Raw genomic sequence first — 54,847 nt, 5'->3', positions numbered from 1 at the left:
TGGAGATCCGAAACGAGGCGGTCGAACGGTCGGCGGCAACCGAGGAGACAGACGCCGACAAGGGGCAGTCCGTGGAGGATTGACGCTTGCGTTCGAGGACCACGTATATCGAGGGGTTCGACGCAGTCACGACGCAACTGCCTCGTTACAGATCCCGGAGCCGAATCCCGTCCTCGACGAGCCGTGCGTTTCGTTCGCGTTCGAGGTGGTCGGCGAGGTCGTCGTGGTCGTACAACTGTGCGATCACGTCCGCGTACAGCGTCCGCCACGCAATCGCGTAAATCGGCGACTGCCCCCACGCGCGGAGTTCGGGGATCAGTTCGTCGTAGGTCTCGTATCGTTGCTCGAACCGATCGATGGCCTCGAGCACCCGTCCGGCGGCCTCGCGGTCGTCGTCGGCGTCCTCGATCGCGCGGTTAAGCCGTCGTTCCCAGTCGGCGACCGCTTCCTGCATGTCCGCCGCGGCGACGTCGTCATCGTCGGGCAGTCGCTCGAGAAGCGGTTCCGGAACGCCGAGTGAAAGATCGTCCATGAATCGTGGTATACCACGAACTGTCAAGAAATTACGGCACGGCGACCGTTCGAGAGACGTCCGCGCTGGTATCGAACGGCCGAATCGGGGCTACTCGTCGCGAGCGTAGCCGCCGTCGGGGGCCGTCGTGGAGTCGGGTGTCGCCCGACCGCCGGCACTCGTCCCCGCGCGGTCCGCCTCCGTCTCGAACCGCTCGAGCATTTCGGACAGTTCCGAGGCCTGTTCGGCGAGCGTACTGACGTTTTGGGTGACGTCGGTAAGCGAGGCCGTCTGCTCTTCGGCGGCCGCGGAGACGTTCGCGGCTTCGGCCGCGGACTCCTCGCTGCTGCTTGCGACGTCGTCGACGGCGGTAACGACTTGCTCGGTCGAGGACGCCTGATCGTCGGTCGCAGCGGAGATTTCCTGCACGCCGTCGTTCGTGCTCTCGGCGTATTCGGCGATCTCCTCGAGCGACTCGACGGCCGGCTCGACGGCCTTCGTCCCTTCTTCGACCTTGTCGCTGGTTTCTTCGACGACGCTGACGGATTCGTCGGTCTTCTCGCGGATGGTCGCGATCCGATTTTCGATCTCCGCCGCCGCTTCCTTCGCGTCAGCAGACAGTTCCTTGATCTCCTGGGCGACCATATCGAACCCGTCGGCGTCCCCGTCCGTTCCGGCCCGCGTCGCTTCGATGCTGGCGTTCAACGCCAAGAGGTTCGTCTGATCGGCGACGTCCGAAATCGCGTCGACGAGTTCGCCGATCTGTTCGACCTCCTCTTCGAGGGACTGGATCGTTTCGACGGCGCGTTCGGCCTCGGACTCGACTTCGACCATCTCCGAGATCGCCTCCTCCGCGGCCGCTCGACCGCGCTGGCTCGAGTCGACCGTCTGTTCCGCCACCGACGCGACCTCGGTCGCCGTCGACGCGATCTCTTCGGTGCTCGCCGAGAGGTCGGACATCTCGGTTTCGACGGTCTGGAGCTGTTCGCTCTGGCGGTCGGCCACGTCCGAGATCTCCTGAATGGACTCGGCGACCTGTTCGCTTGCCCGCTGAACTTCCGTACTCGAGGCCTTGACGTCCGTGCTGGCGCTCGAGACGTCGTCGGCGAACTGCTTGACGTTCTCGACGGTCGCCTCGAGTTCGTCGAGCATCGCGTTGAACTCCTCGCCGATCGCACGCATCTGCTCGTTGTCGGTGTCGACGGTGGCGCGAACGGTGAGGTCGCCGTCCGCAGCGGCTCGCATCGTTCGGCTGTACTGGTCAGCTGCCCGTTGCAGTTCGTCGGTCACCTCGGCCATGCGTTCGCGTTCGGCTTCGGCTTCCTCGCGTGCGGCTTCGGCCTCCTCCTGTGCCGCTTCGGCGTCTGCCTGTGCTGCCTCGGCGTCCGCCTGTGCTTCTTTCGCCTCGGTGATCCGTGCCTGAAGCGTCTCGCGCATCTCGTCGAACGCCCGGTAGAGTCGGCCGACCTCGTCGATCCGGTTCGTCGAGAGATCGACCGTCAGATCGCCGTCTTCCATGCGCTCGGCGCGGTTCCGGAGGTCCTCGAGCGGCGTCACGGTCTGTTTGGCGAGGAAGAACCCGCCGAGGACGAGGGTCACGAGACCGGCACCGATGACCGAAAGCAGCGTCCATCCGACCGCGTTACTCGCTGCAAACGCCTGCTCGGAGGGAACGGTCGTCACTGCGACCCAGTTGTTGTCCGCGGTTGCGGCGTAGGCAGTCACCAGATCGTCGTCGCGCTCGAACGCGGTACCGTCCCGGACCGAACCGAGCGCTTCGACGATGTCCGCGTCCGGATCGCCGCCGAGTTCGTCGCTTGCCAGTACCGTCTCGCCGTCGGTGTTGAGGATCATCGTTTCCTGATCCTCGTGGAGCTGGCGAAGGCCGTTGACCCGGTACTCGATCGTTCCGACGACGACGGCGATTCGGGATTCGTCACCCTCGACCGGGCTAGCAAACGAGATCACCTGATCGTCCATCGTCCCGGACCGGTAGGCGGTCGGGGAGTTCCACACCTCGTTTGCCGCCGTCAGGTCGACGCCGGGTTCGATTTCGGTCCAGGGCTCGTCGATGCTCGCGATCGACTGCCCGCGGAGTTCGCCGTTGGTGCTGGTCAGGACCTGCCCGTCGTTGGTATCGACGATGTGAATGGCCCGAACGTCGACCGGCAACTTGGCCTGTTCCTGAATCACGTGTGCTTCGGCGGTCTCCGCGTCCGTTCCGGAAAGGGCGGGCGCGGAGGAGAGCGACCGGGTGTGAGATTCCATCGCGATCGTCCACTCGTTGATGGAGTCGGCGTGCATCTCGACGGTCGCCGTTAGCTGTTGTTCGGCGTCGTTCTCGACGGTTCGTTCGGCGTCGACGTAGCCGATCCCGCCGACGACCGAGAGGACGACGACGATGAGCAGAATCGAGATGACGAACTTCACGCGGTAGCTACCGCGGATGAACGACGGGACGAGACTCGAGAGGTCCCCCAGTACCGCGTCGTCACCCTCGTCGCTCGTGTCCGGTTCGGCACCGGCATCGGCCCGCTGCTGTGGGTCCTGATCGCTCATTCTGCCACCCCCTGGGGAGTCCGCTCTCCGAGCACGGAGATGTCGCCATCAGCGTACGTGAAGTACTCGTAGGTCGTCGATCCGCCGTCGCCGTTTTCGTCGAACTCGATTTCACCGGACGCACCGCGGAAGTGGACCGGCTCGCCCGCTGCGGCGAGTTCGATTCCCTCGGCGAGATTGCCCGGGAGGATCTCCGTTCCGTCGCCGGTCGTAACCTCGTTCATTCGGGCCCTGATCTCCGTTCCGTCGTTTACCCCTGCAGCGGCGTTTGCAAGCAGGACGGTCGCCGCGGCGTCGTAGCAGTTCGACGTAAACAGCGCCGGGTCGGTTCCGTACTCGCTTCGATACAGGGACTCGAACCCGTCTCGGCCGGGGCCGCTCGAACTCGGTGCCGTCCCGAAGACGTTAGACAGCGGCTGACCGACCTTGTCGGGGACCGTTTCGCCCTGTAACCCGTCGGTGACGAACACGTCTTCGCCGTTCTCGTGGTCGGCGTAGTATTCACGTAACAGATCGACCCCGCTCTCGACGTAACTGACGAGAAACAGAATATCGGGATCATCGGCCAGTGCCCGCTCCAGTGGGTCAGCGTAGGAGTCACTACCCGGGGTAAACGGCACCTGCCGCTGGAGCGTCCCGTCGAACGACGCCGAGAACGAACCGGAAAGCTGTCGGCCGTAGTCGCCCGACATGTACAACGTCGCGGCGGTTTCGGCGTCGTGTTCCGTCGACGCGAGTTGCGCCGCGATGGCCCCCTGTAACGAGTCGTTCGGTGCCGTTCGAAACGAGTAGCCACGGTCGTTGAGGATCGAAAGCGTCGGCGACGTACTCATCGGCGAACAGGAGACGGTCCCCGCGGGAATCGTCGCCTGCTGTGTCATCTGAAGCGTGACGCCCGAGGAGGCGGCACCGACGATCGTCTGATACCCGTCGTCGATCAGGCCTGCCGCCGCGTCGACCGCGCTTGTCGGCGTCGTTTCGGAGTCGACGACGTCGTGTTCGATCGTCGCGTCCAGATCGGCGTCCTCGAGCTCGGCTACCGGCAACGTCGTGCCGTTCGCGAGCGCGTCTCCGAACGTCGAGAGACCACCCGACAACGGAACGACCGCTCCGTACCGAAGCGTCCGCTCGGACAACGCCGCCCGCGTTTCACTGTTCCCGCCGCGTATGCCATCCGTCAGACAACCAGCCAACGAGACGGCCGCGCTCCCCGAAAGCGCGGACAGACACTGCCGTCTGCTCATTCTTCGGTTCATCACTGACCCCACCTCTCACACGCACAACCACTCGTAGTCGGACCACTGTCCATAGTCTGGTGTCCGCTGTCGGTCGTTTCAACATTCCGGCCAAATGATAGTGATTGATAGTTTACCTCGTGACAATAGGCCACAAGGGTAATGTACTGAACGGACGTTGATTCCCTATTCGAGCCGTCACGACTACCGTTCCGACGGCCAGATCGCCAACAGCACCTCGTCGACGAACTCGTCGTCGATGCAGTAGTGTTCCTCGCGCTCTCCTTCGCGTCGCCAGCCGTTTTCCTCCAGAAACTCGATCGCGCCGTCGTTCGTCGCGGGAACGCCCTGATAGAGCTTCCGATAGCCGGCGTCGTCGGCCCACTCGAGTCCGTACTCGAGCAACCGCGACCCGATTCCGACACGGCGCTGTTCGGGATCGACGCCGACGGTCACCGCGGCGACATGGGAACGGGACGGAAACCCGGGAGCTTCGAGGTGGAGCCACCCGACGACATCTCGCTCCGGGCGGTCGGAACCGGAGTCGTCGGCTGCTGGCTCGAGGACGGCGGCAAAGCAGATCCGCGAGCGGTCGCCGTCGACGCGGACGAGCGCTGACTCCCGTTCGAGCCGTTCGGCGAGGTTGGCCGCGACGACGTAACTCCCGTTTGCGGCGACTGCCCGCATCGTCTCGACGATACCGGTCCGGTCGGCTTCCCGTGCCGGACGGATCGTGACCCGTCCCGGCTCGAGGTCGTGTTCGCTCGGAGCTCCCGGTAGGGCGATACGGAGTTTGCCGTTCGATTCGACCAGATACCCGCGGTCCCGTAGCGTCTCGACACACGAACGGAGTTCGTCCGGCGACGGCGGTACCTCGTGTGTGTACGTTCCCGAACGTGCGGGTTTGGACTGTGTCGATTCGGACTCCAGTCGGACCGAGCGAATCAGTTCGGGACGCGTGACGGCCCCGTTTCGCTCGACGTACTCGTACACCCTGCGCTGGATCTCGTCGTCGAACGAAACGGACGATAGAGCAGGCATAGGAAACGCAGCACCGACCGGCACTATTAGTATACTGCCCGTATTCGCCGGCCCAGCGAGCGACACCGAGTTCGTGGGCCGGAGCGGACGTCTCGAGACGCCCCGAATCGGACGGCCATGACTTGGGCCGGTACCGTGAGCGGAGCCGTCCTCACGCTTTGGCTCAGATGGGGTCTGTGGGATCGTGACGGTCGGCCATACGGCTGGCTTCGGCAGCGTACTGCTCTCGTCGAGCCGGGTCGTCGACGCTCCCCAGATTGTCGGGGTCGGCGTCGATAGCGGCTGGCGTCGTCCGTTCCGGACCGGTAAACGAGGTGAGTGCTCGCTCCTTGCGGAAGTATCGCTTGCCGTCCGGTGTTGCATACGTGAGGATGATGAGATTCTGCTCGTCGTCGGAATACGTTCGCTCGACGAGCCAGACGCGGACGCCGTCAGCGTCGCTCATACGTCTCGTTTGTGCCCCAGCCGGAAGTACATCGGGATGTGGCCCACGTCTGCCGGCTACTGCCGCTCCTCTTTCCCTTCGCATTCTTATAACCCTACAGATAAAACTGGAAAATTCACGAGTTGGTGTTGCCAAATCGGTGTGAAAATCGGAGAGATCGAATGTAGAGAACAGGAGGGGACGATGGACCTGGACGAACTCGAGGCGTTCCTCGGAAAGGGGATGCCGAAACCCATTACGGAGATTGGGACGGAAACGGCGAAATTGTAGATAAAACAGTCCTCTTGGATTCACAGAGGCGGGGATCCGCTTATTTATATCTCGTTCGGCATTGTCTACTTCGGCAGCGTGTATAAATTCATCGTAGTTCGATACGCCCTCTTGCCAGTATTTTTAAGCCAATACATACCAATATTCATATTAGGTAATGGACGAGGGAAATTTCGCGAGTACTATACGGATTTCTCGCCGTCAGTTCCTGGCAACAGGAATGATTTTCGCTACTTCGATATTTGCTGGTTGTCAAATGCAGGGCCAAGAGTCTGGATCAGCAAGCATCATTGTTCATAATAAGACTGAAACATCACATCAGATCTCAGTTGATGTAACAACGTTAAGCAGCGATGAAACAATGATCTCAGAGGTCATGGAGGTTCCTGCTGTTGGAGATGATTCCCCGACAAAAACAGAACGACTTCCAGCTGGCAGTAGCTACTCTGTTAGTGTTGAAATTGATACTGGGGTCAGTGAGACATTTGAGTGGGAAAACGTTCAGATTGAGCAGTCGCCATTACATATTATTTACGATGGATCTGAGAACATTATTTTCGCACTCCAAGAAGGGTGAACGTGATCTGTCTGGTGTAGTGGATTGGTATAAAAGGTGGCGAGGAATAATTAAATCGTAAGCCAATTTACTACGTTTCGACTGTTATACAGGAGTGTGCAAACCAGTTTGCGTAGCTGAGGACATGACTATTGGAATTCCATGTGTCGTGGATCTCGAGTTCGGATGCGATATCGGTTCCGTCGTTTTGGTATCCGACGACTGTGACCGAATGGTTGCCATATTCCGATTTATCACTTGGGTAATCGTTTGCTCGACCCCCGCCCGACATATTGAGCATGTATGGTCGATCGTTGTTCTCGATTTCCTCAAGGACGAATTCGATTCCTGGATTTACATGCTGGAAGGCATCGTAGGTGTGGCTTCCCTCAGTGTAGTCTTCGATTCCTTCAGACATAGGATCTCGAATCAGATCTGATGCAGAACTAACATCCCCATCAAGATCCAGTACAAATGGTGCTGTTCCTCCACTTGCGTTGGTTTCCATCTTGATGTGAAGCCGATCGATAATGGCTTCTCGTGTGTCTCCCTCGTATTCGGAAACTCCCTCGTAGTATCCAATGATCATCGAGGCTGCGATTGGTGTACAACCATCCCAGTCGTCCCATTCATCGTCGCCATACCCGATTTCTGTTTCATCAGCATCGCCACCGTCTAAATCGTCATTTGTCGTCCAGCAGGGAACGTCAGATACGCTGTCATCCATAATTGATACATCATCGGTTGAGTATTCCTTTTCTGCTCCGTAGTTCTCGCTTCGAGCAGCTTCCCAACGTTCCTCTGACCGAACGGAAGAGAATGCTAGCTCGTTTGGTGAACCAGTACCGAGGTGATAGGTCTTTGCAGTGTGTGGCTCTACCACTTTGTTATCTGTAAGTTCCATTCCATATGAGACCCCACCTTCGTATATTCGGCGTCCAGTTGTGGAGTTAGTTTGTTGTGCTACTTTTGATGTCTTTTTGATGGGTGATGCCTCAGTACTGTACTCGAGGATTGGTTCCATCGATCGGTGTGCTCCTGCTGTAATGTACCCTACCTCGCTGCCGTTTTGGAGAACTGGGAAAACGTAAGCACTCCGAATGTACTTCTCAGAAGAGTCTTCGGGAGCACGCATGTAGAACGCAGTCGGCGAGTCAAGAGTACTGTTACTCCAGGCGGAAAATTTGCCAACGCCTCCCACTTGCTTGAGCTTTTGTGCAGCTGCTTTTCGAGCCAATTCTGGTGGAACGGTTTCTGGAACTCGACTAGATGGGGTTCCAGCGATTGCGGAGTTGGTTAATCCGATTCCCCCAACTACGGATGCAGCTGCCGCAACGAAACTACGGCGATTGGTTGTTAGCGATCTCCTTGATTCGTTTCCGTCATTCCTTGTCATAAGTTAACTCCAACTATGCCCTCATCTTACACACTGTTATTTCTTTTCCCTAATATAATAGATTGAGATTTTACTAAATTGAAATGTTACGAGCTACTAATTTATGATTCGCTCGGCGGTGTAGACTGTATCAGAGGACAATTCTCTGAAATACCGATACCAAGCAGATGGTCGGATGACCCTACAAGAAGTATTGCTTAGTTAGTGGTTTGGTAAAACCAAACGCAGAATCCGTAGCCACCTGGACTCCGACCATTCTATATCGTGGTATACAATTTATGTATCGCGGTACCGGGGACGAAGAGACTCCAGTGAACGAACGCCGTTTCTCCACCAAGAGGAGGGGGACGGTCCACACGCTATCGCGAGTACCGCAACTGTGGATATGTCCGGCCGGATAACGACGAGGGTCCCCTCGTGAGTGTTGGGTAAATGACTGCGGGTGGTCGATGGTATCTGAAGGTAGCCGGTAGTGAACATCGATCTCGAGCATCCTCTCGAGTATCCTCGCAGGGTTCTTCTATGGCTGTTCCCGGGTTGGCCCGTTGGTGTCTCCAGAGCCGAAGCCGTGCGCAGGTTATCCCTGCCGGACCACACCGGTCCTCGCCGAAAATATCCGCAGTCGCGACCGCTTGAATTTCATGACCGTTCGGCGGGAGACTGCATGACCGACACTCGGATACACCGAAGCGAAGTGCCGGTTCACTCGGCCTCGGTCGCGCCACATCGAGCGGGGCACTTTCATCTTCGAGAGCGCGCTCCTCGAGTGGCCGTTGGATAGGTCGAAGTCCCGATACTGCACCGATCTCCGGTATCGACACTGCCGTCCGGATCGACGGAGGAACCGTCTCGAGCGTACCTGCACGCACGACGACCCAGTCTCCCCTCTCTCACAGTCGTCGTTCGGCGACATCACGAGAAATAAATCACATGTCGCGATACGAAATGGCTCCCCAATTCGATGACTATCTAGTAATCAGCACCCTTCGAAACACGGCCACTCTGGGACGCCGGCGCGTCGGCGGCATCCCTTCAAAAACCATATGTGACCGGGTAGAAGGGACCAGTAATGCCCGACCCGGCGGATCACGAACGCACTGTCCGCGAAGCGTTTACGAAACAGGCGAGTGACTACGCGGAACGTTCGGTCCTCTCGGATCCGGAGAAAATCGGGCGGCTGATCCGCGCAACCGAGCCGTCCTCCAAAGCGCGTGTCCTCGACGTTGCGACGGGACCCGGACACGTCGCGTTCGGGTTTGCGGCGGTCTGTGACGAAGTCGTTGGCGTCGACATCACGAGAGCCCCGCTCGAGATCGCCACGGAACGGAACCAACAGCGCAGTAGTGCGAATATCCACTTCGGGCAGGCGGATGCCGGGAACCTCCCCTTTGCAACCGCCAGTTTCGACATCGTTGTCTGTCGTCTCGCGTTTCACCACCTCGAAAACCCGTCGCTGGTCCTTCGGGAGATGGCGAGGGTCTGTCGCACAGGTGGGACGGTCGCCGTCGCCGACATCGTCGTGAGCGAATTTCCCGAGCGGGCGTCGTACCAAAACCGTTTCGAGCGACTTCGGGACCCGTCCCACGTCCGTGCGCTGCAACGGAGTGAGCTGCTCGCACTGGTCACCGAGCAAGGAATAGAGATCACGGACGTGCGTTCCGGAACCGTCGTCCAGAACGTAGCGCAGTGGCTCGACCTCGCACAAACGCCGGAACCGCGTGCCGATACGGTTCGAAAACTGATCGAAGCGGACGCGAAACACGACCTGAGCGGGACGCGCCCGTTTTCAGAGGACGGCGAGCTGTATTTCACGCACCGAACTGCTATCGTGGTCGGACGCCGGGTACGATCCGAGTCGGGGACGACGGAGTAAGCGCGTCGAGACCCCAAGAATCGACCGGACCTTGCGGAACTCCCTGCTCGGGGCGACGGGAACCTCGGGGCCGAACCGATCGAGTCGTCGGCCTCGATGACGGCACGTAGCGGGCTACAGCCCGGTTCACCGTCCGGATCCGGTGGGGCGGCAGCCACCGCTCGAGAGGCTGAACGGCTCTGACGGAATTACCGTCAATCAGGCCTGAAGTTGTGTCGAAACGGAGTTTCGAGCACTACACTTAACCTTCTCAGTCGGCTTGTAAACAGCACTCGACTCATGGCATCCTCCGATCGGTCACCGGACCAGCGGTGCTCATCCGTCCGCCAGCAGGAGGTCGTCGCCACCCTCGGCCGGCAGGCACTCGAGGCCGACGACCTCGAGCAGTTGCTGGACGATGCGACCGCTGCCGTCCGGGAAACGCTGGGAGCACAGTACTGTACGGTCTTCGAGACGCTTCCCGAATCGGAGGACCTGCTGCTCAGTGCAGGCGTCGGCTGGCAGTCCGGGGTCGTCGGCTCGCGGACGATACCGCGGGACTCCCATGTGGGGGAGACGCTCGCCACCGCCGAACCGGTGATCGTCGACGACTATCCCGCCGAGGACCGTGTTCCGATGCCGGAGCTATTCCGCGACTGCGGCGTCACGAGCGGGGTCGGCGTCGTCATCGGAGCGTCGGAAGATCCGTGGGGGATACTCGGCGTCCACGCGACCGACTGCCGAGAGTTTACCGAACCCGAGGTTGCTTTCGTCCGGAGCGTCGCGAACGTGCTCGGGTCGGCGATCGAAACCGAACGGGTAACGCGCCGGCTCGAAGCGGAAACGATGCTCAAAAACCGGATCGTCGAGACGAGTCCGGTCGGGATCACGTTCATCGGCGCTGACGGCATGAACGTCTTCGCGAACGATCGTGCCGAGGAACTCCTCGGTCGCCCGCTGGCGGAACTCAGACACTACGATCACGCCGACGATCGATGGAACCTGGTGGACGTCCACGGCGACCCGCTGTCGGCCGACGAACTGCCGTTTTCCAGGGTTCAGCGGACCGGCGAACCGGTCTTCGGCGAAATCGTCGGGATCGACCATCCCGACGGGTCACGAGTGTGGCTGTCGACACACTGTGCGCCGCTGTACGACGCGGGTGCGTTCGACGGAGCAATATACGTACTCGAGGACGTCACGGAACAGCGCCGCCTCGAGAACGAACTCGAGTCGCTGTTCGATCGGATCACGGACGGGGTCTTCGGCCTCGATGCGGAGTGGAACGTCACCTACGTCAACGACCGTGCACGGGAGTTGATCGATCCCGAAGGCGACGGGCTGGTCGGTGAAAACATCTGGGAGGTGTTCCCGGCCGCCGTCGACTCCCGGTTCGAGCGGGAGTACCGGCAGGCGATGGCGACCCAGGAGCCGACGACGTTCGAAGCGTACTTTCCGCCGCTTTCGACGTGGTTCGAGGTCAACGCGTACCCCTCCGAGACGGGTCTGTCGGTCTACTTCCGGGACGTTACCGAGAGAAAGCGGATGAAACGGGAACTCCGCGAAACCAACCGGACGCTCCACCGGCTGTACGAAATCACCGCCGATAGCGACCGCACGTTCGACGAGAAGATCGACGAACTACTCGAACTCGGCCGCGAACGTCTCGGTCTCGACGTCGGGTTTCTGGCCAGAACCGACGAGCGCAGGGATCGCTTCGAGGTGACACACTCGATCGGCGATGACGAGCAACTCCGGCCGGGAACGAGCGCGTCGCTGTCGGACACGTACTGCCAGCGGACGATCCGAGCCGATGGGCTTCTGGGGTTCACCGACGACCCGGTAGCGGGCCCGATCGGGAGCGATACCTACCGGCGGTGGGAACTCGACTGCTATCTCGGCGGCAGCGTGTTCGTCGACGACGACCTGTACGGGACGCTCTGTTTCGGCAGCCGCTCGTCCCGCGAGGCGGAGTTTACCGCCGCCGAGCAGTCGTTCGTCGAGCTCGCAACCCAGTGGGTGAGTTACGAACTCGAGCGCCGACATCGCCAGCGCGAACTCGAGGAAAGCGAGCGACGATACCGGACGCTGGCCGAACACTTCCCGAACGGGATCGTCGCACTGTTCGACGACGACCTCCGCTATACGCTCGCAGACGGCCAGATCCTCGACGAACTCGACATCTCGGCCGACGAGTTCGTCGGTCGAACCGTTCAGGAACGGTACGACGGGGAGACGCTCGAGGCGTTCGAATCGAACTTCCGGGCGGCCCTCGACGGTGAACAACGGACCTTCGAGTTCCAGTTACACGGCCGCGAGTGGCTCGCGTACACCCTCCCGATCGCGGACAATCACGGCTCCGTCTTCGCGGGCATGATCATGGTTCAGGACGTAACCGAACGGAACGCGCGCGAACGCCAACTCCGCGAGCGCGAGTCGCGTCTCGAACGGGTGACGGCCTACACCGACGACATTCTGGACGCGATCGACGACGTGTTTTACGTCCTCGACGACGAGGGCAGCCTCCAGCGCTGGAACGAGGCCCTCTGTTCGGTGACGGGGTATACCGACGACGAAGTCGACGGCATGAGCGCGCTCGAGTTCTTCGACGGGGAGGATCGGGCGGCGATCGAGGAGGCGATCGCCGAGGTGTTCGAAACCGGGCAGGCACGCGTCGAGGCGACGGTGACGACGAAAACGGGCGAATCGATCCCCTACGAGTTCGCCGCTGCCGCGCTCGAGGACCCGTCCGGGTCCCCCGTCGTGACCGGGATCGGTCGGGACATCACCGATCGAAAAGCCACCCAGCGTCGACTCGAGCAACTCGTGACGGATCTGGCGGAATCGAACGAGCGACTGGAGCAGTTCGCCTACGCGGCGTCCCACGACCTGCAGGAACCGTTGCGGATGATCTCGAGCTATCTCACTCTGCTCGAACGCCGGTACGCGACGGAACTCGACGAGGACGCAGCGGAATTCATCGCGTTCGCCGTCAACGGCGCAGAGCGGATGCGCGATATGATCGACGGCTTGCTCGCGTACTCCCGGATCGATACGAAGGGGAACCCGTTCCGGGTCGTCGATCTCGAGGACGTGCTCGCGGACGTCCGCGCCGACCTCGAGATGCGCATCCACGAGACCGACACCGAACTCGAGGTCGACTCGCTGCCACGCGTTTACGGCGACCCCGGTCAGTTACGCCAACTGTTTCAGAACCTCGTGGACAACGCGATCACGTATTCGGGCGAGCAGGCCCCACGTATATCCGTGTTCGCGGAGAAGGACGATCGAGAGTGGGTGATCTCGGTTCGTGATCAGGGGATCGGAATCGACCCCGACGATACGGATCGCATCTTCCAGGTGTTCGACCGCCTGCACAGTATCGGCGAGTACGACGGTACCGGCATCGGACTCGCGCTCTGTCAGCGGATCGTCGAACGCCACGACGGCGAGATCCGGGTCGATTCCCAGCCCGGTGTGGGATCGACGTTTTCGGTTGCGCTGCCAACGCGGTCAGCGACCGAATCCGAAGCGGTATCCGAATCCGAGTCCGAATACGGGTTCGCCCGACGAACGGACTGTCACAGCAATGAATGACTCAGGAGCAACCCGACCCGACCCAGCACAGATCCTGTTAGTCGAGGACAACCCCGGTGATGTCCGACTAACGGAGGAAGCGTTCAAGCAGGGCCGGATCGAGAACGACCTCTACGTCGTCTCCGATGGCACCGAAGCCCTCGAGTTCCTCTACAGGCGCGGCGAGTACGCGGACGCGCCGCGGCCGGATCTCATCCTGCTCGATCTCAATCTTCCGCGGACGGACGGCGAGGAAGTGCTCGAGGAACTCAAAGAGGATTCGGAGCTCCGATCGATCCCGGTGATCGTTCTGACGAGTTCGAGAGCCGAAGAGGACGTCGTGCGGTCCTACGAACTGCACGCAAACGCCTATCTCACGAAGCCAGTCGATCCGGACGAGTTCATCGAAACCGTTCGTGCGTTCGAGAAGTTCTGGTTCTCGGTCGTACGGTTGCCACCGGAGGTCGAACGATCATGAGCGACACGACGACTGAATCCGAGCAGCGACGAACCGAACGCAGCGAGAACAGCGCCGTCGACCAACGGGACCCGGAAGCCGACATCGACGAGACGCTCCGGATCCTGTTGATCGAGGACAATCCCGGTGACGCTCGACTGATCGAGGAGATGCTTCGGGATACCGAGGAACTCGTCCAGCGAATTAGCCCCGATGAGGCGGCGGGACACACGCCGGATATTACCCGCGAAACCCGACTCGAGGGCGGACTCGAAAAACTCGGGAGCTCCACGACCGACGTGGTGTTGCTCGACTTGAACCTGCCCGACAGCGAGGGACTCGAGACGCTCGAGGCGGTTTACGAGGCAAGCGACGAGACGCCGATCGTCGTGCTGACCGGCGTCCGAGATCAACAGGTCGGCGTGCAGGCGATCCAGCGGGGCGCACAGGACTTCCTCGTCAAAGACGAGGTAACGAGCGAGTTGCTGGTACGGACGATCCACCACGCGATCGAACGGGCACGGCAGGAACGCGAACGCAGACGCCAGCGGGAACAGTTAGAGGCGCTCAATCGACTCAATCGTATCGGCAACGACATCACCCACTCGGTCATTACGACCGAAGCCCGCGAGGAACTCGAACAGGAAGTCTGTGATCGACTCGTCGAATCCGACGCCTACCGATTCGCCTGGATCGGCGAGGTCAACCCGGGCAGCGACCGCATCGTCCCGAAGGCGGCGGCCGGAGTCGAGGAGGGCTATCTCGAGGAGGTCCAGATCAGTGCCGACGAAGACGACGAGACGGGACGGGGGCCAGCAGGAACGGCGATCCGAACCGGCTCGGTCCAGGTAATGAACGACGTCCACACTGATCCCCAGTTCGAACCCTGGCGTGAGGAAGCCCAAGCACGGGGCTACCGGTCCTCCGCAGCGATCCCGATCGTCCACGAGGACCTCGTCTACGGCGTTTTGAACGTCTATTCGTCGTCATCGCGGGCGTTCACGGAGCCGGAAACGACCATTCTCGCCCGGATCGGCGACGTCGTCGCTCACGCGATCACGGCGATCGAACGACGGGACGCGCTGGTCAGCGACACGGTCATCGAACTCGAGTTTCGGGTCGAGGAGCTGGCCAAGCCGCTAGTCGAACTGTCGGCAACCGAGTCCTGTACGATCGCGATCGAACAACTGGTTCGTGGCGACGAAACGTTGCTCGCATACGGGTCCGCACAGAACGTCTCACAGGACGCGTTCAGCGACGCCGTCGCGGAAACGGACGGGATCAGCGACGTGCGATTCCTCGCGGTCAGACGCGACGAATTCGAGTTCGAACTCGTCGCTCCGGTCGCCGTCTCGCTGTTCGAGACGATCGCCACCCACGGCGGTCGCGTCGAGTCGGCACGGATTACCGACGGCGAGTTCCGGTTCGTCGTCGAACTCCCGCGGGGACGTGACACCCGCCAGATGATCGAACTCATCCAGAACCAACGCGACGACGTCGCGTACCTCGCACAGCGGACGACCGAACGCAGCGACCGGTCGGACGCCGGGACCTCGTCGGTTCTCGAGGAACGACTCACCGACAAACAGCGTGCCGCCCTCGAGACGGCGTACTTCGCGGGGTATTTCGACTGGCCCCGCGAGAGTACCGGCGAGGAGATCGCCGAGCGCCTCGGCATCGCGCCTGCGACCTTCAACCAGCACCTGCGGACCGCCGAGCGGAAGTTCTTCGACTCCGTCCTCGGGGAGTGATCGGCCGACGATCGCGTTAAATCCCGACGCCGTCGGCCAGGAGTTCGTGCGAGCGCAGCACGTCGTCGTGGTCGGCGATGAGGTTCTGGACGATGACGTCATCGACGCCGACCCGCTCCGTCAGCTCTTCGAGTAGCGTCCGCACCGTCGACGGGCGTCCGGAGATCGACCGGGGCCACTCGCGGTCCGCGAGCGGGGTCGGTGTCGGCTCCGGAACGCCGCCGAGTTCGTCGATCGCGTCCTCGACCGCCGGGATCGAACCGACGACCCCGCGTCGCATGCGCTGATAGGACGCCTCGGCGCTCGCGCGCAACCGGGCCGCCTCGCGATCGGTTTCGGCACAGGCGACGTTGACCGCGAGCATCCCCTCGGGTTCGTCCGGTCCCGCTCCGAGCGGCGAAGGACTGAACGCCTCGCGGTAGGCCTCGAAGGCGGTCTCTGCCAGTTCGGGTCTGATGAACGCGGCGAAACAGTACCGCAGACCGAGTTCACCGGCGATCGCCGCGCTCGAGGGGCTCGAGCCGAGAACCCACGGTTCCGGAGCGCCGTCGGCCGAGCGCGGCAACTGGAGATCTGCGTAGGGGTGGTCGGCCGAAAACCCGTCGTAGAGGTGGGACACTGTCGCTTCGATCTTCTCGGCGTGGTCCGCGTCGGGGTCGCGTTTCTTTCGGTCGGTTCCAAGCGCCCGGTCGGCGGCCGGAATCCCCGTTGCTCGACCGAGGCCGAGATCGATCCGTCCCGGGGCCAGCGCGTCGAGGGATGCGAACGTTTCCGCGACCTTGAACGGCCGGTAGTGGTTGAGCAAGACGGTACCGGAACCGACCCGAATGTCGTCGGTTTCGGCCGCGAGACGGGCGATCAGCACCTCCGGAGTCGTGCTCGCGATCGCGTCGGCCATCCCGTGGTGTTCGGCGACCCAGAACCGGGAGTAGCCGAGTTCGTCGGCTCGCCGTGCGAGTTCGAGCGTGTTGTCGTACGCCTCGGTTGCGTTCCCGCCGTCCGGTACGGGCGCGAGATCGACGATGGAGAGGTTCACATCGGCGTTCAGTGATGCACGCAGAATAACCGTTCGTCACGGTTCCGTCGAGGACAACAGTGTTCGAACGGCTCGAGTGAACGGACAGCGGTTCGCTCAAAAAGGATCTACGCGCCGCGCGGCTCGGCCGCGGGCGGCGTCGATTCGTCCGCGTTCCGTCCCGAAATCGCCACGACGCTCATCGAGAGGCCGGTCATGAAGAGACTGACACCCACGAGGAGTCCGAACGCCCAGGCCGCGTCGGCGGGGAATCCGGCCCAGAGCAGTCCGGCAAGGACGAACGAGACGACGCCGCTGACGGCGATGGAGGCGCGGCCGGGTCGGTCGGCCATGCGCATCGCCATCCACAGTTCAGCGACGCCGTCGACCAACAGGTACGCGACCAGCACGAGCGTGAGGGTCACGAGGCCGAGGACGGGGTTTGCGAGCAGGACGATGCCGCCGATCACCGAGACGACGGCGAGCGCGAACTGCCAGAGGGAGCCGCTCCACCCGCGCGTGGTAACAGCGTGAGCGCCGTGAACGACGCCGCTCAGTACGAGCAACGCGCCGAGCCCGATCGTCAGCGATAGTCCCGTCACAACCGGGAACGCGACCGCGAGAAGGCCGATCAGTCCGACGACCGCACCCGCGATAGCGAGCATCCGCCATCCGCCCGAAATGGAGTCGCCGTACGATCCGTCGTTGAGTGTGGGTGTGTTCACCTGAATCACCAGGTTATCCTACGACGTGTGCGTATATATAACAAATATATGGTTTGACAGTCTGTTCCGAACCCGAACCGGTCAGAATCCGGCGATACAGCGTCTCGAGCGTTGCAAACAGTTGAATCGATACCAGACCACCGGGTTGGATCGTGATCTCGAGGAGCGCTCATATAGTGTATAGCGCGATATGAAATTCGCAGGCTGGGTATACCGAGCTGGAGATGGTGTCACCGTCGACGTTCGATCGGCCCACGGTGGGACGAGAGAGCGCGGCGAACACGACGTTCCCGTCCGTCTCCAGCACCCGAAGCGAAGTCGTACGCTTTCCGATGGAAGGTTTCGAAACGCCAAGGAAACTCGAGGCCGAACGGAAACCGTGACCGGGACCGCGGATCGAGACCGTCACGAACGCCGCGAGTGCGAATGCTGTGGCGAACAGGTGCCTGCAGCGACCTACCACGAGCACTTGCTCAAGGAGTGTCCGGGAGAATAGCGGTTACTTCTCTTCGACGTGGCGGATCTCGCAAGCGATCCCCCGCGTGCTCTCTGCCATCTCACGGCCGAACATCTCGGCGCGGCCGACGCCGAAGGCCTTCGGTCCCTCGACGACTACCTCGTCGCCGACCCGAATGTCCTCGTCCGCGTCGACGATGCCGGGCGCGAGCACGCTCCCGTGGGGGACGAAGCCGTCGATCTCGACGCGCTTGACGGGCGCGTCGCTTTCGACCCATCGGCGTGCGCCCGCGAGCGTAAACGAGAGGGTGCCGTACTGGGGAACCATCGTCGCGAGCTGGGTGTCCTCGTCGTCCCGGACCTGAATCTTGGGGTAGCGACTCGTCGTTTTGATCTCCTCGAAGAGGGCGTCCCCGGCACCGTCACCGAGCAGGTAGTCCGCGATGGCACGGACGGTGTTGTGCTCGCGCTCGCGCTTGGAGTACTTCAACTCGCCCGACAGCGCCTCGGAGAGGTTCGAAATGGACTCATCGTCGGTGGGGTGACCGCCCTCGGGGACGGTGTAGGTCACGTCGAGTTCGAGTCGCTTCTCGACGCGCTCGACGATGTCGCGGTAGCCCTCGTCGGGGACGTGGGCGATGATCGCCGGATACTCGTTGCGCTCGAGGTACCGACGCAGGACTTCGCTGACGAACTCTTTCTCGTCTTCGGACCACCGGCCCGTGACCACGGTGTCGTAGTGTTGGGCCGGATAGGTCGTCTCGAGTTCCTGTGGCACGACGCCGATGGGACTCGTCATCGAAACGAGATGGCCGCGCCACTGGATGGCGTCGTGGAACTGGCGGTGGCTCTGGGATTCGCTGTAGGGCTTGGTCGCCGAACAGGGGACGAGCACGAGCGGGTTCTTGAACCGGTTGCGGTACCGCGTCGTGACGCGGTCGGCAAAGCGCTGGATTTCGACCCGGCGGAGGGTATCTTCCGTCGCGGCGTTGATCTGGGCGTCCCGCAGGATTGGCGTGCGTTCCTCGAGATAGCCCCACTGGTCGTCGAGTTCGCGCATGGCAGCCGTGAGCCACTGGTCGTGGCGGGCCTGTCCCTCGACGTAGTCCCGCAGGCGGCCGTCGCGGATGCGACGGCGGACGATCCCCAGTTCCGCCCGCAGGGCGTTTCGGTTGTGCTCGACGCAGTCCTCCCGGGTGAACTCCTCGCGCGGTTGCTGACAGGCCGAACACGAGCAGGGGAGTTCCTCGAGGTCTTCGAGGAAGTACGCCTCGTCGGTCGTCAGGTATCGGCCCTCGGTGCCTTTCACGACGGCCGCGGTTTCGTCGACGAGATCGACGCCGGCGTAGGCCAGCAGGGCCACGTTACGCGGCGTGGCGACGCCGGAAAAGAGAAGCGCGGTATCGGCGGGGATCGCCTCGCGAACGGTCACGACGGCCTCGACAAGCGCCGCGCCGTGGCCCATCACGGACTGGACGTCGGAGACGGCGTAGGCGTCCGTTCCGTGATCGGCTGCGGTCTCGCTCGAGACGACGGCGACGCTTGGATACGCCACGTCGGGATACTCGACCGCGAAGGACTCCTGAACTTCTTCGGCAGTACCGCCGGGAAACGCCCGGTGGGGCAAGACGGTGAGTTTCGATTCGTCGCCGTCGGGAAGATCCCGATCGGCGCTCCAGAGCGACCCCGCATCCTCGAGGACGTCGTCGACGAGCGCGGGGGTCGTCACCGGCGACTCCAGGCGGAGTTCACCCACGCGCGCGGCCCCATCGCGCTCGTGGACTTCGAAGTAGTCGGTCATACCGGATATGGCCGCGGCGCGCGAAAGAGGCTGTCGATAGCGCCCGGCGATCGGTGAGACGCCCCGCGGGGCGGAAAACTCACACGGACGCCCCGAGCGCTGCTCCCGGTCAGGCGGTCTCGAGAAACGTCGCCGTCGCCGACGTCCGGCCCCGGTTAAACGAGAGCAGTTTGAGACGGATCACGTCGCCCTCCTCGAGGTGGGCGGGAACGTCCTCGACGAAGACGACGAACCCCTCGATCTTACAGACCGCCTGCCGCTCGCCGGTATGATGCTCGGTGAACTCGTGGATGCCGACCGCCTCGACATCGCCGATATCGACCGGCGGATCGCGCTGCTGGGCCGCCCTGTGGCGCTCGAAAGACTCCCGTCGGTCCGCCGAACGGGCACCACGATACCGTTTGATCGCCCACGAGCCGAACACGACGGCGACCATCGTACCGAAGAGCACCGACGCAACCTCGAGCATACTCGAACCAGCTCTCGCGTCCACTATCGGTGTTGCGGTGTCGGTTCGGGTATCAGGTTGGAGTTCGTTCCGGACAGGCCACGGATCGTTCCGGTTTCCGTTCCTGACGTTGTGTCACGCAATCACGAACCAATAGGCGCTTGCCACTGGCCGGAAAACGATCGCTATGAAGTTCGAACTCGACGATATCGACCGTGGAATTCTTCACCGGCTACAGGACGACGCCAGACACACGACGGCGTCGGACATCGCCGAGGACGTCGACGTGACGGCAAATACCGTCCGCAACCGGATCCAGCGGCTCGAGGACGAGGGCGTGATCACGGGGTACATGCCGGTGCTCGATTACGAACGAACCGGGAAATCGATGCACATGGTCGTCCAGTGCACCGTCCCGATCCACAAGCGCGGAACGTTGGCAACGGATGCGCTTTCGGTCGATGGCGTCGTCGCCGTCCGCGAACTCATGACCGGTCACCGGAACCTCCGGATCGACCTCGTCGCGGAGGACACCGACGAGATCACGGCGGCCGTTAGCCGACTCCAGCGCACCGGGCTCGACATCGAGGAGGAGGAACTGCTCAAAGCCGAGTATCGCCAGCCGTTCGATAACTTCGGAGCCAACGCCGTCAACAGTTGAGGGAGTGCTCCGCCGTAGATCGAGCCGGTTCGATTTCGGTTACCGAAATCGAGCGCCGAATAACTGAGTAAAGTTTCGCTATCGCCGCTATGCTTTTACGTATCCATCCGCTCGAGTACATCGTGAGTAATTCATCCATCAGTTCGGCTGACGACGGGTTCGACGGCTCCGTGAGTATCGCCGTCGTTACTGCGATCGCGGCGCGACGGAACGTCGCCCCGACCGAACTCCCGCCGCTGTACGAGTGGATCGACCCCGACGCGCTGGATGCGCTCTTCGAGCCGAGCCGAACGCGTGGGCCGCGGCGTGGCCGACTCGAGTTTCACTACGACGGCCACGACGTCGTCGTCGAGTGCACCGACGACCTCGAGATCACCGTCGACGGGAAGCCGATAGCCGACCCGGTTTCGACCGCAACGGTCGGGATGTCCGACGAATCCGTCACCGGCGTCTGAAACGGATACCGCTCACGACGCGACCGGTTGTTGCTGTTTTTCGTGAGAGCCTAGTCACTGTTGAGATCGATCAGTTCGACGCTTGGCGGAAGCCGGTCGAGCGCGCCATCCGGCCATCCGCGGTGTCCCAGCGTGATTTCGGCGTCCGGATTCGCCTCGGCGAGACGGGTGATGCCGTCGGCGGCGGCCTCGAGTGCCGCCCGGTCGACCCGGTCGGGGACTTCGGCCGTAAGCGGGTAGCTCTTCGAAAGCGCTCGCGGAAACGGGCCGAACGGCGGTTCGACCCGCCACGACTCGTCGAACTCGTCGCCGCGAGCCGGCTGGCCTTCGGTCAAAAATAGCGAGTTCGGCACCGAGAGCCGCTCGAGACGGCTGTGGTGGCGACGGACTTCCGGCCGTCGTGCGCTCTCGTGGGACGTATAGAAGAAGGCTCCCTTCGAGACGGGGTCGGAGCGCTCGAGCTGGGCGGCGTGATCGAGCAGCGTCCGGTACCCATCGAGCATCGTCGGATGGGAGCGAGCGCGCTGTTCGACGAGTTCGAGGAGGTTCCCCGCGCGGATCGCCTGTTTGATCCGATGGATCTCCTCGAAGGTAACGTGCAGATTGTGCGCCGCAAGCTCCGTTTCGCGCGGTTTCTCGGGGAGCGCGCGAAGCTCGTCGGGCGAATGCTCGGTACAGACGGGACACGAACAGGGCAGGTAGTCCAGATCCTCGAGCTGGTGTGTTCCCCGAACCGTCAGATAGCGATCGTCGCGGGCGTACAGCGCGTAGGCTGCCGAATCGAACAGGTCACAGCCCATCGCGACCCCGAGTGCGAACATCATCGGATGGCCGGCACCGAAGAGGTGGACCGGCGCGTCGGCACCCAGCCCGCGCTTTGCGGCGGCGACGACGTCGACCATGTCGTCGTACCGGTAGTCGTTCATCAGCGGGACGACCGCGCCGACGGGGAAGACGTCGAGATCGGTCTCGTCGGCGTGCCGGCCGGCCGCCTCGCGCAGGTCCGGGTAGGTCGACCCCTGGACGGGCGCGGTGACGAGCATCTCGCCCGTATCGACGGTCTCGGCGGTTTCGAGGCGTTCCTGTGTGGTCTCGAGGTCGTCCGCAGCGCGCTCGCGGCTGACGTCCGGCGGCGTCGGGATGTCCACCGGCGTACCGATGTCCGAACCGATGGCGTGCTGGAACTCGAGGATCTCCTCGGTCGTCACGTCGATCTCGCCGTACTCGGAGAGCTGAAACGAGCCGGAGTCGGTCATGATCGCCCCCGGGAAATCGAGCATCTCGTGGAGCCCCTCCTCGAGGGCCCGCTCGCGGACGTCGTCGGTGCCGTGGATGATATAGGAGTTCGTGATGAGGATTTCGGCACCGAACTCGTCGGCGAGCCGGCGGGGGCTGATCGTATCCAAATTGGGGTTAATCACCGGCAGCAGCGCCGGCGTCTCGACGGTAACGTCGGCACGCGGTACGGTGAGCCGTCCGATCCGCCCGCCGGCGTCGGTATCCCGGAGTTCGAAGCACTCGCGCATCGACCGTGTGTTGACGACCGCAGCGGTAAGCGTTCCGTTCTCCGACAACGAGATACGGCGGGGCGATCGCAAGCACAACGCCGATGCAAATCGATCGACACCCCGGCGTTTCGAGACCGGTGACGGTCACGGGATTCGACAGCGTGAACGACGGATTAGGCACCCTTGCACGGTTCTAACGGTGTGTTTCAGCGAGATAACGCTGAAACAGTCACCTCGTTTTAGCCGGTCGATAGCTGTAGCTCAGCCCGCATGGTTTCACGACCGCACACACTCGGCGTCGTCTTCGTCGCACTGCTGGTTGCGCTCTCGGGGGGTCCTGCCCTCGCTGGCGCGACTACCGCTGCGAACGACGCCGGAGACATGGGCGCAACGCTGGAAAACGTACAGGTCGAGACGCTCGAGCTCGAGAACGTCACCGTCGAGAACGCGACGATCGAAGAGCTGAACGTCGAACAGTTCGACGCGGACGTACAGGAACTCCAGGACGAACTCGAGGGGGCGACCGACACCGCGGACAACGCGACTACTGAAGAGGAGGAAACCGAGACGACTGACGACGGCGTCGGAGACAACATGACCGAGGAGGTCACCATCTCCGACATCCAGATCGAGTCGCTCGAACTCGAGGGCGTCTCGATCGAGGACATCGAACACGACGGCAACGGGATGGGTGACAACCTCACCGAGGACGACGAGATGGAAGACGACGACACCCTCGCTGAGGACGAGATGGAAGACGACGACACCCTCACTGAGGACGAGACTGGAGACGAGCTCGCCGAGGACGACGAGATGGGCGACAACGTCTCCGACGACGGAATGGACGGAGAGTTGATCAGTGAAGACGCTGATGAACTGACGGTCCAGGAACTCACTATCGAGACGATGGACGTCGAGCGGCTGACGATCGACGATCTGAGCGTCGGGACGGACACCGCCGAAACCATGGACGACAACCTCACCGACGACGGGATGGAAGACGAAGAGGACAACGTCACCGTCGTTGGCGAGGACGACGAGATGGACAACGTCACCGACGAAGACGAAACGGAGGTCACCGAGGACGACGAGATGGACACCGCCGCACAGGCGGAGGAACTCGAGGAGCTCACGATCGAGCAGTTCGACGTCGAGGAGATCAGTATCGAGTCGATGACGGTCGAATCAGTCGAAGAAGCCGACGACGCTGCCGACACCGTCGGCGAGGACGAGATGGAGGACGACGAGGACAACGTCACCGTCGTTGGCGAGGACGACGAGATGGATGACAACGTCACCGTCGAAGACGAGATGGATGACAACGTCACTGACGACGAGAACGGTCTCGATACCGAGGACGACACTGACGGGCACACGATCTCCCACGTCTCCGCGTCGACGATCATGATCGAGGACGCGATGGGAGAGACGCTGACGCTCGGCGACGCTTCCGACCTCGAAGGCGTCGGCGACACTGCGGCCACCGAAATGAACGAAACGACTGACGACGAGATGGACGACAACCTCACCGACGAAGACGAAACGGAGGTCATCGAGGACGGCGAGATGGACGACAACCTCACCGACGAAGCGGACCAGCCCTCGATCGCCAAGCGCTGATCGGCACGAACGCCGCTATCGCCGCACCCGGACGAACGCCACCCGATCCACTTTTTCTCGACCACCCGAGGCCGACTAGAACGACGGTTCGGATCCGGCGTGCGAAGCGACACGCGCGGAAAGCGATGCACCGATCGGCGGATGAACCGGCGATTAAAGCGCATGGAACGGACGCCAACAGCGGGTTTCACCGCGACAATACTGTAACAGTCGCCTCGTTTTAGCGAGGAAACGGCTGTAGCCCAGCGCGTATGGTTACACGACCACAGCAATTCGGAGTCGTCTTCGTCGCACTGCTGGTTGCGCTGTCGGGGGGTCCCGCCCTCGCCGGAGCAACCACGGGCACGAACGACGGCACCGGAGACGTGAGCGCAACACTCGAAAACATCCAGGTGGGGACGCTCGAGCTCGAGAACGCCACCATCGAGAACGCCACCATCGAGGAGCTGAACATCGGCCAACTCGAGGGCGATACCCAGCAACTCACCGAGCAACTCGACGAGGGCCAAGAGAACGAGACCGAGGACAACGAGACCGAGGACAACGAGACCGAGGACAACGAGACCACCGACGGCGAAAATCAGACGGCTGAAGACGTGAACATCTCCAATATCGAGATCGAATCGCTCGAACTCGAGGACGTCACGATGGAGGACCTCGAACTCGACGGTGAGGAGATGGAAGATAACGAGACCGAGATGGAGGACAACGAGACCGAGATGGAGGACAACGAGACCGAGATGGAGGACAACGAGACTGAGATGGAGGACAACGAGACCGACGCCGGGCAGGATCTGATCGCCGAGGACGCCGACGAACTCACCGTCCAGAACCTCACCATCGAGACGATGGACGTCGAGCAGATGACGATCGACGACCTGACCGTCGAGGAAGATCAGGGCGTCCTCGACCAGATCGGTGACTTCTTCGAAGGTATCTTCGGCGGCGGTGACGAGGGTGACACGGAAGGCGAAAACGAAACCGCCGAAGACGACGGCGCTGCTAACGAGACCGAAGAGACCGTGAGCGAAGAGATCGAGGAGCTCACGATCGAGCAGTTCGACGTCGACGAGATCTCGATGCAATCGATGACCATCCAGACGCTCGAGGAAGCGGACGGCGGCGAAGCCGGAGACAACGAGACCGCCGAAGACAACGAAACCGACATGGCGGACAACGAGACTGCCGAGAACAACGAAACCGACATGGAGGACAACGAAACCGCCGGCGAAACCGTCTCGCAGGCCTCCGCGTCCGTGATCACGATCGGTGACTCGACCGCCGAGACCGTGACCCTCGGCGACGCACAGGAACTCGAGGAGACGACGATGGACGGGAACGAGACCGAAGCGGACAACGAAACCGAAGCGGACAACGAAACGGCCACAGAGGACGAGCAGCAGTCGCTTGCAGCGCTTCGCTGATCGGCACGACCGCGCCGGGACCCCGTCGTTCACCGCCGTTTTTTCGATGTCACCCCAGTAGACGGCTCGAGCGGCCGCGTTACCGTTCCCGGTCGCCGAACAACTGGTAGTACGACAGAGCCAGTACCGTCCGTCCATCGCGGATCTCACCCGCCCCGACCGCATCGAGCAGTTCCTCGAAACCCATCGTCATCACCCGGATGCTCTCGTTGTGATCGAGTCGTTGTTCGGCGGTCGGACGACAGCCGGTAGCGACGAAAAAGTGCAACACCGCGTCGGCGATCCCGTTTGCCGGTTCGACGGTCACCAGCGGCTCGAGGTCGTCGGCTTCGTAGCCGGTCTCTTCGGTGAGTTCGCGCCGAGCGGCGGACTCGAGGTCCTCGTCGTCCGGTTCGGTGCCGCCGACGGGGAGGCCGCGGTTGACGCGGGAGACTGCCTGTCGCCACTCCTCGATACAGACGACCTCGCCGTCGGGGGTAAACGGGAGGAGACAGACGCTCGCCGGCTCCGAGAGGTAATCGAACTCGGTTTCGGTCCCGTCGGGGAGGCGAACGGATTCGTTAACGATATCGAAGCCGGGGCACGTGTAGGCGGTCCGCCGATCCAGCGTTTCCCAGGCGAGTGGATCAGTTGGCATACGGCCTGGTTTGGCGGTGAGCATCAAAAGCACCCCGTCATGGCCGACGCGAGTCGGTCAGTCGGCGTCGGTGGTCCGGTCCGTTCCTACGCGGTCCGTTCTCGAGCGGTGCGACGACGTACCTGCTCTATAACAAAGCCACGAATCGGTGAACGTCGGTACTCAGAGGGTGATCCATGGATCAGCTCACAGGATTCCAGCGTGACTTACTGTACGTGATCGCAGGCAAAGACCGGCCGTCAGGACAGGAGATCCTCGACGATATCAACCGCTACATCGACCAGCCGGTCACCCACGGCCGGCTGTACCCGAACCTCGACACCCTCGTCGAGAAGGAACTCGTCGAAAAGGGGCAACTCGACCGGCGGACGAACTACTACGCGCTGACACCGAAAGGCCGACGCGTGCTGCAACGCCGTCAGGAGTGGGTCGACCAGTACGTCGACGTCTAGCTCCTGGCCATTCATTTCGTCATCACGGATACTGTGTCGCGGCTGCGTTCATCTCGCGAGTACCGCCGCCGGGACTCGAGGACGCGTCGTAACGACCGACTGCTTCAATCGAACGATCGAACCCCGCACACGGACGGAGACTGAACGGAACCGTGCTGCAACCGGGTAGCCCTCGATTGAATCCGCGAACGGTTCGCTCTCGAGGGCCGAACCGAGAAGCGGCTCCGAGCGGTGTTCAGTGGCGGTGATGGGACGTTACGAGGCCCCGTTTGGGACCGTTAACCGGTGTGTAGGGCGACGTGAACAGTCGAAGGGGTTCCGTACGCGCCGGACGTGGACTCACTGATCCGGCTGCAGTTCGTCGAACGAGACCGTCGAGAGATCGGCCTCAACGGACTCGACGTGCTCGTTGAACGCTTCGACGAACGCGCCGACATCGCCGACGAGGCGACGAACGTCGGGGGCGGACGGGGGACCGTACTGCGAGAGGAGGTACGTGCCGTCGGATCCGCCGACCCGAAGGTACGATGCGACGTCGCCGTCCCACTTCAGTTCCCACCGGGTTCCGGTCACCGTCGTCGCGTAGGTGCCGTACTCCCCATCGTACCGGTGGAGTTCGCTCGCCATCGCGTCGGCGACCTCGCGGATCCGTTCGACGATCCGGTCGCGTTCGGCGGCCAGCGCTGCCGTCGACGCGACCTCGGGAAACTCGTCGGGAACGTCGGTAAACAGCCCCTCGAACGAGGCGACGTGTTCGTTGTATGCCGCGACGAACGCCTCGTAGTCGTCCATCGCGTCGTCGAGCGCCGCGGGTTCCGGGGGCTGTTTGCTCGAGACGACGTACGTCTCCGACCCGGACCGCGGCTCGTAGCGCAGGTACTGGACGTCACCCGCCTCGTAGGCCAGCGTCCAGCTTCCGCTGTCGGTGTCGAAGGTCTCACGGCCGTAGTCCCCACCTGTTAGCACCGCGAGTTCCCGCGCGATTTCGCCGGCCTGGGTTCTGACGCGGGAGACCACCGCGTCACGGTTGCGGGCGACGCCTCCAGCCTCGTCGATCTCGAGGTCGAGACCACGGTCGTCGGTCATACCGCTCGAGAGAGGCCGGACGCCGGTAACGGTTGCGACTCGAGGGGAGTCCAGTCCGCGCCGGAACGGATCGGTGGGGGTTCAGGTTCCGGTTTCGTTTTCCTCCTCCTCGATATCCTGCCCGTTGCCCGTTCCCTCCTCGGACTCGAGTTCATCGTCCGACTCGTTGTCGGTTTCCTGGCCCGTCTCGTTTTCCTCGCCGGGTTCTTCCTCGCCCGCCGGTTCCGTTTCGTTGCCCTCTTCGCCCGGGCCGCCACACCCGGCCACGACCACCGTCGATACTGCAGCGCCGATCGTTCCGAGCGTGCGACGTCGTGTCAGCCTGTTTTCACGGACCATACCGGAGATGCCAGCCCAAGGCGAATAAAGCGATAGCCGACACTCGCGTGGTTGGGACGGAAACCGGTGGCGGGACGGCGGGCGGGAACGTATCCCAAGGGTTCAACTCCGTTCGGTCGATACGCCACGGTATGGAGTTTGCAGTGTCCCGGGACGGGGCCGCGCTCGTGACGCTTCAGGGTGGCAGCGAAACGACTGCCTGCGACGACGCGAGACGATCGCTCGCGGCGACGCTCGAGTCGCTCTCGACCGACGGCACGATCGACGGCTGGGAGATCGACGACGCCGACGTGTACGAACACCCGACGGCCCCGTTCGATCCGTACACGATCACGATCGAGTTTACGGTGACCGTCGTCGTCGATGCCGACGGCGACGACCGGGCGGCCGAGGTCGGCGCGAACGCGATCGACGATGCGCTGGACGCCGCCGGCGTCGACGCGGTTTCGTACACGTCCGCGCCGACGACCGCCCCGGCGTGAGCCACCCGTCCTGCTGATCGGCCGGACTTATGTCGTCCCGCGCCGACCGTGACGTATGGAGATCGAGTTGCGGTTTTTCGCTACCTTCCGCGACGCGGTCGGGCAGAAAGAGCGAACGCGCGTTTTCGACGACGAGGCGACCGTCGGCGACGTGCTCGTCGCTCTCGAGGACGAGTACGACGGGCTCGAAGGGCAGTTACTGGAGCAGGGAGCGGTCAGGGACCAGTTGAACGTGTTGAAAAACGGGCGCAACGTGGTCCACATGGACGGGACGGGGACGGAACTCGAGGAGGGTGACGTGGTGTCGGTGTTCCCGCCGGTCGCCGGCGGCTGACGGCACCCATACCCGCGTCGCTCCGACAGCGAGTGTTCCGGGGGTACGCGGACGAAACGCGACCGAACGGTTTTCACCGCTCCGGAGGAACTGTACCGCAGATGTTGCTCGAGTTGCTGCTCGAGGGGGTGTTTCACGCCCTCGTCGACCGGAACCCGGATCGGACGGGCACCCAGTGGGCCTGCCTGTTTCTGGGCGTCGTCCTGTTGTTGCTCGCGGTCGGAGCCGCCGTTTCGATCGGGTATTTGTACGGACTGGCGGTTGCGGTCGTTGGCGGAACGCTCGTCGCGTACGGCGCGTGACGTCGGCACTCTGTGACCACGCCGGAACCGGCGATCGGTTTCGAGAGGATTTTATCCGTCGTCCGCGTCGCCGGCAGCGTGGGAGACGGACGCGAAATGCCGGCTGGCGCGGGCGGAGACGGCAGCCGAACGGCTGACAGTCCATCCGCCGCCGAGGCCTCGAGCGGGGACCGTGAGGAAGTGACGTTCGATCGGGAGGGACTTTCCGCCGGGTTTCTCACCTGCGTGCCGATCGCGCTTGGCGTCGCCGGCTACGGGATCGCGTTCGGCGTGTTGGCCAGTCAGGCCGGCCTGAGCGTCGCGGAGGCGACGCTGATGAGCGCGACTGTACTGGCCGGTGCGTCACAGATCGTCGCCGTCGAGCTCTGGGCGGACCCGCTCCCCGTTGCCGCGATCGTCACCACGACGTTCGCGATCAACCTGCGCTACTCGCTGATGGGGGCGGCGCTACAGCCGTGGTTTCGCCGCCTCTCGTCGGCCCAGACGTACGTGAGTCTCTATTTCATGGCCGACGAGAACTGGGCGTTGACGATGCGAGAGCTCACGTCCGGCAACGGGAGAGGGGCGTTTCTGCTCGGGAGCGGCATCGCGATCTGGGTCTTCTGGGTCGGCGCGACGATCGTCGGTGCGGTCGCCGGCGAAACCGTCGGCGACCCGACCCGGTACGGAGCCGATTTCATCCTCGTCGCCGTCTTCGCCGCGCTCGCGGCCGAACTCTGGGAGGGACGATCGACGGTCGTCCCGTGGGCCGTCGCGCTCGGAAGCGCCCTCGTCACGGCGGCACTCGTTCCGGGCCGCTGGTACATCCTCTGTGGCGGACTGGCCGCAGCCGTCGCCGAGGTGATCCGCCATGGCGAGTGAGGCGCTCTCGCTCGAGCCGCGGGTGGTCGCCGTGGTCCTCGCGATGGCCGCCGTGACGGTGCTCACGAAAGTCGGCGGCGTCTGGCTCGTACGACGCGTCGAACTCAGCGAGCGGCTCGAGGCCGGCCTCTCGGTGGTCCCCGGTGCGATCGTGATCGCGGTACTTGGCCCGGAGCTTGCGGCCGGCGGGCCGGCAGAGTGGGGGGCGGCCGGGCTCGTGGGCCTCGTCATGTGGCGGACGGAGAACATCCTTGCTTGCGCTGTGTAGCGGGGTCGTCGGCGTGGTGGCTTTCAGGGCGCTCGGCTGACGGGCATCCGGGACCGCGCCGTGCGCGGATTTATCGGTCCGGCTGCCGAACCCGGGGTATGGCTCGCGAAACGCACATCGAACGGTCCTTTCGGGGCATTTCCGAACGGCTCGCGGTCCGGTATCTGACGAGCCTCGGCGGCGAGCGCGTCGGCGAGAACGCCGTCGAGGGCGAGGGGTGGACCGCGACGCTCTCTTCCGAGACGGTCGGCGTCGGGCCGTCGCTGACCCTGACAGAGGTGACGGTCGTCTTCGAAGGGGACGTCGACACCGTCGAACCGCTCGTCGAGCGATTCGCACAGAAAGCGATGCGTGCAGGCGGCTGATGGGGGGCGAACCGATCGAGGGGCAGGTGCTTCTGCTTACCGCTGCGAAAGCGAGCGTCCCGCCGAATCGACTGCCGGCCCTCGTCGATCGCGCGCAGGCGGTTCTGGACTCGAGGCGCGAGCGGTACCGCCGCGAGTACGAGCGCGTTTACGAGGGAGAGACGTTCGAGGCGTTTCTCGTCAAGTGGGGCCACTGGGACGAACTCGGCGAGGAGCTATCTCTGACCGCACGCGAGCGCTCGGCGGTCCGACGCGCACACGAGGAGCAGTTACTGCGCGTCGGCCGCCGGAGCGACCGCGAACCGGAGTTCGAGACGGCCCTCGAGATCAGGGAGCCGGTGGTGATCGGCACCGACGGGGCGGCGTAACGAACGCCGGCAGTCGATGGCAACTATAAAGATAGTGTTTCACCTTGCCCAAAACACTGAGACGATGGCTATCGACCAGGAAACCGAAATGACCGACGCGGAGGTGGACGACTTCCTCGGCCGTCACGAAACCGGGGTGTTGTCGCTCGCGCGGGAAAACGATCCGTACGCGATTCCGATCTCGTATGGGTACGATACGGACAGGCGGGAGTTCTACATGCGGCTGGTGTCGACGCCCGACAGCGAGAAACGCGAGTTCCTCGAGTCGGCGCCCCAGGCGCGGCTCGTCGTCTACGACGAGCAGGAGTCGACGTACCGAAGCGTCATCGCCACGGGGACGCTCGAGGACATCCCGCCCGCGGAACTGACGCCGGACCAGATCGCACAGTACGGCGAGGCAAAACGGCCGTTGTTCGAGATCTGGGCGCAAGGAAAAGACGAACTCGACATCGAACTCTATCGACTCGTGCCGGAGTCGCTCGATGGCCGTCGGACCGAAGTCGACCGCGAAGAGTGACCAGCCGCCGCGCGGACGAGACGGACCCGGTGCTGGACTGAGACTCGAGGGAGCGAGACGCGGTGATTACTCGGTGGGCTGTTTCTGCGCGAAAGCCGACGTGGAAACCGCTGCGCCACAGACGGGACAGCCATGTGAGAGCGTAGCCTCACGCATCGACTCGTTGACCTCGATCTCTTGGCCGCACTCGGGACAGGTGAATTCGTATCTGCTCATGACGGGGCGTAGATTTGTGTCAATCGTTGTTCGGCTACGTTCATAGCTGTGCGTCCACTATATATAGGGTTGCGGTTCGGTGCTGGGATCCGGTAGGTCCCGAAGCTTTCTTGACCCGTGACTCAGTCGCCGTATTCGAGGATCGCCTCGAGGAGTTTCGTCTGGGCTGCAGCGAGGTGTTCGCTGAAGGTCGTCCCGGTGATGCCGAGTTCGTCGGCTACCTCGCCGGCGTTTGCTCCCTTCGGGTGCTCGAAGTAGCCCATCCGGTGGGCCGTCTCGAGGACTTCGAGTTGCCGATCGGTCAGGGTGCTTCGATCGACGAAGACGAGGTTTCGCTCGGAGTGGTCCTGCTGTGACTGGAGCAACCGCTGGACGTCGAGGGTGTCGTACCGGGTCTTGAGTGCACCGATGATCGACTGGAGCCCTTCCATGTCCGGCGCGTGGAACGTCAGAAACAGCGCAGTGCCTCTCGATCTGACCTCCGTCACCGGACAGTCGAACCGTTCGATACACTCGCAGGGACAGCCCCGACCGAGTTCGCGTTCGAACCGGTAGACCGAACTCGAGCCGTACGAGAAGACCCGCGAGAGATCCGCGTCGGCCTCGAACTCGTCGGGTTCGTCCTCGGCTTCGAGCATGAACTCCTCGGTCACGCGCTCGGGTGCGTCCGGGTTGGTGCTCTTCGAGACCGACTGGACGCGACCGCCGGCCTCGCCGGCGGCCTGCGTCACCACGCAGTCGGACGGGTCGTCGATTTTCACCTCCGCACGGATCCCCGACGCCATTGGCTACCGATGGTGGCGCGAGCCTCCTAAACCCTGCGTCACGATCGTCGAGAACCCGCCAGCCGTTCGGGCGGACCACGAGCGGCACCCGTCGTTCGACCCCCCATCGAAACGCGGGCGAGACGGTTCCGACCGCCGAATTCCGAGGCGGTACTTAAAGTGCCCTGTATTTATTGGGACTCATTTGGAGGGGGTCCGGTCGCTACTAGGTAGTGAACGATGACCGCTACGAACTCCGGAACGAAGCGAGGATGGCCCACCGACGAAACCCCCGCGGATCCCCAGACAGTGCTTGCCGCACTGGACGACGACGCCTGTCGAGCCATCCTCGAGGCGACGAGCGACGAGTCGCTGACGGCGACCGAACTCTCGGAGCAGTGTGACATCCCGATGTCGACGGCCTACCGAAAAGTCGAGAAACTGGCGGACGCCGACCTCGTCGAGGAGCGGGTCCGGATCAACACCTCCGGCAAACACGCCACCGAATACCGCAAGTGCTTCGACGACGTCGTCGTCTCCGTCGCCGACGGGGGCCACATCGAGATCGAAATGACGAAACCCGACGCCGGAACCGAGTCGAACGCCGCCTCCCACCCCGCGGTGGCCGGCGACTGACCGGTGGAGCCGACCGTCAGCCGGTGGGTCACACCGTAGCGGCCGATTCGGATCGGTATCTGCTGTTTCGAACGGCGAGAAACGCTTTTCATTCAGCGGTCCGCTCGCGATCGTCCTCGACCGGAACCACTCGCTGTGGGACGACCGACAGGACCGACGCCGGAACTCGGCCGAAGAGCCACTCGCCGGCGTTCGCGAGCCGTTTTCGAACGACGGTGTAGCCGATCGAAACCACGAGCATGACGATCACGACCGATCGAACGCGGCCGTCGAAAACGAACAGCGCCGGGAGCGCGAGCACGGCCGCGAGTGCGAGGTCCTCCGGTGCGCCGTCGTAACGCACCCACCGTCGTGGCGCGAGCCACCGGCCGTGGTAGTGGCTGTAGACCGCACGATCGGACGTGGCCCGCCACGGCTTCAACTCGAGGCCGCCGCCGAGGAGATCCGCGCCCGAGTGCAGGGCGGCGGCGAGGAGGAACGCGGCGAGGCCGACGGTCACGTCGGTCGGAACGATCGCTGCGACGAGGCCCGCGAGGACGGCAAACACCGCGTAGTAGACGGGGAAATGGAGGGTTCGTCGGTGGCCCGCGACGAGGTCGAAGTCGGGAAAGAGGCCGCCGAGGATCGCCGCGGCCGCGACGACGCCCGCGAACTGCGGCGCGACGGCAGCGACGACGACGGCGACGGCAAGCGCCGCGAAAACGTGGGTAGTAGCCATCATGGTATCCGGGATAGGAACGGCGCTCGCATATCAGTTGTGTGAATACGATTTCTTTATTCACGGAACCGCGTGATGTTTAGTCGCCGATTCGCCTGTCATCGTTCGGATTTCTCACTCCGTTGTTTCGCCGTTCTTCTCTGAGTTCTTACACTGGTCTGACCGGGGTTCGACGGGCTTCACTCGGAGCTCTCCGAAGCCGTACTTCGAGTGACTGCCGACCCGAAGGATACCGCTCTTCGCGGTCTCGATGGGGCGGTCGCCCTCGTACTTCACGACCTGCCCGTGGTCGACGGTTTGGAGCTTGTAGACCTCCCGTTGCTCGAGGATCTTCTCCTCTCGCTCACGGAGATCGCGTCGACTCTCCTTCCACCACCACGGGACGTCCTGGTCGGCGGCCTTGGGGTACTCCGACTCCAGCACGAACGGCATCGTCACCTCCACGAGGAAGGCATCGCCGTCCTCGAGCCGGGAGTAGTCCAGGTCGTCGAGGTCGACAACCTGCGTGTCCTTCAGCCGCGTGATGCCGTAGCCGTAGTTCCGTTTGCCCCCGAACTGGAGGCCGTCAAGCACGTCCTCGTCCAGCGGGAGCGCATCGGGGTCATCGGCGTGCAGGTAAGCGTTGATGTACCACTTCGTGGTCTGCTGCTGCTTGCGAGCACCCTCCGGCTTGCCCATGATCGTCTCGTGGGACAGCGCCGGGTGCCCGCTCTGCGGGCGGATGTCGTGCGTGTTCAGGGCGTCCCGCGGTCGGCTGTCGAGAAGCCAACGATGGGCCGGGTTCCGCATCAGGAACAGGTCGTCGTAGCTCTCGACGTCCGGCAGGCCGCTCCCGAGGTACGGTCGAATGCCGCTCTGGGAGTGCTCTTCGGGGAACGTCCCGAACTGGCCGGGGGCGAACATCCCGTGGCTGGCGTGGAGGTGCTGGTGGACGTCGTGCGAGACGTGCTGGCCGAGGGCGTGGAGGATGGCGTTCCCCGAGACGTAGTACGGGTGGCCGATGTAGTCCATCTCCAGCTCCCAGTGAACCTGCTGAATGCGCGTCACTGGTCGAACGCCTCCCGGAAGTCCTCGATGTACTGGAGCGCCGTCGACCACGCGCCAATCCGGCGGAGGTTCGCATCCAGCACCATGTCGTACTTGTCATGCGCCGTGTCCAGCGGGTGTTCCTCCAAGCGGTTCCACGCCGACGCCCACGACCGCCACGGACGGCTCCCGAGTCGGGCCGACGGCTGACCTCGAGCGTCGACATCGATCCGCAGGGCGAACTCCTCGCCCGCGTAGACCGTCCGATGAGGGACTATCTCGTCGGCGTCGTCGACGACCAGCCGGAGGTCGGCGAACTCGTGGCCGTCGCGGTAGTTGTCCAGCAGTGCTGCCACGAGGAGCGTGTGGTACTTCAGGCTCGTGTAGGGGTAGTAGACGCTCTCCGTGAACGCCGAGACGACGTTGCTGTCCAACCACGCCCGATGCATCGTCTCTGGGTCGTCTTCGGTCAGGAGTTCTCTCACGACGCTCTCGACGCCGTTGCGCGTGAACTCCTGTGGGTCGTACCGACTCTCGCCCTCGATGAGCGATAGCCGGTAGAGCGTCTCGTGGTTTTCTACGGTCTGCTCAGGCTGGCCGCTGGGCCGGCTGAGTGCCGACGCATCGCCGTCCGCGCCGTGGGAGACCGTCTGGTTCACGGGAACGCCCGCGAACGTCTCTGGGGCGTAGTCGTGGGGCTGGCCGTTCATCTTGTGAGCATCGTGGCGGTAGGCCGCCACCATCGCGCCGTCGCTCATGGTCCCTCCTCAATGCGCTCCTCGAGCGCGTCGACGAACGCCGGGCGGTACTCTTCGGCCCACTGGTCGTCCTTCTCGTCCATCGCGTTCGTGTTGCCTTTCCCGCGGTCGAAGACGCGCTTCAGTTCGCGCTCTTCGTAGAGCGGGTTGATGAGCTCGCAGTCGACGATTCCCGCGCCGAAGTTGCGGGCACCGCCCAGCTGGTGCATGAAGTCGGTCTTGTGTGCATCGAGGAAGTCGATGTCCTCGACCAGCAGACCTAGGAACTCGGGTTTCGTCTCCCGGAAGGAGAGGTGCCAGCAGCCGTCGAGATTGGCGACGGCGTCGATCTCCGCGTTCCGAAGTGGCTCCCGGTTGTCTTCCTCGTTGCGGGAGACGACGTTCCGATTGAGCCGGCGGTAGTGGCCTTCGGCCTGTCCACGCGTGTAGTCCACGCTGGAGCGGACGGGGTTGAACTTGATCGGCCGCCGCATCACCTTTCCGGGGACGCCGCCGAAGCCGCCGAAGAGGTCGAACACCACACAGCCGTCGTCCTCCTTCGGGTCGTCGGTACACGCGCCCTTCTCGTGGTAGCCGGCGTCCAGGTCGCGGTCGTAGACGCCGTCCTTCATGAAGTTCGCGTTGGCCTCGCCGGGGTGGCAGGCCGTCCCTCCGTACTCCTGAACGGTCTCTTCCATCCCGTGGCGAAGCCAGCCCGAGAGCGGGAATGCGGGGATGATGCCGCCGATCTGGTTCTGCGGGTCATCATCCTCGTAGTTACCGTTCGAGGCGTGATGCCGGTCGGTCATGATACTGTCCCCGACCACCAACAGGTCGGTCTGAATTCGCACGAACACGTCGTTGTTGATATCTTCAATCATCTGCGTGATGGGTCACTTCAGTTATTTCGAAGCTGTTGGAAACGCGATTTCTTGATTCGGTCATTCGAGGTGGTACACCTCTTTCGCCCGGCCGTAGGGCATGTCCGGCACGGGGTCGCCCCACGGTTCGCAGCCGGCGGCAGGGGCGACGTACTGTTCGAGAATTCGGTGGGCGAGGTTCAGCGCCATCCGGGCCTCTTTGACCTGCTCGGGCGTCGGGTCACCGCCCTTGAACATCGTGTCTACCGTGATGGCGTACAACGCCGATTCGACGTCGTACCGGGCGTCTTCGAGCTCCATCCCGACGGCCTTGCGCCCGACTTCGCGCCACTTCTCGGCGTCGTCCATTCAGAGTTCACCTCCATCTTCGGGCGGGGAGAGCTGCATCGTCTCGATGTCGCGCAGCGTCAGTCGCGCGGATTGAGTTGCTGCATCCGACGTGACGCCCAAGCGGGCGTGGAGGACGACCTCGGTCGCGCCGGTCGTCGGGTGCTGGATCGCGGTCTCCCGACAATCGACGCAGAACAGGCGGGCGATGTCCCACCGCGCGGCGTCACTGGTCTGGTGGGCGTAGATCCCGACCGGGTCGCCGTCCCGGACCGTGCGCTGACATCCGGTACAGGCAGCTTTCCCGCCGGAGCCGACGGTGTAGCCCTCGAACAGCTGATCCGGTGTCGCAGTGACCGTGGCGATCCCGCTCATGATCAGTTGGGGACCTCGCGCTTGCCGGTGCGGACGCATTCCCAGCACGGGAAGTCGCCGCTCGGGTCGGCGCAGTCGCAGTCGTCGTTTTCGTCCGATTCCTCGGTCGTTGCGAACTCTTGAAGTTCGCGGGTCTCGTTGGTTGCCATGCTTCGTGTCCAGCGAAGCACGGTCGGACGGGCTGCAACCCGTCCCGGCCAACTTCTGACCGGCGTCCCGTGCTTCCTACTTGGTCGTATGTGCCCATACCACTTAATACTTGGCCAATATAACCAACCTTGCTTGTTTGTGCCCATTTATGGGCCATACTAACCAACACTATGATGATGCCACCGAACGACAAATCCGGTATGGCTACTGGACGCGGTTTGTTGACCGAGTATGAACGAGAGTGCCTTGCGGGCGAGCACGAGAAACAACGGGAGTACGAGACCCGTTCTCGGATTCGATCACGACTGGATGGTCCGCTCCGCGAGGACATCGAACACCTCCGAGAACACGATCCAGAGCTTCTGGATGAAATCCGTGAGGTTGTCTGCGACGAATGAGCGACGAGTCCGACGAGAACCAAACGGAACTCTACCACTTCGCCCGCGGTGCGTTCGTCGATACCGACTGGTTTCCCGGCGACCTCGACGAGAACGACGACGTGGTTCGAGTCTCCGAAGCAGGCCAGTTCCCCGAGTCGTACTACCTCGAGGAAGGCGACTGGGGTGCTGCCCCGCTGGTCCCCGGCGACGACCCACCCTACGAGGGGGTGAATCTCCCGCAGGCCCTCTACGCCGCCATCCACTGGGCCGACGGCGATCTCGCCCGCGCGATTGGCCGCCTCCCGCTGCGGGACCTCTTCATCGGCGTTGAGGAACACGACGACCTCTCGCGCAAACTCGACGCGCTGGAGTTCTTCCGCGTGTACCTCTACCTCCGACTGACTGATGAAGGGGAGACGGACGTGGCGAAGAACCTGGATGACCCCGAGTTCCGGGACCGACTGAACGTCACGGAGACGGTGAGCCAGCCCACGCTGAACCGACTCGGCGACCGGCTGACCGAACGGCAGATGCGGTATTTCGACCGCGTCGTCGCGCAGGTCCTCGCCGCCATCGAGGATTCCCGGTACGCCGACCAGTTCGACGAACTGCCCTCGCCAGACATCGAGGAACGGAAACCGCCGTACACCAAGAAGCTCAGCCGTGAACTCCGGTCTGAGGTCTTCCGACACCTCAGCTTCGACCGCGACGACAGCATCAAGTTCAAGCGGGACTTCCTCCTGCGGATCTTCGTCAGCGCGGCGATCCATGACATCCACATGAACCAGGCGTGCGAGAACATGGAACTGAAGTCGTGGGTCGGTGAGGGCACCTCGGTCGACCCGAGTAACGTCCGGCACCAGCTTCTGAAGTTCGACCCGGCCACCGTCACGCGAATGTTCCGGCAGGCCAACGGTGCCCTGTTCGACATCGCCTTCGAGCACGAGTACTTCGATGACACCAACGAGGTCGCCATCGACAGTACGGACTGGGGGTGGTACGGACAGGGTGATGCCAGCCGGGACATCCAGAAGACGAAGCCCCAGCGGAACTTCTACTACTCATGGCAGTTCACCACGCTCGCTCTCGTCGGCACGAACACGCCGATGACGATGCGGGCCGTCCCGACGCGGGCGGGCACCGACAAAGGAACGCTCGTGCGCCGGCTGCTCCGCTACGCCGCGCAGGTGACATCGTTCAACCGGGCGTACTTGGACAGCGGGTTCTACACTACTGACGCCGTCCGTGCGCTCGAGTCTACCGGGACGGAGTTCATCATCCAGGCCCCGGACAAGGGCCGGAAGATCGAGGGCCTCCAGCGGCTCGCTGTCGCCAAGGAGAGCGAGGTTGAAGCGGTGCCCCACGGCCTCGGCGGGATCGACGACGAGAAGCACTGGTTGTTCACCGTGAAGTCCCAGAAGCGGTCCCGCCTCCGGCAGGGCGAACCCGATGATCCGACCGACGACTGGATCATCTTCTACACGAACATCCCGCTCGATGCCGACGACGTCGACCCGTTGGAGTTGGCCACCGACTTCCGCAACCGGTGGGGCGTCGAGACGAGTTACCGGAAGCTCAAGCACGACTTCCTGGCGCAGTCGGGATCGCCCCGGCTGGCGACCCGGATGTTCTACTTCAAGTTCGCCATCCTGATGTACAACATGTGGACGGTGGCAAACGTGCTGGGTGCCGAGGAACAGGGTCATGATTTGAGTTCGGGGAACTTCGTCAAGGCGAACAGATTCACTCGTGCGTTCGAGGACGATGAGGTGACGCTGGACCTGGACGATCCACCAGAGGTATCAGAAACCACGCACTTCCTACAAGGATTTAATTTGGCGTGAACAGACCATGAAAGAGGGCAACATCATTCCGAGGTTGCCCGTGAATAAAGAAATCGTATTCACAACAACTGATATGCTCATCGACCCGAGAGCCCACAGAAGTCGTCGGCCGTTCGGTGGCTTCCCCATCGCTCGATCGCGTTGTCCGCTGCAAATCCCACGTTTTACCGACGCGGTGACCGATCGGTTCGCGGACTCGCACGGACTCGAGCACGGGGAATCGGCCGCCTCGAGCGAGACGGTGCTTCGATGACCGGTCCGGTTCGACGGCGATCGAAACTTACGGCGGCTGCCCCATATCCATCGTGAAGACGAGGAGTACGGGAATGACGATCAGCATGAAAATAACCGGCAACAGGGACGCGATCAGCGTCGCTACCAGCGCTTTCCCCGCCGAGATGTCGTGAAACGACGCGAGGGCCTTGATCTGGAGATACCAGCCGTACAGCCCGAAGACGAAGTTGATCAGGGGGAACCACCACAGCCCGTATCGGATGAGCGACGGAAACGCGTACGCCTCGAGCGTTCGGGAGACGCCGCTGGCCCCAAGTAGCGACGCGATACCGTGGGCAAGCACTGCCTCGATGACGACGGAGACCCACATCAGGAGTCCCAGAAAGACGATGATAGCCGCCCCGAGAGCCGCATCGGTCGGTGACGTGACGTTGGCAAGGACCATCAGCAGCGCAAGCGGTGTCATAATCACCGCAAACGTCAGCAACAGGAACTGAAGCGGGTAGCCGACGCCGTGGGTTTCGTTGTACTCCGAGAAGAACGTTCCCGGGTTGCGAATCATGTAGCCGTTCACTCCCTTCCACTGTTTGAGGAGGCTCATACAACCCGGTAATTCCAATACTACAATAATGTACCGGAAAAGCACACGACCATCCGATTTCCCACCGGTAGTAGAAATTATTATTCGATATGTTCACTCCAATGGGCTAGTAGATCTAGTCATATGCGATAGTACGGAGTGTGATCGGGAAGGGAACGTCAGCGACGGCAGTACTGTGGCGAAAGCAACTCAGTCGTCGCCGGGTGCCGCTGCGCCGCCGTCCTCGGCGCTGACGCCGGTTCCGGGACCGATTTTGATCCCGAGTTCGGCGAGTTTCCCGTCGGGAACGACGCCGTCGATCCAGCCGCGGTAATCGTAGTACTCGGCTTTCATCTCCTCGAGTTCGCAGTACTCGCCGTCGCTTGCACCCTGTCCCCGAACGCCGTCCTCGAGGAAACGGTCGGGGAGGGTGTCGTCGTCGCCGTCGAAGCCCACGAGGTTGTTGTAGTACCGCTCGAGGTTGTAGATCCGTTCGCCGGCTTCCAGCAGGTCGTCCTCGCTGACGTCGCGGCCGGTCATGCCGTTGTACTGGGTAACGTACTCCTCGATCCCTTCGGCGAAGGCGTTGAACTTGCAGATGTCGAACGAATCGCTGATCGCGTGGAGGTCCTGGAACTGGGCGGTGAGTTCGCCTTTGCCCTCCCATTCGTAGGGGTCGACCTTCTCGGGGATGCCGAGGATCTCCGCGGCCGGCGTATACCCCCGGAGATGGCACGCCCCGCGGTTCGAGGTAGCGTAGCCGATGCCCATCCCCTTCATGCAGCGTGGATCGTAGGCAGCGATGGTCTGGCCTTTGACCGCAAGCGAGTTGTCGTGTGCGTCGCGGGCCTCGGCGACGCGGCGGGGGCCGTCGGCGAGCAGGTCCGCGAGTTCGCCGTCGCGGTGGGCGATTTTTTCGATCAGTTCGAGCATGGTCTCGGTGTCGCCCCAGTCGAGGCCCTGCCCGTCGGCACCGACATCCTCGAGTTTCCCCTCCTCGGTCATCTCCATGGCCATCGCCATCATGTTGCCCGTGTCGATGGTGTCGACGCCCATGTCGTTACAGCGGTCGATCATCAACGCGACGTCGTCGCGGTCGGTGTGTCCGGAGTTCGGCCCGAGCGCGTACGCCGACTCGAACTCGTAGGACTCCGTTCGGACGTTCAGTTCCTCGCCTTTGTGCATCGCTTGGACTTCGACTTCCTTCTTGCAGGCGACCGGACAGGAGTGACAGGTCGGTTCGTCGACGAGGATGTTCTCGCGGACGTTCTCGCCGGAGACCTTCTCGGAGTCGAACTCCTCGCCCGCGAACCCGTCCTCGCGGGCGTCCCGGGTCGACGTGTACTTCCCGTTTCGCGTCGGCAGTCCGGACATCTCCTCGGTGATGTTCATGAGGACGTTCGTTCCGAACTGCGAGAGCCCGCCCTCGTTGGGGGCGGTCACGTCGGATTCCTGAATGGCCTGCATCGCCTGCTTGTGGCCCTCCATGAACGTCTCCTTATCGGCGGGCTGGGGCATCTTCGTGTTCGATTTGACGACGATCGCCTTGAGCCGTTTCGACCCCATGACGCAGCCGGTGCCGCCGCGACCGGAGGCCCGATCGTCCTCGTTTATGATACAGGCGTACCGGACCTCGTTTTCCCCGCCGGGACCGATAGCCATGATCGAGAGGTTCTTTCCGTAGGACCCGTCTACCTCCTCCTCGATCGCGTCCCGTGTTTCGTGGACGCCCGTTCCCCAGAGGTGAGAGGCGTCCCGGAGTTCGACCTCCCCGTCCTCGACGACCGCATAGACCGGCTCGTCGGCCTGTCCGTCGAACAACAGCCCGTCGAAACCGGCCCACTTCAATCGCGCACCGGACCAGCCGCCGTGGTGACTGTCGGTGACGGTACCGGTCAACGGTGATTTCGTACAGACGGCGATCCGTCCGCTCATGGTCACCTGCGTCCCCGACAGCGGTCCGTTCATAAACGCCAGCAGGTTCTCCGGTCCCAGCGGATCGACGTCCGGCCCCTGTTCGAAAACGTACTTTACACCTAACCCCCGCGCACCGATGTACTTCTTCGCATCCTCCTCGTCGATCGACTCGTAGGCGATCGAGCCCTCGGAGAGGTCGATGCGAGCGACCCTGTCTTGGAAACCGCCGAGTGTAGTCATGGTAACCGGTAGGTGTTCAATTGGACGCCTACAATGTTAGTCGTTGCCACTCAAGGGTAACGAGGGTCGGTTACAGTAGACGACCGCAACACCAGCCGATACGCGGACAGGCACGGCGATGGCGGGTGCTCCGACTGCTCCGCTCGAGCGGCGGATGTGGCGCATCCGTCGCCCTAGAGGAGGAGGGCAACGATCGCGAGGATGATGAATATCAGCACGAAGATCCGTGCGATCTCCATCGAGATCCCGGCGACGCCGCGGGCCCCGACCGCTGCGGCGATGAGAGCGAGGACGAAGAAAACGATCGCCCAGTACAGAAAGCCACCGCCGCCGATCTGAAGCGGAGTTGCGAACTCGAGCATAGAGCGTGGTATCACGAGGGTACATATAAACGCCGTCGACCGTATACGCGCTAAGTTCCGGCTACAGGTCGGTTAAGCCGCCATTCAATCGAATCGATTACTCGTCGCCGAAAAACGCCCGACAGAGTTTCGCTTCCGCCGTCCGCAGGTGTTCGTGAAAGGTCGGCCGCGAGACGCCCATCGTCTCCGCGAGTTCCTCGCCGGTCGTCGGGCGCGGCCACTCGAAGTAGCCGCCGAGGTACGCCCGCTGGAGGACGGCGAACTGACGGTCGGTCAGGGCCGCGTCGAGACGGGCCGCGAACTCCTCGCGGGTCTCGCCCTCGCGGTCGCGTTGCTGGAAGGAGATGACGTCGGTCCCCTCGTAGCGGTCCTCGATGGCCTCGATAACCGATCGGACGTTGGCCGAGCGGGGAATCTCGAGCGTAAGCCGGGCCCGGCCGTCCTCGCTCTCGATGGCCCGCGTTCGGACGCCCCGCTCGGAGAGCCAGGCGATGGGATCGTCCTCGCCGGTCAGCTCGATCAGACACTCGCGGTCGCGTTCGACGACGACCCGGCAGTCGACGTCCGGCATCGAGTCGACGGCCGCCGCGAGTTCGTCGGCATCGATCCCGGTCACGGTAAACAGCGACGCCGTCTCGTCGTTCCGCCGGTGGATCGATCGACGGTACTCGAGTCGACCGTCCGTTTCCCGCGAGAGGGCAACGGGAGCGACGGCGCGGTCGGTGAGGTCGAGTTCGACGGCGACGACGGCGTCGGTCTCGAGTACCCGACTGGTCTCTCGGGCGTTGACGCCGCTTGCGACCGCCCGGGCCAGCGCCGAGAGGATCACGGACTCCCGGTCGTCGATGGCACGGTCACAGTCGGGACACACGGTCAGGACGCCGTACTCGATGCCGTTGTACGAGAGCGGAAACGCGGCGTGTGTCCGCCCGTCGACGGTGTCGATCGCGACGCTGTCGCTGGCGAGCGTCTCGGCGGCCGGATGGCCGGCGTCCGACGGGACGTGCTCGGGCGAGACGCCCGTACTCGTACGGACCTCGATCGTTCCGGTTGCGGGATTTCGCTCGCCGATCCAGGCCCCGTCGTAGGCCGACTCCGCCGCGATCCGGTCGCAGACGGCGGCCTCGAGTCCCGGGCGATCCGTCGCCCCGGCGACGGCATCCGTGACGTCCTGAACGAGTCCCTCGACGCGGTCGAGGATGTACTCGAGTTCGTCGGTGCGGCGCTCGAGCTGGAGCTGGGCTTCCTTGCGGGCGGTGACGTCGTTCTGGAACCCGACGTAGTGTGTGACCTCGTCCCGATCGTTCCGGACGGGTGCGATCGTGACTTCGTTCCAGAATTCGGTGCCGTCTTTCCGGTAGTTCTTCAGTTCCACGGTGACCGGGCGCTGTTCGTCGATGGCCGCCGCCATCTCGGCGACGGCGTCCTCGTCGGAGTCTTCCCCCTGCAGGAACCTGCAGTTCCGTCCGACGACCTCGTCGAAGCCGTACCCGGTAATCCGCTGATACGCGTCGTTGACGTACACGAGCGGGTTGTCGTCCCGGCCGGGGTCGGAGATGGTGATCCCGACCGGCGCTTCGTCGATCGTCCGCTCTTTGACCGCGCGATCGCTCGTCGTCGGCTCGGTATCCTCGACGGATTCGAACGTGATCGTCGCCCCGTCCGGACCCCGGTGGACGCGGGCGTCGCACTCGCCGTCGAGTTCGACGGCGCGAGCGGTCCCGACGGTCGTTTCGTCGATAGCTGCCGCGATCGAGTCCCACTCCTCGAGGAGCGCCGGATCGTGGCCGCGCCCGTCGGGGACATCGAACGCGTCCCGAGCCGCCCCGTTCGCGTACGTAATCCGCCCGTTCGCGACGGCAACCACTGGATCGACGACGTGCTCGAGCGCAGTCGCCGCCGGCGTGGCGTCGCCGTCGCCGACTCCCCGTTCCGCGTCGACGTTCTCCATGGCCATCCTAGGCAGGGGATACTCAAGTACCATGGTGGTTGCCGGGCGCTGGTCGTTCCCGCCAGAACCATGAGTGTTAATACCACACAGAGTGTATACTGTGTCATGTCAGCATACCGCTCGCCGTTCGAACGACTCCGGGCAAAGTTCGACGACTCGGAGCTGGAGTGTCGCCAGTGTGGCTACCTCGCCGACGAGGGAGGGTGGCGCGTGACCACGTCGGGCAGTCGCGTCCAGTATCAGTTCGTCTGTCCAGCCTGTGGGGCCGTCGAGACCAGGGAGATGCGCCTCTAACCCGGGCCGGAGAACGAAACGAACCCACCGGGGCGAAACGACGGATAGCGGCGGGTACGGGGACGAGAGTGACGGCCACGAGCTTTATTTGTGATATATGCTAACATCACACTATGTATCGGGAGATCCTGGTCCCGACCGACGGCAACGAGCGGATGGGGCGGGTGATCGAGGAAGCGATCGAACTCGCCGACCGCTATGGCGCGACCGTTCACGCGCTGCATGCGATCGACGAGCGGGCGTACACGTCGATCCCCCCGGACGCCCGCGGGCCGGTTCGAGAGCGGTTGCGCGAGGACGGCGAGGCCGCGACCCGCTCCGTCGCCGAGCGCGCGATCGAGTCGGACGTTGCGGTGACGCGGGAGCTCCGAACCGGGCCGCCGGCGCACGTCATCGTCAGCTACGCCGTCGAGAACGGGATCGATCTGATCGTCATGGGGACCCACGGCCGGACGGGATACGAGCGGTACCTGCTCGGCAGCGTTGCCGAACGGGTCGTCCGCTCGGCACCGACGTCGGTGCTGACCGTCAGCCTCGACGACCGAACGGACGCCGTGGAGGTAGTTGCGGACGGCAGTTCCGTCGGGATCGACCCGGAGCGAGCCGGCGACGGGAACGGCTAACCCCACTCGACGGCGATCCCCCATGCAAATCACACAAATCATGTCCTCGCCGGCGGTGACGGCACCGCCGCGGGAGACGCTTCACGAAATCGTCGGCACGATGTTGCGCCACCGGATCGGAAGCGTCGTCGTGGTCGATCCGGGCGTCGTCGGCATCCTGACTCGCTCGGACGTGTTACGGACACAGTATCGCGCCGAAACGCCGCTTCCGGAACTGACCGCCCGCGATGCCATGACCGACGACGTCGTCACGATCCAGCCGTCGACGTCAATCGATGCAGCGCTCGAGACGATGGCCCACCACACCGTCAAGAAACTCCCCGTCATCGATGGCATCGACCTCGCGGGAATCGTTACGATGACCGATATCGCACGCAGCCAGCCCGAGCGAGTCTCCGAGATCCGGTCTCGGCTCGAGCGAAAAGACGAGTGGACGGATTGAACGCGAGGGCCGCGTCCGGGTATCGAAGCCGCGGAACGAAACCGGACGCGTGAGAGAACCCGGCCGCGGAGACAGCTACTGCGGCCAGAACGAGCGGCCGCGTTCGGTCTCGGTCGCCCCCGTTTCGTCGACGACGGTCAGCTGCGCCGTCTGCCGTACTTCGGGATCAAGCGTCAGTTCGATCGTCTCGCCGGTTTCGGACCGCGTGGCACCGGTCTCGTCGTGGATTTCCCAGTTGTACTCGACGATGTCACCGTTCGGACTCGTCGACCCGCTGGCGTCGAGGGTGATCGGGTTCGACGCGAACTTCCCGTCAGGGCTCCGGTCGATCACCGCCTTGGGCGTGGTGGGATCGGTCTTCGGCGTGAACGTCGTCGTGGTTCGGCCAGTATTGGCGGCCGAATCGACGACCTCGAGCCCGACTTCGAAGGTTTCCCCGTCAGGAAACTCCGCTTCGATCGTTGCTCCGGATCTGACCGGCTCGGAACCGAAAAGCGGTTCGTCGGGATTGTGTGTCCGGTTTGTGAAATACCAGTCGTATCGTTCGATCCCATCGGCGGGCGTCCGGGAGCCGCTGGCGTCGAACGTAATCGGGTTGTAGACCGGGTCCCGAGGCGTGAGGTCGATATTCGCTACCGGTTCGGCGTCGGCGTTCGTTGCACTTGCTAGCCCGCTCGTCGCGATCATCGTTCCAGCAGCACCGACCGTTGCGAGTAGCCTGCGACGACTCGTCGACCGAGATCCGACACCACATCTGCGATTATTGTCCGTTGGCATCATTCTTTCGTGTGTTATGTATATATTTAATTGTTAGTAACCATAGGAAATATTACTATTAATCGGACTCGCCGTCCCAGTGTGAGGACGATGAGCCTTTACCGCTCGGTCGGCTATCGGGTGCCAATGAGTCAACCCACGCCCGAGGTCTACGAGCAGGGCAAGGGCATGGACGCCCACAACAAGGTCATGCGCGAGATCCGCTCGCGCAAGGAGGCCAGCTACGATCCGCACGAACCTACCCGCGTCTGGCTCGACGAGGACAACACGCCCGACGGGGTCAAAGAGAGCCTGACGATCATCCTCAACACGGGCGGTTGTCGCTGGGCGCGTGCCGGCGGCTGTACGATGTGTGGCTACGTCGCCGAGAGCGTCGACGGCGGCAGCGTCTCTCACGAGGCCCTGCTGGACCAGATCGACGTCTGTCTCGAGCACGAGGAGGAAAACGCCGACGAGCCCGCCGGTCTGATCAAGATCTACACCTCCGGCTCGTTCCTCGACGAGCGCGAGGTCGGCGCGGAGACCCGCCGAGCGATCGCCGACACCTTCGCCGACCGCGACCGAATCGTCGTCGAATCCCTGCCGGACTTCGTCGACCGCGAGAAGATCGCTGACTTCACCCAGCAGGGACTCGACACGGACGTCGCGATCGGCCTCGAGACGGCCACCGACCGCGTGCGCCACGACTGCGTGAACAAGTACTTCGACTTCGCGGACTTCGAGGACGCCTGCGCGGAAGCCGCTGCGGCCGACGACGAGGCCGGCAGCGACGCCGACGCCGGGATCAAGGCGTACCTGCTGATGAAGCCGCCCTTCCTCACCGAGTCCGAAGCCGCCGCGGACATGATCTCCTCGATCGAGCGCTGTGCCGACGTCGAGGGCTGTCACACCGTCTCGATGAACCCCTGTAACGTCCAGCGCTACACGATGGTCGACGATCTCTACTTCAACGACGGCTACCGGCCGCCGTGGCTGTGGTCGGTCGCACACGTTCTCGAGGAGACGGCCGACGTCGACGCCATCGTCGTCTCCGATCCGGTCGGTCACGGGTCGGATCGCGGCCCACACAACTGCGGGGAGTGTGACGACCTCGTCCAGAAGGCGATCAAGGACTTTGACCTGCGACAGGATCCGTCGGTCTTCGAGCAGGTTTCCTGTGAGTGCGAGGCGACGTGGGACGTCGTCATAGAGCGCGAACGGAGTTTTAACCAGCCGTTGACGCAGTAAAACTGAGGTGAGTGGTCGGACGTTCCACACTCCGTTGCCGTTCGCAATGGTCTCCCATCCGAGACAGCGCTCGAGTCGCACCGACGGCAGTTCTCGCGCCGCGACGTGCGCACTCGATTCGGTTGCCGCGACCGTGCTCCCTCTATTCCCCACCGGACACGACGACCCGGGGCGTTATTACTGTTTAAGTCGGCTCAGTTACTGAGCCGAGTCCACGGGTTCACCCCGAGCGCAGGACGCGAGCCCGACTACGAGCCGTTTTCGGCCGTCCGGAAGCCGCGAAGGATCCCCTGTCCGTCCGTCGGTCCGACGTCCGGAAGCGTCGCGCGTTCGGGATGGGGCATCAACACCGCGACGGTCTCGCGGTCGCCGAGGACGCCCGCGACGTTGTGTTTCGATCCGTTCGGGTTGACGTCCGCATCCGTCTCGCCGTTTTCGTCGCAGTACCGAAAGAGCACCCGGCCGTCGTCCTCGAGTTCCGCCAGCCGCTCGTCGTCGATTTCGTACCGGCCTTCGCCGTGGGCGATGGGGACTTCGATGACCTCGCCCTCGTCGTAGGCGCTCGTCCAGGGCGTATCGTCGCGCTCGACGCGCAGGTGGACGTGCTCACACTGGAACCGGGCGCTCTCGTTGGTCGTGAACGCCCCCTCGGTGAGTCCCGACTCGCAGCCGATCTGTGCGCCGTTACAGACGCCGAGAACCGGCACGCCGTCGGCGACGGCCTCGCGTACCTCGTCCATGATCGGCGAGCGCGCGGCCATCGCGCCCGCACGGAGGTAGTCACCGTAGGAGAACCCGCCCGGAAGGACGACCCCGGACGTCTCCGCCGGCAGCCCGTCCTCGTGCCAGACGATTTCGGCGTCGATCCCGAGGTGCTCGAGCGCGCGCGCGGCGTCTCGGTCGCAGTTCGACCCGCCGAATCGAACGATCGCGACCGTCACAGTCGCCACCCCTTGGTGGTGCGACCGACGGTCGCGATCGCCAGTTGTGCGACCGTCATCTACCGTTCCTCGACCTCCACGTCGTAGTCATGGATGGTCGGGTTCGCCAGCAACCGTTCCGCCATCTCCTGTGCGCGCTCGCGGGCGTCGTCGGCCGAGTCGGCCTCGAGATCGACCTCGAAGCGGTCGGCCGACCGCAGGGCCTCGAGTTCGAACCCCAACCGTTCGAGGGCCTGTTTCGTGGTTTCGGCCTCGGGATCCAACACGCCGTGTTTGAGTCGAACCGTCACCGTCGCGGTGTAGCCGGTCATTACCTGATACCCCGTAACCGTGATCAAAAACGCTTTCGGGTTGCTTCCGTAATACACGTTTGTGGATATCCATAGGGTGAACCGGAGTCCGCTGCCCGGGCCGGCACGATGCCGACGGCGACAGCAGGTTTTGTCAATAGATAGCACTGTACGTGAGTTTTTGTGAGTCGTCCGTGAAGTCCCGAATATGACCGAGGAACGGCCGGTAATTCACGTTTCGACGCCCGCGGTGATCCTTACCGTCGTCGCGCTCCTCGGGACGCTCGTTGCGCTCACGACCCTCAACCCCGGCGTTGCGATCGTCCTCGTGATCTTCGCGTTCATCTTCGGCGGGGAGTTGCTCGAGTACGTCACGACGGAACTGGCGGACGAGCCGCCGGACCGGCTCGACGACGAAGCGGCAACCGCCGACGATCCGTTAGCGCGACTGCGCAACCGCTACGCCGATGGCGAACTCTCACACGCGGAGTTCGAGCGACGACTCGAGGCACTTGTCGAGACCGAAACCGTGGCCGACGTCGAACGGTACCTCGAGAGCGATCCCGAGACCGAGCAGTCGGCGACCGACCGCGACCTCGAACGCTCGCTGGAGTGACGGCCGACGCTCGACGCTGAACCGGTAGCCGAGGCCGGAATAACGAAACCAGTAACTACGATAGTCAATAATAAATGAAAGCCAGAGAGAAGATTCGCGGAAAGCAGGACTTTTAGCCGCCCGTGGACTGAGACCCGTAGTGATGTACCGACGAACGCTCGGGCGGAGGTGGCTGCGATGACGAACGACGTGACCGAAATTACGGTTATCGGGGACGACGACACGGGACTCGTCGCCCGGGTAACGAGCCTCCTGTTCGAGCGCGGGATCAACATCGAAGACCTCGATCAGGCGGTTCGTGACGGCGTCTTCCGGATGTACCTCGCCGTCGACACGTCCGAGATGGTCTGTACCGAGAGCACGCTTCGGGAGGACCTCCACGAACTCGGGGCCGACCTCGGACTCGACGTACAGGTTCGGTTCCCCGCGGACCGGGAGACCCAGCGGATCGCCGTCCTCGTTACGAAGGAGAGTCACTGTCTCGAGGCGCTGTTCGAGGCCTGGGCCAACGACGAACTCGGCGCTGACATCGGCGTCGTCATGGGGAACCACGACGACCTGCAGCCGCTTGCCGAACACTACGACGTGCCGTTCCACGACATCGGCGACGAGAAGGGCCAACAAAACGAGGAGCAACTCCTCGAGTTGCTCGCGGAGTACGACGTCGATCTGATCGTGCTGGCCCGGTACATGCGGATCCTCAGCCCGAACGTCGTCTTCCGCTACGAGGACCGCATCATCAACGTCCATCCCTCCCTCCTGCCGGCGTTCCCCGGTGCGGAAGCCTACCGGCAGGCGCTCGACGAAGGAGTGCGCGTCGCCGGCGTCACCGCTCACTACGTGACGACCGACCTCGATCAGGGGCCGATCATCACCCAGCGGGCGTTCGACGTCCCCGACGACGCCGACCTCGCGGAGATGAAACGCCGCGGCCAACCCCTCGAGGCCGACGCCCTGCTCGAGGCGGTGAAGCTGCATCTCAACGGCGACGTGTCGGTCCACCGCGGCCGGACGTCGGTCCGCGAGAACGGCACGCAGTATCAGCTCGGCCTCCCCGACGAGGTCGGCGAGATCACGCCGGATCGACCGGTCGACGGAATCGGCAGCGCGGTCGCCGAAGATCAGTAGCGTTACACGTCCTCTCGGTCGATCGTCACGCCCTCGAACAGCGGCTGGAGGTCGGCCTCGAGCTGTGCTTTCAGGTTCTGGAGTTCGCCCTCCGTGAGCGCGACCGCCACCGCATCGGTGACCGCATCCGCGTAGCGGTCGGCGTCGTCGGACTCGAGGTCCGTCCCCCGGAGGTGCTCGGAGACCCGTTCGACGAACTCCTCCCGGTCGTATCCTGCGCCGTCGTGTTCGGCGTCCCGAAGCACGCCCGCGAGGTCGTCGGGCAACTGGCTCGCGATATCCTCGGCTTCGCCACCCGTCAGCGCTTCCCCGAGCGTCGTCAGGACGGCCTCCGTTGCGATCCGCGTTCGGTCGATCGTATCGAGGTGTCCTGCCTGCTGTACGAGCCCGTAGAACTCGTTTTCCTGCATACCCGATGGATCGACGGGCGGCGGTATCGGGGTTGGGCACTCAGTTGCAAGCCGGGCCGCCGCTCTCGAGCGGCGGCCGGCGGCGGCAAACAGTCGGTTTTCAGTCGGCGTTGCTGGCGTCGAGGGAGGGGCCGCTGGTCGGCTCCGCGCTCAGCCGGTCGGCCCAGGTCGAGGAAACCAGCGGTGCGACTGCGAAAAACACCATCGCGAGGACGAATATCGCCAGCATCACGGATGCGAGGGCGACGAGACCGACGGTGAGGTCGAACGGGACGATACTCGAGACGATTCCGCTGGCAGTGGCGAGACTCATTGCTCTCGTCGGAATGTGTTTCCGCCCGCAATATGAGGGTTACTTTGTTCGATCGCGAATGTGGAATGGTACCACGAACGGTGTTGCTGCCCTCGAGTTACAGCCGCTGGACCGCCCCGATCGCACTCGAGAGGGGCGGGGCGTCGAACAGCTCCCGTCCGATGTAGGCGTTTGCACCCGCACAGTACATGTCGCGGGCGGTTTCGACGACGCTATCGGCGAGGGGTTCGGGCTGTTCGTCACAGCGGCCCTTCCAGTCGGCGACGCCCTCCCGTTTCGCGTCCGCTTTCGCGGCCTCGACGGCCTGGACCCACTCCGGCTGCGTGCGCTTGTGGTACTGCCGGAGGACCTCCTTGGAGAGCTGCGTGCCCTCGTAGCTAAAGCGGTTCTCGTCGAAGGTTCCGACGACGTCGGCCACGCGGATCTCGCCGTCGTAGTAGAGACACTCGATCTTGCCGTCCTGATGATCGAGTCCGGCTTCGTCCGCTCGTTCAGTGACGATCCGATTGACCTCGCGGGCCAGCGACTCGAGGTCGTCGATGACCGCCTTGCCCGCGATGGCGTCGGCTTCGTCGCGGTCGAGATATCGATCGCTCTCCTCGTACTTCGTCGAGAACTCGACGATCGGCTCCGAGAGATCGACCGCCTCCGCCGGCCAGCGATCCATCTCGAGACCGTGGTCGGCCGGTTCGGTGCGGCTGCGCAGGCTCGAGCCGACCGGAACCCGGTTGCGGAAGACGATCTCGAGGGGAATCAGGTAGTTCTCCCCGGCCGCGTCGTGGTAGTGCTCGTAGTCGTAGTCCCGCCCGTCGTTCGGCAGGTCGGGGACCTGCGTGAGATCGATCGCCATCTCCCGGGGCGGGGCCGTCGCGTCCTCGAGGGAGACGACCGCGCCGTCCTCGACGACGCCGCGGTAGTGGGTCGGGACCCCCTCGGCCTCGAGCAGTTCGAAGTTGAACGCGCCCATCGAACAGAGGCTCGCGCCCTTGTCGGGGATCTCGTCGGGCATCTTCCCCCAGTCGAACACCGAGTAGTCGTCGGTAAAGACGAACGAGCCGCGGCCGAGCGAGTCGGCGGTCGCCTCGTCTTCGATGCGAAACTCCTTGACGCTGGTCACGCTCGCCACCCCGCGATGACAACGTACCGGTCGCCGTCGTCCATACCCCAGTTGCCGGGGCGGTGGCTCAAGAAGGTTTCAGTATCGGACGACCCGAGCGCCGGTCCCGACCGATTCGTTGCGGATCCATCACGCTTTTCTCGCTGTACCGGTATTGATACGTCGATGGACCGACCGGTGACCGAGGCCGACCTCACGTTCGACCACGTTCCCGAGACCGACCAGTCGTTCGAGAACGCACTCGAGAAGGCACGCGCCGGCGACCGACTCACCGTCGACGACGCCATTGAGTTACTCACGACCGGAACGGACGTCGAGGGGATCGACCGCCGGCGCAAGGAACTGGTGCTCGAGGCGGCCGACCGTCGCCGCGCCGACGTCGTCGGCGAGGAGGTCACCTTCGTCGCGAACCTGAACAACAACGTTACGACGGCCTGTAACGTCGGCTGTCTCTTCTGTAACTTCAAGGACGCCGCCCACACCTTCGAGCGCGATACCGACGTCGAGACCGCAGGGTTCACCAAGACGCCAGCACAGTCGCGCGAAATCGTCGCCGACGCGGTCGAGCGAGGGATCTACGAGGTGTGTTCGGTCTCCGGACTCCACCCCGCGTTCGCGCTCGACGAGGAACACCTCGAGGTGCTCGAGGCCCACCCGGAGCCGAAAGCGGTCAACTACAAGCCACCCGAACGCTACGAGACCGATCCCGGGACCTACACGGCACAGATTTCCGCGATGAGCGTCGACGACGTCCACGTCCACTCGATGACTCCCGAGGAGGCCTACCACGCCCGTCGCGGCACCGACTGGTCCTACGAGGAGGTCTACCGGCGACTGCAGGCGGGGGGGCTGGATACGGTTCCCGGAACGGCCGCCGAAATCCTCGTCGAGGAGGTTCGCGAGGTGATCTGTCCCGGCAAGATCGGGACCGACGAGTGGCTCGAGGCGATGGAAGCCGCCGCGAGCGTCGGCCTCGGACTCACGGCGACGATCATGTACGGCCACGTCGAAAACGAGGCCCACCGCGCCATGCACCTCAAACGGGTCCGGGAGCTTCAGGAACGGGTCGACGGAGCGATCACGGAGTTCGTTCCCCTCTCGTTCGTCCACCGGAACACGCCGCTTTTCGAACACGACGTCGTCGCCGGCGGGCCGAGTACGGACGAGGACGAACTGATGATCGCCGTCTCCCGGCTGTTCCTCGACAACATCGATCACATCCAGTCCTCGTGGGTCAAGTACGGCGACCAGCAGGGGTTGAAGATGCTGAACTGCGGTGCCGACGACTTCATGGGGACGATCCTGTCGGAGGAGATCACCAAGCGCGCCGGCGGCGAGTACGGCGAGTTCCGCTCGGTCGCCGACTACGTCGACATGATCTCCTCGATCGGTCGGGTGCCGGTCGAGCGCTCGACCGACTACGAGAGTAGGCGCGTCCTCGACCCCGACGACCCGCCGTTCGGCCCGCAACTCGGCCCGAAAGCCGACGGGACGCCGCTGCTCGATGGTGAGTCTCCGTCCCCATCCACGTCGGCACTCGAGGGGCCGAGAGCCGATT

Annotated in this window: 62 protein-coding genes and 1 pseudogene (1 of these 63 running past the window's edge); 30 read left to right on the top strand and 33 right to left on the bottom strand. The window is 63.4% G+C overall.

All coding sequences use genetic code 11. From position 1 onward, the window contains the following. On the top strand, window positions 1-83 hold the end of the coding sequence (locus tag TX80_RS08495; protein ID WP_049923200.1) for a hypothetical protein. 115 nt of this gene lie to the left of the window's left edge; the window shows 83 of its 198 coding nt (coding positions 116-198); its start codon lies off the left edge, out of view; it ends in the stop codon at window positions 81-83. Window positions 84-145: 62 nt separating this feature from the next. Here the strand turns inward: TX80_RS08495 and TX80_RS08490 are convergent, their stop codons facing one another. From TX80_RS08490 to TX80_RS08470, 5 genes are all read right to left on the bottom strand, one after another. Continuing rightward, window positions 146-532, bottom strand: a complete 387-nt coding sequence (locus TX80_RS08490; protein WP_049922676.1) for a hypothetical protein — start codon at window positions 530-532, stop codon at window positions 146-148. 90 nt (window positions 533-622) lie between these two features. Next, window positions 623-3,070, bottom strand: coding sequence for a methyl-accepting chemotaxis protein (locus TX80_RS08485; RefSeq protein ID WP_049922675.1), 2,448 nt, complete (start codon window positions 3,068-3,070; stop codon window positions 623-625). After that, entirely contained in the window at window positions 3,067-4,314 is a 1,248-nt protein-coding gene (locus tag TX80_RS08480; protein ID WP_081661516.1) for an ABC transporter substrate-binding protein, read from the bottom strand. The genes TX80_RS08485 and TX80_RS08480 overlap by 4 nt, the downstream gene beginning before the upstream one ends. Window positions 4,315-4,509: 195 nt before the next feature. Beyond that, entirely contained in the window at window positions 4,510-5,346 is an 837-nt protein-coding gene (locus tag TX80_RS08475; RefSeq protein ID WP_049922673.1) for a GNAT family N-acetyltransferase, read from the bottom strand. Window positions 5,347-5,509: 163 nt separating this feature from the next. Continuing rightward, the gene (locus TX80_RS08470) at window positions 5,510-5,791 is read right to left on the bottom strand and encodes a hypothetical protein (RefSeq protein WP_049922672.1); all 282 of its coding nucleotides are present in this window, start codon (window positions 5,789-5,791) and stop codon (window positions 5,510-5,512) included. A gap of 141 nt (window positions 5,792-5,932) precedes the next feature. Here TX80_RS08470 and TX80_RS19965 point away from each other — a divergent pair, with 141 nt between their 5' ends. Together TX80_RS19965 and TX80_RS18970 are read left to right on the top strand one after the other, a co-directional pair. Further along, on the top strand, window positions 5,933-6,061 hold the full coding sequence (locus tag TX80_RS19965; RefSeq protein WP_268258137.1) for a hypothetical protein: 129 nt from the start codon (window positions 5,933-5,935) through the stop codon (window positions 6,059-6,061). Between the two features lie 256 nt (window positions 6,062-6,317). Then, a complete protein-coding gene (locus TX80_RS18970) occupies window positions 6,318-6,638 on the top strand; it encodes a hypothetical protein (RefSeq protein ID WP_154658611.1) in 321 nt (106 codons plus the stop codon). Window positions 6,639-6,708: 70 nt separating this feature from the next. Here TX80_RS18970 and TX80_RS18965 read toward each other — a convergent pair whose 3' ends face one another. Further along, the gene (locus tag TX80_RS18965; protein WP_230198697.1) at window positions 6,709-8,013 is read right to left on the bottom strand and encodes a hypothetical protein; all 1,305 of its coding nucleotides are present in this window, start codon (window positions 8,011-8,013) and stop codon (window positions 6,709-6,711) included. A gap of 1,069 nt (window positions 8,014-9,082) precedes the next feature. On the opposite strand from TX80_RS18965, the gene TX80_RS08460 reads away from it, so the two are divergent. From TX80_RS08460 to TX80_RS08445, 4 genes are all read left to right on the top strand, one after another. Beyond that, window positions 9,083-9,886, top strand: coding sequence for a class I SAM-dependent methyltransferase (locus TX80_RS08460; protein ID WP_049922670.1), 804 nt, complete (start codon window positions 9,083-9,085; stop codon window positions 9,884-9,886). Window positions 9,887-10,165: 279 nt separating this feature from the next. Continuing rightward, a complete protein-coding gene (locus tag TX80_RS08455) occupies window positions 10,166-13,462 on the top strand; it encodes a PAS domain-containing protein (RefSeq protein ID WP_049922669.1) in 3,297 nt (1,098 codons plus the stop codon). After that, window positions 13,455-13,919: a response regulator gene (locus TX80_RS08450; RefSeq protein WP_049922668.1), complete on the top strand. Its 465-nt coding sequence runs from the start codon at window positions 13,455-13,457 to the stop codon at window positions 13,917-13,919. Before TX80_RS08455 ends, TX80_RS08450 begins: the two co-directional genes overlap by 8 nt. After that, on the top strand, window positions 13,916-15,649 hold the full coding sequence (locus tag TX80_RS08445; RefSeq protein ID WP_049922667.1) for a bacterio-opsin activator domain-containing protein: 1,734 nt from the start codon (window positions 13,916-13,918) through the stop codon (window positions 15,647-15,649). The genes TX80_RS08450 and TX80_RS08445 overlap by 4 nt, the downstream gene beginning before the upstream one ends. 16 nt (window positions 15,650-15,665) lie before the next feature. Here the strand turns inward: TX80_RS08445 and TX80_RS08440 are convergent, their stop codons facing one another. The 4 genes from TX80_RS08440 to TX80_RS08425 form a co-directional block, all read right to left on the bottom strand. Beyond that, window positions 15,666-16,685 carry an LLM class flavin-dependent oxidoreductase gene (locus tag TX80_RS08440; RefSeq protein ID WP_049922666.1) on the bottom strand — a complete coding sequence of 340 codons (1,020 nt, stop codon included), beginning with the start codon at window positions 16,683-16,685 and terminating at the stop codon, window positions 15,666-15,668. 107 nt (window positions 16,686-16,792) lie between these two features. After that, window positions 16,793-17,395 (bottom strand): HdeD family acid-resistance protein, encoded by a 603-nt coding sequence (locus TX80_RS08435; RefSeq protein ID WP_394324880.1) that lies wholly within the window; start codon window positions 17,393-17,395, stop codon window positions 16,793-16,795. Between the two features lie 493 nt (window positions 17,396-17,888). Then, on the bottom strand, window positions 17,889-19,646 hold the full coding sequence (gene arcS / locus TX80_RS08430; RefSeq protein WP_049922664.1) for an archaeosine synthase subunit alpha: 1,758 nt from the start codon (window positions 19,644-19,646) through the stop codon (window positions 17,889-17,891). A gap of 109 nt (window positions 19,647-19,755) precedes the next feature. Then, window positions 19,756-20,115, bottom strand: coding sequence for an RNA-binding protein (locus TX80_RS08425; RefSeq protein WP_049922663.1), 360 nt, complete (start codon window positions 20,113-20,115; stop codon window positions 19,756-19,758). A gap of 166 nt (window positions 20,116-20,281) precedes the next feature. Between TX80_RS08425 and TX80_RS08420 the strand changes: the two genes are divergently transcribed. Both TX80_RS08420 and TX80_RS08415 read left to right on the top strand, forming a co-directional pair. After that, window positions 20,282-20,755 (top strand): Lrp/AsnC family transcriptional regulator, encoded by a 474-nt coding sequence (locus TX80_RS08420; RefSeq protein WP_049922662.1) that lies wholly within the window; start codon window positions 20,282-20,284, stop codon window positions 20,753-20,755. A 122-nt stretch (window positions 20,756-20,877) separates the two neighbouring features. Then, a complete protein-coding gene (locus TX80_RS08415; protein WP_049923199.1) occupies window positions 20,878-21,210 on the top strand; it encodes a HalOD1 output domain-containing protein in 333 nt (110 codons plus the stop codon). Window positions 21,211-21,260: 50 nt separating this feature from the next. On the opposite strand, the gene tgtA is transcribed toward TX80_RS08415, so the two are convergent. Further along, entirely contained in the window at window positions 21,261-22,736 is a 1,476-nt protein-coding gene (gene tgtA, locus TX80_RS08410; RefSeq protein ID WP_049923198.1) for a tRNA guanosine(15) transglycosylase TgtA, read from the bottom strand. Between the two features lie 252 nt (window positions 22,737-22,988). Here tgtA and TX80_RS08405 point away from each other — a divergent pair, with 252 nt between their 5' ends. Together TX80_RS08405 and TX80_RS08400 are read left to right on the top strand one after the other, a co-directional pair. Beyond that, entirely contained in the window at window positions 22,989-24,338 is a 1,350-nt protein-coding gene (locus tag TX80_RS08405; protein WP_049922661.1) for a hypothetical protein, read from the top strand. 251 nt (window positions 24,339-24,589) lie between these two features. Further along, on the top strand, window positions 24,590-25,762 hold the full coding sequence (locus tag TX80_RS08400; protein WP_049922660.1) for a hypothetical protein: 1,173 nt from the start codon (window positions 24,590-24,592) through the stop codon (window positions 25,760-25,762). A gap of 79 nt (window positions 25,763-25,841) precedes the next feature. Here TX80_RS08400 and TX80_RS08395 read toward each other — a convergent pair whose 3' ends face one another. Beyond that, window positions 25,842-26,399, bottom strand: coding sequence for an NUDIX hydrolase (locus tag TX80_RS08395; RefSeq protein ID WP_049922659.1), 558 nt, complete (start codon window positions 26,397-26,399; stop codon window positions 25,842-25,844). Window positions 26,400-26,575: 176 nt separating this feature from the next. On the opposite strand from TX80_RS08395, the gene TX80_RS08390 reads away from it, so the two are divergent. Further along, window positions 26,576-26,851, top strand: coding sequence for a PadR family transcriptional regulator (locus tag TX80_RS08390; protein ID WP_006089028.1), 276 nt, complete (start codon window positions 26,576-26,578; stop codon window positions 26,849-26,851). A gap of 339 nt (window positions 26,852-27,190) precedes the next feature. On the opposite strand, the gene TX80_RS08385 is transcribed toward TX80_RS08390, so the two are convergent. Then, window positions 27,191-27,937: a hypothetical protein gene (locus TX80_RS08385; protein ID WP_049922658.1), complete on the bottom strand. Its 747-nt coding sequence runs from the start codon at window positions 27,935-27,937 to the stop codon at window positions 27,191-27,193. An 81-nt stretch (window positions 27,938-28,018) separates the two neighbouring features. Next, window positions 28,019-28,276 (bottom strand): hypothetical protein, encoded by a 258-nt coding sequence (locus TX80_RS08380; RefSeq protein ID WP_049922657.1) that lies wholly within the window; start codon window positions 28,274-28,276, stop codon window positions 28,019-28,021. Between the two features lie 131 nt (window positions 28,277-28,407). On the opposite strand from TX80_RS08380, the gene TX80_RS08375 reads away from it, so the two are divergent. The 8 genes and pseudogenes from TX80_RS08375 (at window position 28,408) to TX80_RS08340 (ending at window position 31,773) form a co-directional block, all read left to right on the top strand. Beyond that, on the top strand, window positions 28,408-28,758 hold the full coding sequence (locus tag TX80_RS08375; protein ID WP_049922656.1) for a hypothetical protein: 351 nt from the start codon (window positions 28,408-28,410) through the stop codon (window positions 28,756-28,758). 55 nt (window positions 28,759-28,813) lie between these two features. Beyond that, a complete protein-coding gene (locus TX80_RS08370) occupies window positions 28,814-29,092 on the top strand; it encodes a ubiquitin-like small modifier protein 1 (RefSeq protein ID WP_049922655.1) in 279 nt (92 codons plus the stop codon). Window positions 29,093-29,193: 101 nt separating this feature from the next. Then, on the top strand, window positions 29,194-29,394 hold the full coding sequence (locus TX80_RS08365; protein WP_049922654.1) for a hypothetical protein: 201 nt from the start codon (window positions 29,194-29,196) through the stop codon (window positions 29,392-29,394). A 96-nt stretch (window positions 29,395-29,490) separates the two neighbouring features. After that, window positions 29,491-30,255 (top strand): AzlC family ABC transporter permease, encoded by a 765-nt coding sequence (locus TX80_RS08360; protein WP_049923197.1) that lies wholly within the window; start codon window positions 29,491-29,493, stop codon window positions 30,253-30,255. Beyond that, a pseudogene (locus tag TX80_RS08355) lies at window positions 30,245-30,563 on the top strand (AzlD family protein). Before TX80_RS08360 ends, TX80_RS08355 begins: the two are co-directional and overlap by 11 nt. Before the next feature lie 58 nt (window positions 30,564-30,621). Then, a complete protein-coding gene (locus tag TX80_RS08350; RefSeq protein WP_049922653.1) occupies window positions 30,622-30,888 on the top strand; it encodes a hypothetical protein in 267 nt (88 codons plus the stop codon). Then, entirely contained in the window at window positions 30,888-31,256 is a 369-nt protein-coding gene (locus tag TX80_RS08345) for a hypothetical protein (protein ID WP_049922652.1), read from the top strand. The genes TX80_RS08350 and TX80_RS08345 overlap by 1 nt, the downstream gene beginning before the upstream one ends. 64 nt (window positions 31,257-31,320) lie before the next feature. Next, window positions 31,321-31,773, top strand: a complete 453-nt coding sequence (locus TX80_RS08340) for a pyridoxamine 5'-phosphate oxidase family protein (protein ID WP_049923196.1) — start codon at window positions 31,321-31,323, stop codon at window positions 31,771-31,773. A 66-nt stretch (window positions 31,774-31,839) separates the two neighbouring features. On the opposite strand, the gene TX80_RS08335 is transcribed toward TX80_RS08340, so the two are convergent. Together TX80_RS08335 and TX80_RS08330 are read right to left on the bottom strand one after the other, a co-directional pair. Next, window positions 31,840-31,989: a DUF7560 family zinc ribbon protein gene (locus tag TX80_RS08335; protein WP_049922651.1), complete on the bottom strand. Its 150-nt coding sequence runs from the start codon at window positions 31,987-31,989 to the stop codon at window positions 31,840-31,842. Between the two features lie 122 nt (window positions 31,990-32,111). Continuing rightward, window positions 32,112-32,774, bottom strand: coding sequence for a helix-turn-helix domain-containing protein (locus tag TX80_RS08330; RefSeq protein ID WP_049922650.1), 663 nt, complete (start codon window positions 32,772-32,774; stop codon window positions 32,112-32,114). Window positions 32,775-32,993: 219 nt separating this feature from the next. On the opposite strand from TX80_RS08330, the gene TX80_RS08325 reads away from it, so the two are divergent. Further along, on the top strand, window positions 32,994-33,389 hold the full coding sequence (locus TX80_RS08325) for a winged helix-turn-helix domain-containing protein (protein ID WP_049922649.1): 396 nt from the start codon (window positions 32,994-32,996) through the stop codon (window positions 33,387-33,389). Window positions 33,390-33,477: 88 nt separating this feature from the next. Here the strand turns inward: TX80_RS08325 and TX80_RS08320 are convergent, their stop codons facing one another. The 7 genes from TX80_RS08320 to TX80_RS18960 all read right to left on the bottom strand — a co-directional run bounded on the left by TX80_RS08320 (window position 33,478) and on the right by TX80_RS18960 (window position 37,602). Beyond that, window positions 33,478-34,110: a hypothetical protein gene (locus TX80_RS08320; protein WP_049922648.1), complete on the bottom strand. Its 633-nt coding sequence runs from the start codon at window positions 34,108-34,110 to the stop codon at window positions 33,478-33,480. Between the two features lie 111 nt (window positions 34,111-34,221). Next, window positions 34,222-35,154, bottom strand: coding sequence for a hypothetical protein (locus TX80_RS08315; RefSeq protein WP_049922647.1), 933 nt, complete (start codon window positions 35,152-35,154; stop codon window positions 34,222-34,224). Next, complete coding sequence (locus TX80_RS08310) at window positions 35,151-35,891, bottom strand: hypothetical protein (RefSeq protein ID WP_049922646.1); 741 nt, start codon at window positions 35,889-35,891, stop codon at window positions 35,151-35,153. The genes TX80_RS08315 and TX80_RS08310 overlap by 4 nt, the downstream gene beginning before the upstream one ends. Then, window positions 35,888-36,751, bottom strand: coding sequence for a hypothetical protein (locus TX80_RS08305; protein WP_049922645.1), 864 nt, complete (start codon window positions 36,749-36,751; stop codon window positions 35,888-35,890). Before TX80_RS08305 ends, TX80_RS08310 begins: the two co-directional genes overlap by 4 nt. Before the next feature lie 60 nt (window positions 36,752-36,811). Further along, window positions 36,812-37,099, bottom strand: a complete 288-nt coding sequence (locus tag TX80_RS08300; protein WP_049922644.1) for a hypothetical protein — start codon at window positions 37,097-37,099, stop codon at window positions 36,812-36,814. Then, a complete protein-coding gene (locus TX80_RS08295) occupies window positions 37,100-37,453 on the bottom strand; it encodes a hypothetical protein (RefSeq protein ID WP_049922643.1) in 354 nt (117 codons plus the stop codon). It abuts the gene before it with no gap. Between the two features lie 2 nt (window positions 37,454-37,455). Continuing rightward, the gene (locus TX80_RS18960; protein WP_154658609.1) at window positions 37,456-37,602 is read right to left on the bottom strand and encodes a hypothetical protein; all 147 of its coding nucleotides are present in this window, start codon (window positions 37,600-37,602) and stop codon (window positions 37,456-37,458) included. Window positions 37,603-37,779: 177 nt separating this feature from the next. On the opposite strand from TX80_RS18960, the gene TX80_RS19365 reads away from it, so the two are divergent. Further along, window positions 37,780-38,001, top strand: a complete 222-nt coding sequence (locus TX80_RS19365; RefSeq protein ID WP_230198695.1) for a hypothetical protein — start codon at window positions 37,780-37,782, stop codon at window positions 37,999-38,001. Next, on the top strand, window positions 37,998-39,827 hold the full coding sequence (locus TX80_RS08285; protein WP_049922641.1) for a transposase: 1,830 nt from the start codon (window positions 37,998-38,000) through the stop codon (window positions 39,825-39,827). The genes TX80_RS19365 and TX80_RS08285 overlap by 4 nt, the downstream gene beginning before the upstream one ends. Window positions 39,828-40,107: 280 nt before the next feature. Here TX80_RS08285 and TX80_RS08275 read toward each other — a convergent pair whose 3' ends face one another. The 4 genes from TX80_RS08275 to TX80_RS08260 all read right to left on the bottom strand — a co-directional run bounded on the left by TX80_RS08275 (window position 40,108) and on the right by TX80_RS08260 (window position 45,111). Continuing rightward, window positions 40,108-40,662: a YIP1 family protein gene (locus tag TX80_RS08275; protein ID WP_049922639.1), complete on the bottom strand. Its 555-nt coding sequence runs from the start codon at window positions 40,660-40,662 to the stop codon at window positions 40,108-40,110. 189 nt (window positions 40,663-40,851) lie between these two features. Beyond that, complete coding sequence (locus TX80_RS08270) at window positions 40,852-42,798, bottom strand: aldehyde ferredoxin oxidoreductase family protein (RefSeq protein ID WP_049922638.1); 1,947 nt, start codon at window positions 42,796-42,798, stop codon at window positions 40,852-40,854. 173 nt (window positions 42,799-42,971) lie between these two features. Next, window positions 42,972-43,160 (bottom strand): DUF1328 family protein, encoded by a 189-nt coding sequence (locus tag TX80_RS08265; RefSeq protein WP_049922637.1) that lies wholly within the window; start codon window positions 43,158-43,160, stop codon window positions 42,972-42,974. 97 nt (window positions 43,161-43,257) lie between these two features. Continuing rightward, window positions 43,258-45,111 (bottom strand): bacterio-opsin activator domain-containing protein, encoded by a 1,854-nt coding sequence (locus tag TX80_RS08260; protein ID WP_049923195.1) that lies wholly within the window; start codon window positions 45,109-45,111, stop codon window positions 43,258-43,260. A 105-nt stretch (window positions 45,112-45,216) separates the two neighbouring features. Here TX80_RS08260 and TX80_RS08255 point away from each other — a divergent pair, with 105 nt between their 5' ends. The 3 genes from TX80_RS08255 (at window position 45,217) to TX80_RS08245 (ending at window position 46,470) form a co-directional block, all read left to right on the top strand. Further along, the gene (locus tag TX80_RS08255; protein WP_049922636.1) at window positions 45,217-45,405 is read left to right on the top strand and encodes an HVO_0649 family zinc finger protein; all 189 of its coding nucleotides are present in this window, start codon (window positions 45,217-45,219) and stop codon (window positions 45,403-45,405) included. A gap of 113 nt (window positions 45,406-45,518) precedes the next feature. Next, complete coding sequence (locus tag TX80_RS08250; protein WP_049922635.1) at window positions 45,519-46,028, top strand: universal stress protein; 510 nt, start codon at window positions 45,519-45,521, stop codon at window positions 46,026-46,028. 22 nt (window positions 46,029-46,050) lie between these two features. Further along, complete coding sequence (locus TX80_RS08245; protein WP_049922634.1) at window positions 46,051-46,470, top strand: CBS domain-containing protein; 420 nt, start codon at window positions 46,051-46,053, stop codon at window positions 46,468-46,470. A gap of 75 nt (window positions 46,471-46,545) precedes the next feature. Here the strand turns inward: TX80_RS08245 and TX80_RS08240 are convergent, their stop codons facing one another. Next, on the bottom strand, window positions 46,546-47,157 hold the full coding sequence (locus tag TX80_RS08240) for a PKD domain-containing protein (RefSeq protein WP_049922633.1): 612 nt from the start codon (window positions 47,155-47,157) through the stop codon (window positions 46,546-46,548). Window positions 47,158-47,373: 216 nt separating this feature from the next. Here TX80_RS08240 and TX80_RS08235 point away from each other — a divergent pair, with 216 nt between their 5' ends. Beyond that, window positions 47,374-48,474: an archaeosine biosynthesis radical SAM protein RaSEA gene (locus tag TX80_RS08235; protein ID WP_049922632.1), complete on the top strand. Its 1,101-nt coding sequence runs from the start codon at window positions 47,374-47,376 to the stop codon at window positions 48,472-48,474. A 248-nt stretch (window positions 48,475-48,722) separates the two neighbouring features. Here TX80_RS08235 and purQ read toward each other — a convergent pair whose 3' ends face one another. Both purQ and purS read right to left on the bottom strand, forming a co-directional pair. Then, window positions 48,723-49,415 (bottom strand): phosphoribosylformylglycinamidine synthase I, encoded by a 693-nt coding sequence (purQ, locus tag TX80_RS08230; protein WP_049922631.1) that lies wholly within the window; start codon window positions 49,413-49,415, stop codon window positions 48,723-48,725. A 59-nt stretch (window positions 49,416-49,474) separates the two neighbouring features. After that, entirely contained in the window at window positions 49,475-49,726 is a 252-nt protein-coding gene (purS, locus tag TX80_RS08225; protein WP_049922630.1) for a phosphoribosylformylglycinamidine synthase subunit PurS, read from the bottom strand. Window positions 49,727-49,913: 187 nt separating this feature from the next. Between purS and TX80_RS08220 the strand changes: the two genes are divergently transcribed. Then, on the top strand, window positions 49,914-50,321 hold the full coding sequence (locus tag TX80_RS08220; RefSeq protein ID WP_049922629.1) for an SHOCT domain-containing protein: 408 nt from the start codon (window positions 49,914-49,916) through the stop codon (window positions 50,319-50,321). Window positions 50,322-50,498: 177 nt separating this feature from the next. Continuing rightward, on the top strand, window positions 50,499-51,449 hold the full coding sequence (locus TX80_RS08215; protein ID WP_049922628.1) for a formyltetrahydrofolate deformylase: 951 nt from the start codon (window positions 50,499-50,501) through the stop codon (window positions 51,447-51,449). 2 nt (window positions 51,450-51,451) lie between these two features. On the opposite strand, the gene TX80_RS08210 is transcribed toward TX80_RS08215, so the two are convergent. The 3 genes from TX80_RS08210 to TX80_RS08200 form a co-directional block, all read right to left on the bottom strand. Further along, window positions 51,452-51,859 (bottom strand): DUF2267 domain-containing protein, encoded by a 408-nt coding sequence (locus TX80_RS08210; protein ID WP_049922627.1) that lies wholly within the window; start codon window positions 51,857-51,859, stop codon window positions 51,452-51,454. A 100-nt stretch (window positions 51,860-51,959) separates the two neighbouring features. Continuing rightward, window positions 51,960-52,172, bottom strand: coding sequence for a hypothetical protein (locus TX80_RS08205; RefSeq protein ID WP_049922626.1), 213 nt, complete (start codon window positions 52,170-52,172; stop codon window positions 51,960-51,962). A gap of 97 nt (window positions 52,173-52,269) precedes the next feature. Further along, window positions 52,270-53,289, bottom strand: a complete 1,020-nt coding sequence (locus TX80_RS08200) for a phosphoribosylaminoimidazolesuccinocarboxamide synthase (protein ID WP_049923194.1) — start codon at window positions 53,287-53,289, stop codon at window positions 52,270-52,272. Between the two features lie 165 nt (window positions 53,290-53,454). On the opposite strand from TX80_RS08200, the gene cofH reads away from it, so the two are divergent. Next, on the top strand, window positions 53,455-54,847 hold a 1,393-nt coding region (gene cofH, locus TX80_RS08195; RefSeq protein ID WP_081661513.1), incomplete at its 3' end, for a 7,8-didemethyl-8-hydroxy-5-deazariboflavin synthase subunit CofH.

The organism is Halopiger djelfimassiliensis (assembly GCF_000455365.1).
Taxonomy (GTDB): domain Archaea; phylum Halobacteriota; class Halobacteria; order Halobacteriales; family Natrialbaceae; genus Halopiger_B; species Halopiger_B djelfimassiliensis.
Note: the sequence above shows the minus strand (reverse complement) of the source record. Positions and strands in the feature narration are given on the sequence as shown.

Excerpts from the sequence above, each read along its gene's own strand:
- TX80_RS08310 (WP_049922646.1), bottom strand. The coding sequence starts at position 35,891 with ATGAGCGACGGCGCGATGGTGGCGGCCTACCGCCACGATGCTCACAAG.
- TX80_RS08490 (WP_049922676.1), bottom strand. The coding sequence starts at position 532 with ATGGACGATCTTTCACTCGGCGTTCCGGAACCGCTTCTCGAGCGACTG.
- TX80_RS08340 (WP_049923196.1), top strand. The coding sequence starts at position 31,321 with ATGGCTATCGACCAGGAAACCGAAATGACCGACGCGGAGGTGGACGAC.
- TX80_RS08420 (WP_049922662.1), top strand. The coding sequence starts at position 20,282 with ATGAAGTTCGAACTCGACGATATCGACCGTGGAATTCTTCACCGGCTA.
- TX80_RS08375 (WP_049922656.1), top strand. The coding sequence starts at position 28,408 with ATGGAGTTTGCAGTGTCCCGGGACGGGGCCGCGCTCGTGACGCTTCAG.
- TX80_RS08275 (WP_049922639.1), bottom strand. The coding sequence starts at position 40,662 with ATGAGCCTCCTCAAACAGTGGAAGGGAGTGAACGGCTACATGATTCGC.
- TX80_RS08235 (WP_049922632.1), top strand. The coding sequence starts at position 47,374 with ATGAGTCAACCCACGCCCGAGGTCTACGAGCAGGGCAAGGGCATGGAC.
- TX80_RS08485 (WP_049922675.1), bottom strand. The coding sequence starts at position 3,070 with ATGAGCGATCAGGACCCACAGCAGCGGGCCGATGCCGGTGCCGAACCG.
- TX80_RS08380 (WP_049922657.1), bottom strand. The coding sequence starts at position 28,276 with ATGGTCCGTGAAAACAGGCTGACACGACGTCGCACGCTCGGAACGATC.
- TX80_RS18965 (WP_230198697.1), bottom strand. The coding sequence starts at position 8,013 with ATGACAAGGAATGACGGAAACGAATCAAGGAGATCGCTAACAACCAAT.
- TX80_RS08260 (WP_049923195.1), bottom strand. The coding sequence starts at position 45,111 with ATGGAGAACGTCGACGCGGAACGGGGAGTCGGCGACGGCGACGCCACG.
- TX80_RS08325 (WP_049922649.1), top strand. The coding sequence starts at position 32,994 with ATGACCGCTACGAACTCCGGAACGAAGCGAGGATGGCCCACCGACGAA.
- TX80_RS08245 (WP_049922634.1), top strand. The coding sequence starts at position 46,051 with ATGCAAATCACACAAATCATGTCCTCGCCGGCGGTGACGGCACCGCCG.
- TX80_RS08395 (WP_049922659.1), bottom strand. The coding sequence starts at position 26,399 with ATGCCAACTGATCCACTCGCCTGGGAAACGCTGGATCGGCGGACCGCC.
- TX80_RS08360 (WP_049923197.1), top strand. The coding sequence starts at position 29,491 with ATGCCGGCTGGCGCGGGCGGAGACGGCAGCCGAACGGCTGACAGTCCA.
- TX80_RS08240 (WP_049922633.1), bottom strand. The coding sequence starts at position 47,157 with ATGATCGCGACGAGCGGGCTAGCAAGTGCAACGAACGCCGACGCCGAA.
- TX80_RS08350 (WP_049922653.1), top strand. The coding sequence starts at position 30,622 with ATGGCTCGCGAAACGCACATCGAACGGTCCTTTCGGGGCATTTCCGAA.
- TX80_RS08300 (WP_049922644.1), bottom strand. The coding sequence starts at position 37,099 with ATGGACGACGCCGAGAAGTGGCGCGAAGTCGGGCGCAAGGCCGTCGGG.
- TX80_RS08205 (WP_049922626.1), bottom strand. The coding sequence starts at position 52,172 with ATGAGTCTCGCCACTGCCAGCGGAATCGTCTCGAGTATCGTCCCGTTC.
- TX80_RS08265 (WP_049922637.1), bottom strand. The coding sequence starts at position 43,160 with ATGCTCGAGTTCGCAACTCCGCTTCAGATCGGCGGCGGTGGCTTTCTG.
- TX80_RS19365 (WP_230198695.1), top strand. The coding sequence starts at position 37,780 with ATGCCACCGAACGACAAATCCGGTATGGCTACTGGACGCGGTTTGTTG.
- TX80_RS08450 (WP_049922668.1), top strand. The coding sequence starts at position 13,455 with ATGAATGACTCAGGAGCAACCCGACCCGACCCAGCACAGATCCTGTTA.
- TX80_RS08305 (WP_049922645.1), bottom strand. The coding sequence starts at position 36,751 with ATGATTGAAGATATCAACAACGACGTGTTCGTGCGAATTCAGACCGAC.
- TX80_RS08270 (WP_049922638.1), bottom strand. The coding sequence starts at position 42,798 with ATGACTACACTCGGCGGTTTCCAAGACAGGGTCGCTCGCATCGACCTC.
- TX80_RS18970 (WP_154658611.1), top strand. The coding sequence starts at position 6,318 with ATGCAGGGCCAAGAGTCTGGATCAGCAAGCATCATTGTTCATAATAAG.
- TX80_RS18960 (WP_154658609.1), bottom strand. The coding sequence starts at position 37,602 with ATGGCAACCAACGAGACCCGCGAACTTCAAGAGTTCGCAACGACCGAG.
- TX80_RS08210 (WP_049922627.1), bottom strand. The coding sequence starts at position 51,859 with ATGCAGGAAAACGAGTTCTACGGGCTCGTACAGCAGGCAGGACACCTC.
- TX80_RS08480 (WP_081661516.1), bottom strand. The coding sequence starts at position 4,314 with ATGAGCAGACGGCAGTGTCTGTCCGCGCTTTCGGGGAGCGCGGCCGTC.
- TX80_RS08445 (WP_049922667.1), top strand. The coding sequence starts at position 13,916 with ATGAGCGACACGACGACTGAATCCGAGCAGCGACGAACCGAACGCAGC.
- TX80_RS08460 (WP_049922670.1), top strand. The coding sequence starts at position 9,083 with ATGCCCGACCCGGCGGATCACGAACGCACTGTCCGCGAAGCGTTTACG.
- TX80_RS08255 (WP_049922636.1), top strand. The coding sequence starts at position 45,217 with ATGTCAGCATACCGCTCGCCGTTCGAACGACTCCGGGCAAAGTTCGAC.
- tgtA (WP_049923198.1), bottom strand. The coding sequence starts at position 22,736 with ATGCGCGAGTGCTTCGAACTCCGGGATACCGACGCCGGCGGGCGGATC.
- TX80_RS08250 (WP_049922635.1), top strand. The coding sequence starts at position 45,519 with ATGTATCGGGAGATCCTGGTCCCGACCGACGGCAACGAGCGGATGGGG.
- TX80_RS08320 (WP_049922648.1), bottom strand. The coding sequence starts at position 34,110 with ATGATGGCTACTACCCACGTTTTCGCGGCGCTTGCCGTCGCCGTCGTC.
- TX80_RS08385 (WP_049922658.1), bottom strand. The coding sequence starts at position 27,937 with ATGACCGACGACCGTGGTCTCGACCTCGAGATCGACGAGGCTGGAGGC.
- TX80_RS08405 (WP_049922661.1), top strand. The coding sequence starts at position 22,989 with ATGGTTTCACGACCGCACACACTCGGCGTCGTCTTCGTCGCACTGCTG.
- TX80_RS08365 (WP_049922654.1), top strand. The coding sequence starts at position 29,194 with ATGTTGCTCGAGTTGCTGCTCGAGGGGGTGTTTCACGCCCTCGTCGAC.
- TX80_RS08470 (WP_049922672.1), bottom strand. The coding sequence starts at position 5,791 with ATGAGCGACGCTGACGGCGTCCGCGTCTGGCTCGTCGAGCGAACGTAT.
- TX80_RS08455 (WP_049922669.1), top strand. The coding sequence starts at position 10,166 with ATGGCATCCTCCGATCGGTCACCGGACCAGCGGTGCTCATCCGTCCGC.
- purS (WP_049922630.1), bottom strand. The coding sequence starts at position 49,726 with ATGACCGGCTACACCGCGACGGTGACGGTTCGACTCAAACACGGCGTG.
- TX80_RS08335 (WP_049922651.1), bottom strand. The coding sequence starts at position 31,989 with ATGAGCAGATACGAATTCACCTGTCCCGAGTGCGGCCAAGAGATCGAG.
- TX80_RS08400 (WP_049922660.1), top strand. The coding sequence starts at position 24,590 with ATGGTTACACGACCACAGCAATTCGGAGTCGTCTTCGTCGCACTGCTG.
- TX80_RS08425 (WP_049922663.1), bottom strand. The coding sequence starts at position 20,115 with ATGCTCGAGGTTGCGTCGGTGCTCTTCGGTACGATGGTCGCCGTCGTG.
- TX80_RS08345 (WP_049922652.1), top strand. The coding sequence starts at position 30,888 with ATGGGGGGCGAACCGATCGAGGGGCAGGTGCTTCTGCTTACCGCTGCG.
- TX80_RS08475 (WP_049922673.1), bottom strand. The coding sequence starts at position 5,346 with ATGCCTGCTCTATCGTCCGTTTCGTTCGACGACGAGATCCAGCGCAGG.
- TX80_RS08390 (WP_006089028.1), top strand. The coding sequence starts at position 26,576 with ATGGATCAGCTCACAGGATTCCAGCGTGACTTACTGTACGTGATCGCA.
- TX80_RS08295 (WP_049922643.1), bottom strand. The coding sequence starts at position 37,453 with ATGAGCGGGATCGCCACGGTCACTGCGACACCGGATCAGCTGTTCGAG.
- TX80_RS08330 (WP_049922650.1), bottom strand. The coding sequence starts at position 32,774 with ATGGCGTCGGGGATCCGTGCGGAGGTGAAAATCGACGACCCGTCCGAC.
- TX80_RS08370 (WP_049922655.1), top strand. The coding sequence starts at position 28,814 with ATGGAGATCGAGTTGCGGTTTTTCGCTACCTTCCGCGACGCGGTCGGG.
- TX80_RS08220 (WP_049922629.1), top strand. The coding sequence starts at position 49,914 with ATGACCGAGGAACGGCCGGTAATTCACGTTTCGACGCCCGCGGTGATC.
- TX80_RS08285 (WP_049922641.1), top strand. The coding sequence starts at position 37,998 with ATGAGCGACGAGTCCGACGAGAACCAAACGGAACTCTACCACTTCGCC.
- arcS (WP_049922664.1), bottom strand. The coding sequence starts at position 19,646 with ATGACCGACTACTTCGAAGTCCACGAGCGCGATGGGGCCGCGCGCGTG.
- TX80_RS08215 (WP_049922628.1), top strand. The coding sequence starts at position 50,499 with ATGACGAACGACGTGACCGAAATTACGGTTATCGGGGACGACGACACG.